Genomic DNA, 57,671 nt, shown 5'->3' on the forward strand with positions numbered 1-57,671 from the left:
GGCAAAGCACATCTCATCCCGACAGACCTGGAAATCGTCAGATCGCCGGACGCCCAAGCCGCATCAAACCACGGCCAGCCCTCAGGTACAGGAAATGGTCTGAGGCCCGCTCTCCCGGAACGGACGGGGGAGGCCGAGGAGCCGGCGCGACGCCCCCATCCCCACGCAAGCTTGCCCGGCCAGAACGCCTCCCTTGAGACATGGGACACCCATGTCGGGACATGAGGGAGCATCATGGCTGCGATCGAGGCGATCGTCCCGGAGCGCAAGTCGCAGCGCGACATCGGGTTCGCGCTCGGCATCGTCGCGATCCTGGCGATCCTGTTCCTGCCGGTCCCGGCCATCCTCCTCGACATCGGGCTCGCCTTCTCCATCGCCCTGTCGGTGCTGATCCTGATGGTGGCCCTGTGGATCCAGAAGCCGCTCGAATTCTCGGCCTTCCCCACCGTGCTGCTGATCGCGACCCTGCTGCGGCTGGCGCTGGGCATCGCCACCACCCGCCTCATCCTGGCCAACGGTCACCACGGCGTCGGGGCCGCGGGTCACGTCATCGAGGGCTTCTCGCAGTTCGTCATGAGCGGCGACTTCGTGATCGGCATCGTCGTCTTCCTGATCCTGATCACGGTGAACTTCCTCGTCATCACCAAGGGCGCCACCCGCATCGCCGAGGTCGGCGCGCGCTTCACCCTCGACGCCATCCCCGGCAAGCAGATGGCCATCGACGCCGACCTCAACGCCGGCCTCATCGACGACAAGGAGGCCCAGCACCGCCGCCGGGAGCTGGAGGAGGAGAGCTCGTTCTTCGGCTCGATGGACGGTGCCTCGAAGTTCGTGCGCGGCGAGGCCATCGCCTCGCTCATCACCATCGCCGTCAACGTGTTCGGCGGCATCATCATCGGCACCACCCGCCACGGCATGCCGCTGGGCCATGCGGCGGACGTGTTCACCAAGCTCTCGGTGGGCGACGGCCTCGTCTCGCAGATCCCGGCGCTAATCGTGTCGCTGGCCGCGGGCCTCCTCGTCTCCAAGGGCGGCACCAAGGGCACCGCCGAACAGGCGGTGATCGGCCAGCTCGGCGCCTATCCGCGCGCGCTGTGGGTGTCCGCGTTCCTGATGCTGATGTTCGCCCTGGTGCCGGGCCTGCCGTTCCTGCCGTTCATGGTGCTCGCGGGCCTGATGGCCTTCATCGCCTACGCGATCCCCAAGAAGCTCGCCGAGGAGAAGGCCATCGTGGTGGCCAGAGCCGCGGCCGAGCAGGAGAAGAAGGACGTCGCGGCCCGCGAATCGGTCAAGGAGTCGCTCAAGACGCCCGAGATCGAGGTCTGTCTCGGCCGCCAGGTCTCGTCCCAGATCCAGACCGCCCATTCCGAGCTGTCGCACCGGGTCGCCAAGATGCGCCGCAAGTTCGCGCGCCAGTACGGCTTCGTGGTGCCCGAGATCAAGCTCACCGACAGCCTCGCCCTGGCGCCCAAGAGCTACCAGATCCTCATCCACGGCACCGTCGCCGCCACCCAGGAGATCCGCCCCGGCGAGCTCCTGGTGGTGGTGGGCGACGGCCCGTCGCCGGACGTGCCCAGCGATCCGGTGCGCGAGCCCGCCTTCGGCATGAAGGCGCATTGGGTGCTCGAATCCTACGGCGCCGAGGTCCGCCGCGGCGGCTTCGAACCCATCGACGGCGCCTCGGTGCTGCTGACCCACCTCTCCGAGGTGATCCGCAACAACCTGCCCCAGCTCCTGTCCTACAAGGACATGCGCGGCCTGATCGACCGGCTCGATCCCGAGTACAAGCGCCTCCTCGAGGAGATCTGCCCGTCGCAGATCTCGTATTCCGGTCTGCAGGCGGTGCTCAAGCTCCTGCTCGCCGAGCGCGTCTCGATCCGCAACCTCCACCTCATCCTGGAGGCCATCGCCGAGATCACGCCGCACGCCCGGCGCGCCGAGCAGATCGTCGAGCACGTGCGCATGCGCATCGCCCAGCAGATCTGCGGCGACCTCGCCGAGAACGGCGTCCTCAACGTCCTGCGCCTCGGCGGCGCCTGGGACCTCTCGTTCCACCAGAGCCTCAAGCGCGACGCCAAGGGCGAGGTCATCGAGTTCGACATCGACCCGCGCCTCGTGGAGCAGTTCGGCACCGAGGCCGGTGAGGCGATCCGCACCCGGATGCGCGAGACCCACAACTTCGCCCTCGTCACCGCGCCCGACGCCCGCCCCTACGTCCGCATGATCGTCGAGCGGCTCTATCCGACGCTGGCGGTGCTCTCGCACCTCGAGATCGCGCGCGGCGTCGAGATCAAGTCCCTCGGGACGATCTCGTGACGGCACTGGCGCCCGACAGCTTCCTGTCGGTGTTCATGATCTTCTGCCGGGTCGGGGGCTGCCTCCTGATGATCCCCGGCTTTTCCAGCCCGCGCGTGCCGGCCCAGGTGCGGCTGCTCATCGCCCTCTCGGTGTCGCTGGCGCTGACGCCGCTCCTGCTGCCGCAGTTCCAGGGCAAGCTCGACGACAACCCCGCCACCACCCTGTTCTTCATCGTCAGCGAGAGCATCACCGGCCTCGTCATCGGCTTCCTCGGGCGGATCTTCTTCTTCGTGCTCGAGACGGTGGTGAACGCCGCATCCACCATGGTGGGCTTCGGCGGCATGCCCGGCGCGGTGGCCGAGGGCGTCGACCCGGTGCCGGCGGTGGAGGCGCTGATCATGATGTCGGCCGCCGCCCTGGTCTTTGCCGCCGACATGCACTGGGAGCTGTTTCGCGGCATCGTCGATTCCTACGCCCGCATTCCGCCGGGCCAGGGCGTCGGCTCGCAGACGGCCCTGGTGCGCATCGTCGACCAGATCGGCACCGCCTTCGTGCTCGGCCTCAGGATCACCTCGCCGTTCATTGTCTACGCGGTGGCGGTGAACCTGGCCGCGGGCTTCGCCAACAAGCTCACGCCGACGATCCCGGTGTATTTCATCGCGACCCCGTTCATCATGTTCGGCGGGTTGCTGATGCTCTACTACATCTCGAACGAGTTCATGATGCAGTTCCTGATCGGCTACGTCGACTACCTGCGCAGGGGCTGAGGCGATGACGCCGAGCCAGCGCCTCGCCCGCGCCAAGCGCCTCGTGACGGTGCAGGAGCAGATGCGCCGCGTCGCCGAACGCGATCTGGCCGCCACCCGCCGCGACATCGCCAGCACCGAGGCCGACCGGGCCGCCCTGCTGCAGACGCTGGCGGGGGAACGGATGGCGGGCCTGTTCCTCGATGCCGCCGCCGGCCGCCTGCGCCGGATCGCCGAGACCGCCACGGCGCTCGGTGCCAGGGCTACGGCCCAGGAAAGGACCGTCCTGGCGCGCGGCCTGTCCGAAAAGCAGGCCGAACGCTGGGCCGAGGGGCTCGCCCGCGCCCACCGCGCCGAGGAGGACCGCCGCGAGGCCCTGGAACAGCTCGACCTGCTGATCGCCCGCGGCGGCGGCGGCCTCGACGATGCCCCGACACCAGCCTCCCGAAAGCCAGGCGCGCTATCCGGGTCGTGAAGGCCCGGCGCCGCGCCGCGGCCTTCGGGATTCCCTGTCAGCCCCGGCGACGACCATGAGCATCAGACCCCCATCGGACATCGTTCTCGACGTCGCCCGGGCGGCGGACCCGGCCCGCTACCAGGAAGCCTCGGCCAAGCTCGCCGCCCCCGCGGGCACCGATCCGGCCGCCTTCGGCGACGCCGTGCGCATGGCGGGTGCCGGGGTCCACATGCCCCTCGACGCCCGCGCCACGCTCACCACCCTGCAGAGCGACAGCGCGATGGCCAAGGGCGGCAAGGCGGCCGACCCCTACAAGCAGTTCGAGGCGTTCGTGCTGCGCCAGTTCGTCGAGAAGATGATGCCCGACAAGGCGACCGCGGTGTTCGGCAAGGGCAACGCCGGCGGCATCTGGAAGTCGATGCTGGCCGAGCAGGTCGGCTCGGAGATCTCGAAGGCCGGCGGGCTGGGCATCGCCCGCATCCTGTCGGCGCCGCGCAACGCCGAGGCGGTCACCGTCGAGCGGCAGGCCGCCGACCGGGCCGCCGCCGCCCTCCTGCGGACCAAGGCGACCTCCTGACCGGGCTCGCCGTCCAAGACGCCCCGATGATCGAAGGACCCTCCATGCTGATCGCCTCCCTCAAGCGGCTCGACGCCACCGTCTCGGCCGAGACCGAGGCGCTGCTCGCCCATCGCCCGATCGACCAGGACGCGGTCAACCGGCGCAAGGGCCAGAGCCTGCTCGAACTCACCCGCCTCACCCGCGGCCTCGACCCGGAGCGGGTCGACCCGGAGCTCGCCGAGCAGCTCGCGCGCCTGCGCCGCAGCCTGCAGCGCAACCAGGAGGTGGTGGGCCTGCACCTGCGGGCGGTGGAGGAGATCGCCGAGATCGTCAACGACGCGATCCAGGACGCCGACTCCGACGGGACCTATTCCGCCCGCCGCCGCCGCTGACCGCCCACCGAAAGCCCGGCCGCCGCCATGCGCATCCTCGTCACCGGCCTCTGGATCTGTGCCCTCACCGTCGCCTCCTGCTACGGCGCGGTGACCTGGGGCAGCGGCCTCATGGGCAAGAAGACCGAGCCCTACCTCGAAGGCCTGCAGTACCAGAAGCTGGCGCCCATCAACGTGCCGATGCTCGCGGACGGCAAGGTCACCGGCTACATCGTCGCCGTGCTGGTCTTCACCGCCGACGCGCGGCTGATGCACACCCTCTCGGTGCCGCCCAACGCCTTCGTGGTCGACGAGACCTTCCGCCAGATCTACAGCGACCCCGAGATCGATTTCAGGCGCCTGGCCCGCTACAACGTCACCAAGCGCCTCGCCGAGGTCCGCGCCAAGGTCAACGAGCGCCTGGGCTCCGAGGTCGTCAAGGACATTTTGGTCGAGGAGTTCAACTTCGTGGCCAAGCGGGAGGTGCGGTCTTGAGGGGTGGGCTTGGGGGTTGAAAGCCGGCAGCTTGGGAATGTGAGTGGTCGCTTGTGACCTGCAGCGAACTTTGGCTCGTCGGGCGCTACGAATCCTCATGGGCACTGCTTGCGACCACGTCGCTTCCTGCCTTGCCCCCACTTTGCCCCGGCCCGCCAATTCATGTCAGGCCGGGTCACATCGTCGTTCTAGGATCTTAGCAGGTCCGTTCGTCGTGACTTGGACTGCAAGACTTCAGATTGCAGCGCCCTTTTCGACGACGATGGTGTCAACGACGTCCGCTGGCTCGTAGAGCCACCGTGCCATAGCCCCGGCCGCCATAGCTCCTACGATTGGTGCGAGCCAAAACAGCCAAAGCTGTGCGACGTACTCGCCGCCCGCAAACAAGGCAGGTCCGGTGCTGCGAGCCGGGTTGACCGAGGTGTTGGTCACGGGGATCGAGATCAGGTGGATCAGGACCAGAGCGAATCCGATGGGGATGCCCGCAAAGCCCGTCGCAGCGCCCTTCGACGTCGTGCCGACGATGATGAAGATGAAAAAGAAGGTCGTCAGAAGCTCGATGATCAGGCAAGCGGCAACGCCGTACTTGCCAGGGCTGAGATCACCGTAGCCGTTCGAGGCGAACCCGTTCGGAAGCCAGCCAGCCTTGCCCGATGCGATGACATAGAGGACGAAGGCACCGACCACGGCGCCAACGACCTGGGCGACGATGTAGGGCAGTACGTGCCGGTTCGCACAACGTCCGGCAGACCACAGCCCAAGCGTCACAGCCGGATTGAAGTGGCCACCCGAGATGTGACCGACCGCGTAGGCCATCGTGAGCACGGTCAAGCCAAAGGCAAAGGCGACACCGAGGAAGCCGATGCCGAGTTCCGGGAACGCGGCGGAGAAAACGGCGGCACCACAACCGCCAAAGGTCAGCCAGAAGGTGCCGAAAAACTCGGCCGTCGCCCGGCGCATCGTATCGTGATCCATGTCTGAACCTCCCGCTATAGGATTTCGCGCGGCACTCGAAGAGCAGGTTCGAAATCTCAGATTTGTGCGACGCGAGCAGTCTGCGCTGGCATCTACCGGAACGCATTTCGCGAACGTTGCACGGGCAGAGAGAGACAGCAATTACCGGAACAGCAATGTGCTTACTTTCCGATCGTATTCATGCTCAGAGGGGCTTGAGAAGGACGGCGCGGAAGATCTGATTTCCACCCAAAGCGGCACTTCACACGGTCAAACCCATCGCGTTCAGCCCCAAAGCCTACGCCCGACCCGCCGCCACCCCGCCACGAGCCCGCTGATGACCACCACCGCCCCCAGAAGATTGAGCGCCCACTGCGCCAGTTCGCGCGCAGGCCCGGCGAGGACGAAAAAATCGAGGCGGTGCAGGCCGTCGAACAGCCAGCGGTAGGCGCGGCCGGAGCGGTCGAGGCGCTCGGCGATGGTGCCGTCGCGTGGGTCGACGTGCAGCCAGGTGGCGGCCGGGTCGGCAAAGCGCAGGCGCAGCATCGGCAGCGGCCGCTCGCCGAGGCCGGACCAATGGGCGTCGTGGGCCGTCAGCCGCTCCACCGTCGGCGGCGCGGCCTGGCCCATCGCCCGCATCGCGGCGGCCACGATCTGCGCCTCGTCGGGGCCGGGGCCACCATCGGCCCCCATCACGCGGCGGCCCTCCCGCGTCAGCGACACCACGAGCGGGCGCCCGCCCAGGGTGGTGAAGCGTAGCGCCACCGCGTCCGGGGCCGCGACCCGCCGCAGCCCGGCCGGATCGAGGCCGACCGGGTGCCAGGGGCCGGCCTGGGCGGCCACGAGGGCCGCCGGCGGGGCCGGTCCGGTGAACCAGCGGTTCGGGTTCATCGAGAGCCAGCCGCTGACGAGGAAGCCGGTGAGGGCGAGCCCGCCCGCGAGACCCGAGAGGTGGTGCCAGCGCGCCAGCCCGCGGTAGGGCGTCAGCGCCCCGTTGCGATAGCGCCGGGGCCAGCCGAGCCGCCAGATTCCGAGGACGAGGCCGCTCGCCAGGAGCGGAATCGCGAGTCCCGACAGCCACAGCACCACGTCCCGCCACAGGTCGGGCCGGGCCCGCAGCGGCGTCGGGTAGACCCAATGCACCACGGCGCCGACCCAGTTCCAGCCGCGCTCGAACCGCGTGGTGACGAGGGCGACCTCCCCGGTGGGGGCCGAGACGTAGACCTCGGTGCCGGCCGCATCGGCCAGGGCGACCTTGTGGAAGGGCCGCAGCGGGTCGTAGCGGGCGGTGACGGTCCATTGGTCGCGCGCCACGGGCTCGACGGTGCCGGCACCGGCGAGGGCCCGGGCCTCCTCCGGCGTGAGCGCGGGCCGGCGCTCCCCGGTCCGGGCCGAGACCGTGGCGCGGCCACCGTCCCGGCCGGTGACGCGGTAGACGGGCTCCCCGCCCTGCATCTCCAGTCCGAGGGCGGCGGGTTCGGGCTGGCCGGCCGCCGCGAGGGCGGCGTCGGGGGCGATGGCCACCCGGTCCCAGGCGATCGGCGGCAGGCGGGCGAGCCGCTCGGCCTGCGACAGGCGCGGGAACGGCACGTGCAGCATCACGAGGCCCGAGCCGATCCACAGGGCGACGAGGAGCCCGGCGCCGATCCCGAGCCAGCGATGCCCGAGGATCAGCCAGCGTTTGGCGACCTTCACCACGTCACGCTGTAGGCGACCTCGACCGAGCGCGGCCGCCCGAGCAGCCAGAAGGTCGACCCGCCGGTGACCGGATAGACCGCGTCGAGGAGGTTGTAGGCGCGCAGGCTCAGGCGGGAGGTGTCGTCGATCCGGTAGTCGACGCTGCCGTTCACGACCTCGTAGGCCGGTCGCCGGACCGTGTTGGCGAAGTCGCCCACCGTCTCGCCCACGAACTGCACGCCGGCCCGCGCCTCCCAGCGCGGCGCGAAGGCCCAGGACAGCCACAGGTTGGCCACCCGCTCGGGCACGTTGATCGGCTGGTTGCCCGCGAACGAGACGGCGACCCCGCCCACGGCCTGCTGGAAGCTGTCGTATTGCGCCTGCAAGAGGGCGAGGTTGCCCTCAATGCGCCAGTTCTCCCACAGGCCCAGGGAGGCGAACGCCTCGACCCCGTGGGACGACTGGCTCCCCACCTGGATCGACACGGCGGGGCGCTGCGGGTCGGCGGTCAGGAGGTTGTCCTTCTTGATCCGGTAGCCGGCCAGGGTGAACTCGCCGCGCCCGTCCCAGAACACCTGCTTGTAGCCGACCTCGACCTGTTCGCCGTTCGAGAGCTGGAAGTCCTTCTGGGCCAGGGTGAGGGTGATGAGCGTCCCCACCGGGTCGACGGCCGTGGCGTAGCTCGCATAGAGCGAACTGCCCGGCGTCGGGCTGTAGACGGCGCCGAAGCGATAGCTCACCGCGCTGAAGTCCTTGGTGTAGCCGGCGGCGGGGTTGCGCAGGTCGTTCCGGCGGACGGTCGGCGCGTCGTAGCGGACGCCGGCGATCAGCGAGAGCTGGTCGGACAGGACGAGACGGTTCTCGGCGAAGAGGGAATACTGGTCGGTGCTGGTGGCGTACCCCGGCGTGGTGCCGTCGACGCGCAGGAAGCGGCCCGGATCGACGGCGAAGGGATCGACGGTGCTCACCCCGCCGTAGGGCGCGTTGTTGGTGTGGAGGAAGGAGATGCGGTTGACGTCGAAGCCCGCCACGACGTCGTTGGCGAAGCCGAACAGCTCGCCGCGGACGGTGGCGTCGAAGCGGTTTCCGATCTGCTCCTGGTCGTGGAAGATCTCGATGTAGTCCGAGCGCCTGACGCGGCCGGTGGCCGGGACGAAGGCGTAGGTCTCGGCGTTGCGCCAGCGCCGGTGCGAGGACAGGCGATAGGCGGTGTTGCGGATGGTGACGTCGGCGCTGGGCGACCACTCGGTCTTGAACTGCGTCCAGTCGTCCTTGAAGACGATCCGGCTGTCGTCGACGGTGTAGTTGTTGAAGCGCGTGCGCCGATCGATGCCGCCATTGATGAGGGGCGTCCCGAAATACCGCAGCGGCTCCTGGTAGCCGGAGTCGTGCGAGAGGGTGAAGGCGAGGTCGGGAGTGGCCTGGTAGAACAGCGATCCCGAGACCGCGAGGTTGCTGAACTCGCCGTTCTGGCGCAGCCACCCGTCGGCCTGGTTGGCGCTGACGTTGAGGCGGTAGGCGACCCGGTCGCCGAGGGCGCCGCCGGTGTCGAAGGCCAGGCGCTTCACCCCGTCCGAGCCGAGCGCCACCCGCGCCGCGTTGATGGTGGTGAAGGTCGGCTTCTTGGGCACCACGTTGATGACGCCGCCGATGGCGCCGTCGCCCGACAGCACCGAGGCGGGGCCGCGCAGCACCTCGATCCGGTCGACGTTCCAGGTGTCGAACGGGAAGGTGATGGTTCCGGTGCCGACGTAGAGGCGGGTGCCGTCGTAGAGCTGCATCACCGAGTTGACCCCGGCGAACCCGCGCGAGGTGTACGCCCCGAAGCCGTTGCCGGGCGCGGCGATGGTGGTGATGCCGGCCGCGTTCTGGGTCACCGCCTCCTGCACCGTCTCCTGGCCGCGCTCGCGGATCTTCTGGCCGGAGACGACCTCGACGCTGGCCGGCGTCTGGAGCGGCGACAGGTCGAGGCGGCTGCCGGTCCGGTTGGGTGTCGCGAGGTTCAGGCCGGTGGGTGCCGCCGTGTAGGGGGTCGGCGCCAGCAGGCGGGTTCCCGTCCCGGAGCCGGCCACCGCCAGTTCCGAGAGGGTGGCGGCGGCGTGGTCCTCGCCCGGGCGGGGGGCGTCATGCGCCGCGAGGGAGACCTTCGCGAGGGAGACCTGCGCCACGAGGAAAGCCGGAGCGAGGGCGAAGACGGACATCGGCCGTCGGCGACCGGACGGTCGTCGGGCGAGAGAATGGGACGACATGGGCAGCGAGGCCTCGGGCGACGGCAGTGGCACGTCACCGCGAACGAAGCCTCGGCTCAGGCGGTCTCCGAAAAAGACACGCGCCCGCCTCGACACCCACCAGGACACCCCGCCCGATGCGTTTCGCGTGTGACCACGACTGACGGCAGGTCTCCTGGCTCGCGGGTCGCTGTCCCGTCATCGTCTTCCCAGGCCCGAGGAACCCAGTGACGTGTTGATGAAGGACTCGCCGCTTACAGTTGCGGGGGCAGCCGCGGCATCGGGCGATCCTTGCGGACCCTCGCCCTCACCGCGTTCCCTTTTGATCCTCTCGCGAGGAACCGTCGACCCGAGGCTAGCGCGCCGGCGAAGACCGCGTCAATCGCGCACAGGTCCGGTCACGGCACGCTCACCGGAACGTGTGGCATCCGCGACGCACCCAACGCGGGGTGCGGCCTCAGCCGCGCCGGCTCATCCGGCCGCCCATGCCCTCGCAGCAGCAGGCCGCCTTCGTGCCCTTGGCCGAGCCGTGCTTCATCCCACCGTGCTTCATGCCCCCGTCTTTCATGGCCATATCGCCCCGGCCGCACATGGCCCCCGCCTTGCCGCCCTTCGCGCCGCAGCAGCTCATGGCGGAGGCGGGCGCGGCGGCCAGCAGGAGGAGGACGGCGGTCGAGGCGGCGAGCTTGGCGATCATGGGGGGACGGGTCTCCGTTGCCCCGCCATCCTACCACCGATCGGCGGCCCGATGCAGGGGCGTGCGGCGTCATCCCCCATCGGCGAGGATCGCCCCGCGATAGGTCTCCACCACCTCGCAGAACGGGACGCCGTCGGCGGTGCTGAGCACGGCATGGATCGCGAAGAGCGCCGTGGCGGGACCGGGCCGCCCCGCCGTTTGCGTCCACAGCCGCTCCAGCGACAGGTTGCGACGCTGCGGCGCCAGGGCATGGACGGCACGGCCGAAGGGCGTGGCCGTGGTGTCGAGGACCCGGTTCATGCCCGGCGTGAGGCGTTCGGGCACGTACCAGTTCTGCGCCTCCGACAGGACGTGGGCGCCGCAGGTGAGCCGCACCCGGCGGTAGCGCACGAGGTCCGGCGAGCCGACGCCGAGGCGCTCGCACTGCTGGGCGGAGGGCGCCCGCGCCGCCGCCGTCACCGGTACGGCGCACAGGCGGGAACCGCCGGCCGACAGTCCGCGCTCGTGGCACCATTCCTCGAGGACGGCGGTCGCGCTCGGCCCGGCCAGGAGCCGGTCCGTCAGCAGCGTCACGAGCCCGGCGGTCCCGAGCGGCGCGGCGGACGGATCGGTCATCGACGGACGACGAGGGCGAATGGCCATGGCGTCGCCGGACAGGATCGACCTGTCGACCGCCTCATGACCGAGATGACGCGACGTGTGATCAAGAGGCCCCGGGATGTCAGGATGTGGCCGATGCAGCGCGATTCTTGCGGCATCGCGTTTGCCGATCGACGCGAGAGCGACCGCTGGCGGGCACCACCGCCGCACCCCGCGGGAGCGAGATCGGTGCCGAGCCGTGGCACTCCATACAACGTGTTGGAGCTCACGAAAACGCTCCTCGTCACGAGGGCGATTGAGGCCGGCAAAGATGCTGGAGGGTGACGAGGATCACCGTCGACACCCGCGTCTCGTCCTCGCGGGGAACCTCGACAGGTCGGCGCGCCTGTGCTGGAGCGCTCCTTGCTGCGGTCTCCACATCGTCACACGAGCGTCCGGGCTGCGGATTATGAGCGCAGCGGCGCCTCTTACACCGCCGGGGAAGAGCTCCTTTGGACCGAACCGTCCGATATGCCCTGTACTTCACCCCCGCACCGGGGACGGCTCTCGCCGCCTTCGGCGACGCGGTCCTCGGCGCCGTGCCGACGTTGGGGCCGGCCACGCTCCGGGCCCTCCTTGCCGCCAGGACCGAGGAGCCGCGCGTCTACGGCTTCCACGCCACGATGAAGGCGCCGTGGCGCCTCGGCCCGGGCGTGACGGAAGCCGATCTCCTGGCGGCGGCCGAGGCCCTCGCTGCCCATCGACCGCCTCTGCCTGTCGGCTCGCTGCGCGTCGCCGCGCTCGGACATGTCGCCGCCCTGGTGCCGGAGTCGCCGCCGCCGGCCCTCGGCCTGCTGGCCGCCGAATGCGTGGCCGCCCTCGACCCGCTGCGGGCCCCCCTCTCGGCAGCCGAGCGCGTCCGGCGCCACCCCGAGCGCCTCGACCCGCGGGGGCGGGCGCTGCTGGAGCGTTGGGGCTACCCGCACGTCTTCGAGGCGTTTGGGTTTCACATGACGCTGACCGGCCGCCTCGGCCCCGAGGACAGGGCCGTGATCCTGCCGCTGCTGACGGAGGCCGCTGCGGACCTGCCGGACCTGGTGATCGACGCCCTGAGCGTGGTCGTCCAGGACGGCGCCGATCCATTCCGGCTCTTGCGCCGTATTCCGTTCGCGCCTTGAGGCGCATGCGAGGGCCTCGAACCGCCCCGGCCGCGACACGCAGGTCGGCGCCCGCTCGCGGCTGAGCGAGACGGTCCTCGACGACGGTTCCCGATATCGCCGAGGACGGGCCAGGCGAACCACGCGACGATCGGCAAGGTCTGCCCGATCGCCTCGAACCGCGAGCACAAGAGTACCGGCTCATCATTAGCCGGACAACTGTCATTCCTCTGTCGTGCGGGGCGGCTTTACCGTGGTTCATCGCTCCTGCCGGACAGTCTCATGCTGGTTCTCGAAGATCTGATCCGTCGTTACGGCGATCGCCGTGCGGTGGACCGCGTCTCCCTCGCCATCCCGCGCGGCCGCTTCGTCGGTGTCATCGGGCGCTCGGGCGCGGGCAAGTCGACCCTGCTGCGGATGATCAACCGCCTCGTCGAACCGACCGGCGGGCGCATCCTGTTCGACGGCCTCGACGTCACGGCCCTGCGCGGCCGCGACCTGCGGCGCTGGCGGGCCCGCAGCGCCATGATCTTCCAGCAGTTCCACCTGGTCGGCCGCCTCGACGTCCTGAGCAACGTGCTGATGGGGCGCCTCTGGGAGGTGCCCAGGCACCGCTCGCTCCTCAAGCTCTGGTCGGAGCGCGAGCGCGCCCTGGCGCTCGCCGCCCTCGACGACTTCGGCATGGGCGATTTTGCCGGCCACCGGGCCGACCAGCTCTCCGGCGGCCAGCAGCAGCGCGTCGCCATCGCGCGGGCGATGATGCAGGCCCCCGATCTCATCCTGGCCGACGAGCCCGTGGCCTCCCTCGATCCGCGCAACACCCGGATCGTCATGGACGCGCTGGCCGAGGCCAACCGCCGCCACGGCATCACCGTGCTGTGCAACCTGCATTCCCTGGATCTGGCCCGCAGCTACTGCGACCGCCTGGTCGGCCTCGCCGACGGCCGCCTCGTGTTCGACGGCGCGCCGGCCGACCTCACCGAGGACGTCGCCCGCCAGCTCTACGGGCTCGAGGCCGGCGAGGTGCTCGACGCGCCCGCGCCCGTCCTCAAGGCCTACCCCACCGCCCTCGTCGCCTGATCCGTCCCGGACGCCTTCGGAAGAATCCCATGCTGAACCGTCGCACCCTCGCCGGCGCCCTCGCGCTCGCCCTCCTCGCCCTGCCCGCCGCCGCGCAGGATTGGAAGGCGGCCTATCCGGAGCTGACCCTGGCGGTGATCCCGGCCGAGAACGCCTCCGGCACGAGCGACCGATACGCGCCGCTGACCGGCTACCTGACCAAGAGCCTCGGCGTGCCGGTCAAGCTGCGCATCGCCAACGACTACGCCGCCGTGATCGAGAGCCAGCGCGCGGGCAACGCCCAGCTCGCCTTCTACGGCCCCGCCTCCTTCGCCCGCGCGGTGATGACCGGCGTGAAGGTCGAGCCCATCGTCAACCAGACGCACGACACCGGCGCCTCGGGCTACTACTCGGTGATCTACGTGCGCGCCGACAGCCCGTACAAGACGATCGCCGACCTGAAGGGCAAGAACCTCGCCCTGGTCGATCCCAACTCCACCTCCGGCAACCAGGCGCCGCGGTTCTTCCTGCACAAGGCCGGCTACCCGGTGGACGCGTTCTTCGGCAAGACCGTCTATGCCGGCAGCCACGAGAACGCCGTCCTCGCCCTCGTCCAGGGGACGGTGGACGCCGCCGCCAACCTCTACAACACCGACACCGACACCATGGTCACCCGCATGGCCGCCAAGGGCATGCTCAAGAAGCCCGACGGCTCAGCCATGACGCAGGCCGATTTCCGCGTGGTCTTCAAGTCCGACTTCCTGCCCGAGGGCCCCTTCGCCATGCTGGCGAGCCTACCCGACGACCTCAAGGCGAAGGTCCGCCAGGCCCTGGTGGACCTGCCGAAGGCCGACAAGGCGGCCTTCGACCGGCTCTCGGACGGCAAGGACCTCGGCCTCGCCCCCGTGACCCTGAAGGACTACCAGCCGGTCATCGAGATGCTGAAGTTCAACGACGAGCAGCGTCGCAAGTCCTGATGCGGGTTGCAGGCCCCGATCCGGGCCGCACGGGTCCGTGCCGGCCGATCCCCGTGCTTGAGACCGTCAGCCCCCTGCCCCCCGACCGCGCCGCCGCCCTGGCGCAGGCCTATGACGGCGCCGTCGCGGCGAGCCGGCGTCGGGTCTGGATCGGCCTCGCGGTGCTCGTCGTCCTCACGGGGCTCGCCGCGCAGGCCGCCGAGGTGCGCCCCGGGGTGCTGGCTGCGAACATCGGGAAGTTCACCGACTACATCGCCCAGATCCTGCCGGCCCTGACCCTCGGGAACCTCGGGGGCGACCTCGCCGAATGGTACTGGGGCTGGCCGAAATGGCTCGCGCTCCTCGGCGAGACCCTCCTGATGGCCTATCTCGGCACCCTGCTCGGGGCCATCGGCGGTTTTCTCCTGTGCTTTGCCGCCGCCGGCAACGTGGCGCGCAGCCGGACCGGATGCTTCCTCGTCCGGCGCATCCTCGAATTCTGCCGGACGGTGCCGGAGATCGTGTTCGCGCTGATCTTCGTCATCGCCTTCGGCCTCGGGCCGATGGTGGGCGTGCTGGCCCTGGCGATCCACACCACGGGGGCGCTGGGCAAGCTGTTCGCCGAGGTGGTCGAGAACATCGACCTGAAGCCGGTGGAGAGCCTCACCGCCGCGGGTGCCGGCCGCATCGAGACCCTGCGCTTCGCCGTGCTGCCGCAGGTGCTCTCGAACTTCGTCTCCTACGGGCTGCTGCGCTTCGAGATCAACGTGCGGGGCGCGGGCGTGATGGGGTTCGTGGGCGCCGGCGGCATCGGGCAGGAACTCCTCGTGGCGATCCGCAACTTCTACTACGCGGACGTCAGCGCGATCCTGGTCCTGATCATCCTCACCGTGATGGCGATCGACCTCGGGACCGAGCGCCTGCGCCATCACCTCCTCGGAGGCCTGCGATGACGCCCCGCGACCCGAACCCGGCCGAGATCGCGGCGTTGCGCCAGCGCTATCCCGAGACCTTCCGGCCGGCCCGGGGGCCCCGGCTCCTGGCCTGCCTCGCGGTCGCCGGGCTTATCGCCGTCGCGGGCTACGCGATGGTGCGGCTCGACTTCTCCGCCGTGCGCCTCCTCGCCGGCCTCGGGCGGCTCGGCGAATTCAGCCTGATGATGCTGCCGCCCGATCCGGCCGGACAGGCCTGGACCTTCCTGCGGGCGCTGGCCGAGACCCTCGGCATCGCCTTCATCGGCACGCTGACGGCGGCGCTGCTCGCCTTTCCGGTGGCGTTCCTCGCCGCCCGCAACGTCGTGCCGAACCCCTTCGTGCACTTCACGATCCGGCGCGGCCTCGACGTGATGCGCTCCGTCGACGTGCTGATCTGGGCTTTGATCTGGATCAACGTCGTCGGGCTCGGGCCCTTCGCGGGCGCGCTTGCCATCGCCTGCGCGGATTTCGGGGCGCTGGGCAAGCTGTTCTCGGAGGCCGTCGAGACCGTCGACGCCAAGGCCGGCGAGGGCGTCTGCGCATCGGGCGGCGCCGAACTGCACCGCATCCGCTTCGGCCTCATCCCGGCGGTGCTGCCGGTGCTCGGCAGCCAGGTGCTGTACTTCTTCGAGTCGAACACCCGCTCGGCCACCATCATCGGCATCGTCGGCGCGGGGGGAATCGGCCAGTACCTCACCGAGTTGATCCGCGTCCTCGAACTGCGCCAGGTCGCCTTCCTGATCCTGATGATCCTCGTCACCGTCGCGGCCATCGACGCCGTCTCCGGGCGCCTGCGCCGGGCGCTGATCGGAACGGCACGCTAGGCGGGCTTCGCGAAAGCGGTCGCCGGTTCTGCGCCGAAGACCTGCGACGGAGGACCTGCGACGGGGAAGACCTGCGACGGGGAAGACCTGCGACGGACCAGGGACCCGGGCAGGTTCGCGCCTACTCCACCACCAGCTCGACCCGGTCGGCGGCGAACAGGCTGCGGGTGGCCTGGATGCGCCGGCCCTCCCCGTCCACGTTCACGCTGGTCAGCGCGATCACGGTGCGGCCGGGGGCGATGTCGAGGCGCCCGGCCTCCGCCGCCGTGGCGGGGCGCGCGCCGATCCGCGTCGAGAGCCGGGTGTAGTCGGCCACGCCGAACCGCGCATAGGCGCGGGTGATCGAGCCGCAGTCGGCGTAGGCGGCGTCGAAGCCGGAAAAGCGCGGCAGCGGCAGGCAGGTCCGCGCCGTCGAGATCGGGGCGCCGTCGGCCAGGTGGCGCGTCAGGAGTTCGAGGATGGGGGCGCCGGGGGCGATCCCGAGGGCCTCCGCCCACTCCGCATCCGCCGGCACGGCGGCGGCCGAGACGAGGTCGCCCCAGGCCTCGCGGCCAGCCCGCGAGACGATCTCGGAGAACCGGGTCCGGGGGCCGATCGGGTAGGTGAGCGGCCCCTGCTCCACGAAGGTACCCTTGCCCTGGGACGTCCGCACCAGCCCGCCCTCGGCGAGCACGCCGAGCGCCCGGCGCACCGTGTGGCGGTTCACGCCGAAACGCGCGGCCAGCGCCGACTCGGCGGGAAGCTGCGCCCCGGCGGCGAATTCGCCGCTGTGGATGGCATGGCCCAGCGCATCCGCGATCTGGCGCCAGGCGGCGAGGCCGCCCCCGCGCTGGAGGGCCGTCACGCCCGTGTCGCTCGCATCCTGCATGACGTGATCGAAAATCCGTTGTGCTTATCGATCCACATGTCTATACATATAGACATGTTGGAAGAGAGGCCCCGATGCCGAGCGCCAGCCAAACACCACCTGATCCCGGGATGCCAGACCTCGCGATGCGCCGGCGCGCGATGGCGCGGGCGGGCACCGCGACGGAAGGCGAGTTGCGCGAGGCCCTGGCGCAGGCCGGCCTCACGCCGGAGGCGGAGGATCTGCGGGCGCCGGAGACCGGCCTCGTCATGGTGCGCGGGCGCATCGGCGGCGACGGCCGGCCCTTCAATGCCGGCGAGGCCACGGTGACCCGGGCGGCGGTGCGCCTGCCCGGCGGCGAGACGGGGTTCGCCTACCAGCTCGGACGCGACCGGACGCGGGCCCGCCTCGCCGCCATCCTCGACGCGCACTGGCAGCGCCCGGAGGCGAGGCCCGCCCTCGAGGCGGCCCTGGCGGCCATCGCCGAGCGCCGGGCCGAGGCGGCGGCTTTGGCCGCCCGCAAGGTCGCGGCGACGCGGGTGAACTTCTTCACCCTGGCGCGGGGAGAGGATTGATGGCCCAGCCTCACGTCCAAACTCTCGCGCAACCCCTCGCCCACGGCCAACCTCTCGCCCACGGCCAACCCCTCGCCCACGGCTTCGCCGACCCCGTCCACGAGGGGCAGGCGGTGTTTCGCGCCGCGATGGAGGCCCTGAGCCGGCCCGGCCGCCTGCTCCCCCTCGTCACGACCCTGATGCCCCCTGCCCCGCTCACGCCCGAGCTCGCCGCCCTGGCGCTGGCGCTGGCCGATGCCGACACGCCGGTCTGGCTCGACGCTCCCTTGCGGACCGATCCGGCGGTCGCGGGCTTCCTGCGCTTCCACACCGGGGCGCCGATCGTCGCGGAGCCGGCCCAGGCGGCCTTCGCGCTGATCGCCGACCCCGGCCGCTGCCCGGCCTTCACCGCGTTCGCCCAAGGCTCCCCCGCCTATCCGGACGCCTCCGCCACCCTGGTCCTCGCCGTCGCGGCCCTGTCGGACGAGACGGGCCTCGCCTTCGAAGGGCCGGGCATCCGGGGCACGGCCCGGCTCGACGCGGCCCCCCTGCCCGCGGACTGGCCCTCGCGGCTGGCTCACAACCATGCCGGCTTCCCGCAAGGGCTCGACCTCCTGTTCGTCGCGGCCGGACGGCTGGCCGCGCTGCCCCGCTCCGCCCGTCCGCTCGCCCCGGAGGCCTGACCGTGTATGTCGCCGTGAAGGGTGGCGAGGCCGCCATCGACAACGCCCACCGGCTGCTGGCCGAGACCCGGCGCGGCGACCCCGCCGTGCCCGACATGAGCGTGGCGCAGATCCGCGAGCAGATGCGCCTCCTCGTCGACCGGGTGATGACGGAGGGCTCCCTCTACGACCCCGATCTGGCGGCCCTCGCCCTGAAGCAAGCGCGCGGCGACGTGATCGAGGCGGTGTTCCTGGTGCGCGCCTACCGCACCACGCTGCCGCGCCTGGGTGCGACGGAGCCGGTCGATACCGGCGCGATGACCCTGAGCCGCCGGATCTCCGCCACCTTCAAGGACCTGCCCGGCGGCCAGGTACTCGGCCCGACCTTCGACTACACCCACCGCCTCGTGGACTTTTCCCTGGGCGACGGGACCGCTCCCGAGCCCGCCGCCGAGGCCGAGCCGGCCGCTGACGCCGCCGCCTGCCCGCGCGTCACCGATCTCCTCGGCCGGGCCGGCCTGCTCGAACCCTCGCCGGAGGATCTGGGCGCGCCGATCGGCGACCTCACCCGCGAGCCGGTGGACTACCCGGCCGACCGCGCGGTGCGGCTCCAGGCGCTGGCACGCGGCGACGAGGGCTTCATCCTGGCGCTCGGCTACTCGACGCAGCGCGGCTACGGCCGCACCCACCCCTTCGTCGGCGAGATCCGGGTCGGCGCGGTGGAGCTCGAGGTCACGCCGGAGGAACTCGGCTTTTCCGTCGGCCTCGGTTCGGTGGACATGACCGAGTGCCAGATGATCAACCAGTTCCACGGGAACGGCCCGGTGCCGCCGCAATTCACCCGGGGCTACGGCCTCGTCTTCGGCCAGGGCGAGCGCAAGGCCATGGCCATGGCGCTCGTCGACCGTTCCCTGCGCGCCGCCGAACTCGGCGAAGCCGTGGTGGTGCCCGCCCAGGACCAGGAATTCGTGCTGGCCCATTGCGACAGCCTGCAGGCGACGGGCTTCGTCGAGCACATGAAGCTGCCGCACTACGTCGACTTCCAGGCCGAACTCGACCTCGTCCGGCGCCTGCGTGCCGAGCACGGCGCGCGCGCGCTCGAGGACCCCGTCCAGCGGGAGGCCGCCGAATGAACGCGCGCGTCACGGTCTCCGCCGGCAGCGGCTACAACTTCGCCTATCTCGACGAGGGCACGAAGCGGATGATCCGCCGTGCCATCCTGAAGGCCATCGCGATCCCCGGCTATCAGGTGCCGTTCGCCGCCCGCGAGATGCCGATGCCCTACGGCTGGGGCACCGGCGGCGTACAGGTCACGGCCGCGATCCTGGGTGCGTCGGACGTGCTCAAGGTGATCGACCAGGGCGCCGACGACACCACCAACGCCGTCTCGATCCGCCGCTTCTTCACCGCAACGGCGGGGATCGCCACCACGACGCGCACGGCGGAGGCGAGCGTGATCCAGACCCGCCACCGCATCCCCGAGGCGCCGCTGTCCGAGGGGCAGGTGCTGGTCTACCAGGTGCCGATCCCCGAACCCCTGCGCTTCCTCGAGCCGCGCGAGACCGAGACGCGCCAGCTCCATGCGCTCGCCGAATACGGCCTGATGCACGTCAAGCTCTACGAGGACATCGCCCGCCACGGGCACATCGCCACCACCTACGCCTACCCGGTGGAGGTGGCCGGCCGCTACGTGATGGATCCCTCGCCGACTCCGAAGTTCGACAACCCGAAGATGGACGATTGTCCCGCGCTCCAGCTCTTCGGCGCGGGCCGCGAGAAGCGCATCTACGCGATCCCGCCCTACACGCGGGTGCGCAGCCTCGACTTCGAGGACCATCCCTTCCGGGTCCAGAGCTTCGAGCGCCCCTGCGCCCTCTGCGGGGCGCGCGCCGTCTACCTCGACGAGGTCGTGCTCGACGATGCCGGCGGCCGGATGTTCGCCTGCTCGGACACCGACCATTGCGAGACCCGCCGCGCCGACGGCCACGCGGGAGAGGCGTCATGACCGAACCCCTGCTCACGGTCGAGGGGCTGACCAAGCGCTACGGCCGGCGCCTCGCCTGCGACGGCATCGGCTTTTCCCTCGATCCCGGCGAGGTGCTGGCGGTGGTGGGCGAATCGGGCTCCGGCAAGTCGACCCTGCTCTCGCTGATCGCGGGCGAGGTCGCGGCCGATGCCGGCGCCGTCTCCTACCGCATGCGCGACGGTGCCACCCGCGACCTCGCCGACCTGAGCGAGGCCGAGCGCCGGGCCCTAATGCGCACCGACTGGGGCTTCGTGCGCCAGGACGCGACGCAGGGCCTGCGCATGGCGGTCTCGGCCGGGGGCAATGTCGGCGAGCGCCTGATGGGTGTGGGAGACCGCCATTACGGCCGCATCCGCGCCACCGCCCTCGACTGGCTCGCCCGCGTCGAGATCGCGCCCGACCGGGTCGACGACCCGCCGACGCGCTTCTCCGGCGGCATGCGCCAGCGCCTGCAGATCGCCCGCAACCTCGTGACCGCACCCCGCCTCGTGCTCATGGACGAGCCGACCTCGGGCCTCGACGTCTCGGTCCAGGCCCGCCTCCTCGACATGATCCGGGGGCTGGTGGCCGAACTCGGCCTGGCGGTGATCATCGTCACCCACGATCTCGCCGTGGCGCGCCTGCTCTCGCACCGCGTCCTCGTCATGCGGGCGGGCCGGGTGATCGAGACCGGCCTCACCGACCAGGTCCTCGACGACCCGCAGGCCGCCTATACCCAGCTCCTCGTCTCCTCGGTGCTGGCCGCATGACGCCGCTCCACATGACGCCGCTTCTCACCCCGCCGCTCCTCGCCTTCCAGGACGTCGCCAAGAGCTTCACCCTGCACCTGCGCGGCGGGACGGTGCTCCCCGTCGTCGCGGGGGCGACCTTGGCGGTCCATCCGGGCGAATGCGTCGTGCTCGGCGGCGCCTCGGGGGCCGGCAAATCCTCGCTCCTCAAGATGGCCTACGGCAACTACCGCTGCGCCACGGGTGCCATCCGGGTCCGCGACGGCGACCGCACCGTCGACCTGGCCGCCGCGGCACCCCGCGAGATCCTGAGGCTGCGTCGTACCACGCTGGCCTACGTCTCGCAGTTCCTGCGCGTGATCCCCCGCGTCGGCGCCCGCGCCGTGGTGGAGGCCGCCGGCATCGAGGGGGGCCTGGCGCCGGAGGTCGCCCGTGCCCGCGCCGCCGACCTGCTCGCGCGCCTCAACCTGCCCGAGCGCCTGTGGGCGCTGCCGCCCGCCACCTTCTCGGGGGGCGAGCAGCAGCGGGTCAACATCGCCCGCGGGCTGATCGCCGACCGGCCCATCCTGCTCCTCGACGAGCCCACCGCCTCGCTGGATGCCCGGAACCGGGCCGTGGTGGTCGACCTCGTCGCCGAGAAGCGCGCGGCGGGTGCCGGCATCCTCGGGATCTTCCACGACGCCGATGTCCGCGAGGCGGTGGCGACCCGCATCGTCGACGTCGCGGCCTTTCGCGGGGCGATGGCCGCATGAAACGGGAACACGCACGCATGACGGACCGGGTCGAGATCCTCGAGAACGCGCGCCTGGTGCGCCCCGACCGGGTCGAGACCGGCTGGCTCGCCGTGGTCGACGGGCGCATCGCCGAGATCGGCACCGGCACGGCCCCGGAGCGCGGCCTCGACTGCGGCGGCGACACCATCGTCCCGGGGCTCGTCGAACTCCACACCGACCATCTGGAGAGCCACTACGCGCCGCGTCCGGGCGTGCGCTGGCACCCCCTCGGGGCGGTGCTGGCCTACGACGCGCAGATCGCGGCCTCGGGCATCACCACGGTGTTCGATTCCCTGCGCGCCGGCACCGACCCGGACGGCAGCGGGCTGGGCACCGAACTGGAGCTCCTCGCCGCCGCCCTGGCGGAGGCGCAAGGGGCGGACCTGTTCCGGGCCGAGCACCGCACGCACCTGCGCTGCGAGATCCCTAGCCCCGACGTGGTGGACACCGTGCGGGCGTTCGCGGAGCGCTACAGCATCGGGCTCCTGTCGCTGATGGACCACACGCCGGGCCAGCGCCAGTTCCGGGACGTGGCCAAGTACTACGTCTATGCCGGGCGCGGCGGTCGATCGCTGGAGGAGATCAAGCTCAACACCGAGCGCAAGATGCGCGACGGCCGCGCCCTCAACGCGGTGAACCGGCCCGCCCTCGTCGCGCTGGCGCGCGAACGCGGGATTCCGCTGGCCAGCCACGACGACACCACCCTGGCCGACGTGGCGCTCTCGCGCGAGGAATCGGTGGCGCTCGCCGAGTTCCCCACCACCCTGGAGGCGGCCGAGGCCTCGCACGCAGCCGGCATCACCGTGATGATGGGCGCCCCCAACCTGATCCGGGGCGGCTCGCATTCCGGCAACGTCGCGGCCCAAACCCTGGCGGAGGCCGGCACCCTGCGCATCCTGTCCTCGGATTACGTACCGGCGAGCCTGCTGATGGCGGCCTTCGCGTTGCCCGAGCGGGTCCCTGGCATCACCCTGCCGGAGGCCATCGCCACCGTGACGGCCAATCCCGCGACAGCCACCGGGCTCACCGATCGCGGCCGGTTGGAACCGGGATTGCGTGCCGACCTCGTCCGCGTGCGCCTCGCCCGAGGGGTGCCGGTGGTGCGCCAGGTCTGGCGTGCGGGCGAGCGGGTGGTGTGATGGCGGGCGGCTTCGTCCTCGTCGTCGGCCCGAGCGGGGCCGGCAAGGATACCCTGCTGCGGCTGGCGCGCGACCGCCTCGCGGGGGATCCCCGCTTCGTCTTCCCGCGCCGGCTCGTCACCCGGCCCCCCTCCGCCCACGAGGCCAACCTCGAACTCGACGACGTCGCCTTCGACATGGGCGTGCAAGCGCATGCCTTCGCGCTTCATTGGCGCGCCCACGGCCTCGGCTACGCCATCCCCGCCGAGACCGTGAGGCAGGCGGACGACGGGCATTGGATCGTCTGCAACGTGTCCCGTCGCATCGTTTCGCTGGCGCGCCGCACCCTGCCCCGTGTCAGCGTCGTGCAGGTCACGGCCTCGCCGGAGGTTCTCGCCAGACGCCTTGCGACCCGCGGCCGCCCCGAGGACGGCGACCTGCGCGCCCGCCTCGACCGCGCGATCCCGATCGAGGCCGAATGCACGATCCACAACGATGCCGACGCAGAGGGTGCGGCCGACCGCCTCGTGGTACATCTGCGCGCGTGCGTTGCCGGCGCGCGGCCGGGTGCCCACACGAATTGCGTCTGATGGCTTCGCACCGCGGATGTCGGTCATCCTCGGGCGCCGCGCGGGCTCGGTGAGACGGTTCCCGCTTGATCCAAGCGGGAACCGTCTCATCCCGAGGTGCCGTGGCGATGCCGCTGTGGGGGCATTTCGGGATGGGGTCGCGCCCGGGGCCATCGAAGCCGCGGCGGCGGCATGACCCGGCCAACCGGACCGTCGTCGGACACGCTCGTCCCGATCGATCACGCGCAGCGCCGCCAGGACCGTTTCATGGCGCTGTCGTATTCATGGCGCCGTCGTATTCATGGCGCTGTCGTAAATCGCGGCTACGGAATGGCCACGTCCCACTGCCGCCTGCGTTCAGACACGGCATTCGCGCTCAAACGACTATCGTTGGTTGGCTATAGGCCCGGTGAAGACCGATGGTTCTTCAAAGGAAGCCGGCTGACCGACTTGGATGCCCGCGCGCCCGCCGTGTCCTGATCCCCGGCCATCTTCGGATCTGAGCCGCAATGACAACCGATTATCACGTTCTGGCAAACGGTTCCCTAATCCAGGATTGGTCGAATGCAGGGTTGATCACGACGAACGACGAGTGGGCCGGCGTGCCGAGCATCGTCGGATATCGCGGCGACGACATCACGACGGTGACCGGCGCCGACCCGCAGACCCTCGCCGGGGACGGCACGGTCACGGTGGACGTGAACGCCAACCAGACCAATCCGAACGGCTTCTCCACCGGCGGCGTCGCGGAATTCGCGCTGTCCGACCCCACGGTCGCCCTGGCCGGATCGGGGACGGCCGACGCGCCCAACCTCGTCATCCACCTCGACACCACCGGCCGGCGGGACGTCACCGTCTCCTACACCCTGCGCGACCTCGAGGACGGCGCCGACAACGCCGCGCAGGCGGTGGCGCTGCAATACCGGGTCGGGACCACCGGCGCCTGGGTCAACCTGCCGGCCGCCTACCGCGCCGACGCCAGCGCGGGCCCGAACACCTTCGGGCCGGACGGCGTCGTCACCGCCGTGCTGCCCGCCGCGGTCGAGAACCAGCCGCAGGTGCAGGTGCGCGTCATCACCACCAACGCCCTCGGCAACGACGAGTGGATCGGCATCGACGACATCAGCGTCACGAGCGCGGGTGCGGCGGTGGTCCCGGCCCTGTCGGTGGCCGACGTCGCCATCGCGGAAGGGGATGCCGGCACGACGCAGGTGGTCTTCACCGTGTCCCTCGACGCCCCGGCACCGGCGGGCGGCGTCGCCTTCGACATCGCCACCGGCGAAGCGACCGCCACCGCGGGCAGCGACTACGTCGCCGCCGCCACCGGCCTCACCATCGCGGCCGGGCAGACCTCGGCGACCTTCGCCGTGACGGTCAACGGCGACACCGTGTTCGAGCCGGCCGAGAGCTTCGGGGTGAGCGTGACGAACGTGGTCGGCGCGACGGTGGCCGACGGCGAGGCCGTGGGCACCCTCCTCAACGACGAGACCCCGCCGACCATCGGCGGCATCGCCGTGTACGACGCGGCGCCCTCGCTCACCGGCACCCAGGGCGCGGCGCCCGTTGCCACGAACGCGCTCCAGCTCGTGCGGCTGGGCGCCTACGCCACCACCGACGACGCCGCCACCGGGGACGCCCCGAACGCCGAGGTCGTGGCCTACGACGCCACCACCGCGAGCCTCTACGTGCAGAACACCAACGAGAACCGCATCGAGATCGTGACGATCTCGGCCACCGGCAGCCTCGCAAAGAGCGGCGAGATCCTGCTCGCCGGCCTCGACCAGTACGGCGCGGTGAACTCCGTGGCGGTCTTCGACGGCCTCGTGGCGATCGCCTATGCCAATGCCGCCGGCGACCAGCCCGGCCGCGTCGCCCTGTTCGACGCCGACGGGAGCTTCCTCAGCTCCCTCGTCGTCGGCGTCGGCCCCGACCAGGTCGTCTTCACGCGCGACGGCCAAAAACTCCTCGTCTCCAACGAGGGCGAGCAGTTCACGGTTGCCAGCAACCCGGTCGGCAGCGTGTCGATCATCGACGTGTCGGGTGGCGTGGCCGGCGCCGCGACGGCGGCGGTCACCGCCACCGTGGGCTTTGGCGCCCTCGACGGCAGCGAGGCCGCCCTGCGCGCCAAGGGGCTCGCGATCAGCCCCGGCAACACCGCCTCGTCCGACATCGAGCCGGAGTACATCACGATCTCGCCCGACAACCGGTTCGCCTACGTCACCCTGCAGGAGGTCAACGGCGTCGCCGTGATCGACCTCGCCAACCCCGGCACGGCGCCCATCGCGATCCAGCCCCTCGGCAGCGTCGACCGCTCGCTGCCCGGCAACGCGTTCGACGCCTCCGACCGTGACGGCCCCGGGGGCGATCCGGCCGTCACCGTCGCCACCACCCCCACGGCCACGCCGATCTACGGCCTGCTCCAGCCCGATGCGATCGCCTCCTACGCGGTGGGCGGCACCACCTACTTCGTCACGGCCAACGAGGGCGACCAGCGCGTCATCGGCGGCGAGGACAACACCGCCGACGTGTCGCGCCTCAGCGCCATCCCCGACAGCCAGCTCACGCCCGAGCTGCGGGCGCTCAAGGCCGACCCGGCCTACGCCCGCCTCAACGTACTGCGCCAGACCGGCGACACCGACGGCGACGGCGTCATCGACCAGCTCAACACCCTGGGCGGCCGCGGCATCTCGATCTTCCGCCAGAACGCGGACGGGACGATCACCAAGGTGCGCGAGACCGGCGGCGAGTTCGAGACGATCTTCGCCCGCGACGCGGCGGCGCAGTTCAACATCGACCAGGAGCCGAACGGCGACGGGGTGTTCGAGTTCGACAACCGCTCGGACAACAAGGGTCCGGAGCCTGAGGGCGTCACCATCGGGACGGTGGACGGGCGCACCTACGCCTTCGTCGGGCTCGAGCGTCAGAGCGGCATCCTCGTCTACGACGTCACCGAACCGGAGACCGCCAGCTACGTCTCCTACGTCCCGCCCGTCGACGGGCCGGCCGATCGCGGTCCCGAGGTGCTCACCTTCATCGCGGCGGCCGACAACCCCACCGGCACCCCCATCGTCGTCTCGGCCAACGAGGTCGGCGGCGGCGGCGCCACGGTCTATGCCGCCCTCACCCGGGGCTACACCCAGGAGATCGGCTTCGCCGCCGAGTCCCTCGCGGTCGCCGCCGCGGAGGGCGACGCGGGCACCACCACCCTCACCTTCACCGTCCAGCGCAGCAACGGCACCCTGGGCGACCTCGCCTTCACCGCCGAACTCACCGGCACCGGGACCGCGCCCGTCTCCGGCGACGACCTCTCCGGCAATCCGGGCCTGCCGCTGGCGATCGCCGGCACCATCCCGGCCGGCGCGGCCTCGGCGGTCGTGACCGTGACGGTGCAGGGCGACGTGACGCCCGAGGCCGCCGAGACCCTGGCGCTGACCCTGACGACGGCCACCACCACCCAACCCGGCGTCACCGCGGCGGTGAGCGCCACCGCCGGCACCGCCACGGGCACCGTCCTCAACGACGACGTCACCCTGATCTCCACGGTCCAGGGCACCGGCGCGGCGAGTGCGCTTGTGGGTCGGACCGTGACCATCGAGGCGGTCGTGGTCGGCGACTTCCAGAACGGCGACGCCGACGCCAAGCGCAGCCTCGGCGGGTTCTTCCTGCAGGAGGAGGCGTCGGACCGGGACGGCGATGCCCTGAGTTCCGAGGGCGTGTTCGTCTACGAGGGCACCGGCGGCGCCCTCGCCGACGTCGCCGAGGGCGACCGGGTCCGCATCACCGGCACCGTCACCGAGTTCAACGGCGAGACCCAGATCACCGTCGCCTCGGCCGCCGGCATCGCGGTCGTCCAGGCCGGCGCGCTCTCGGCCGCCGAGGTGAAGGCCTCGGCCGCCACCGTGACCCTGCCGGCCGCGGGCACCATCGGCACCGGCACGACGCAGCAGCCCGACCTCGAAGCCTACGAGGGCATGCTCGTCACCCTGCCCCAGACCCTCACCATCACCGAGCAGTTCAACCTCGACCGCTTCAACGAGGTACGCCTCGCCGCCGGCGGCCGGATCGAGACCTACACCAACGCGTTCGAGCCGGATGCGGCCGGCTACGCGGCCTATCTGGCGGCCAGCGCAGCCCGCTCGATCGTCTACGACGACGGCCTCAACACCCAGAACCAGCCGATCGACAACCTCGACGGCTTTGCCGGCTACGCCACCGCCACCGCGCCGCGGATGGGCGACACCGTCACCGGCCTCACCGGCGTGCTCGGCGACGGCCCGGCCAACGCCTATCGGGTACGGGCCATCGACGACGGCGACACCACCTTCGTGGAGGCCAACCCCCGCACCGCCGCACCCGACGACGTGGGCGGCAGCCTCAAGGTCGGCAGCCTCAACGTCCTCAACTACTTCCGCACCCTGAACGCCAACGGCGCCGACACCGCCATCGGCCTCGAGCCCCGCGGCGCCAACAGCGCCGCCGAGTTCGACCGCCAGACCGAGAAGCTCGTCAATACGCTCATCGCCACCGGCGCCGACGTGCTCGGGCTGACCGAGCTCGAGAACCAGTTCCAGCCGGCCAACCCCGGCAACGCGCTGGAATACCTCGTCGGCCAGCTCAACCTGAAGGCCGGCGCGGGCACCTACGCCTCCATCGACCCCGGCGACCGGCTCGCAGAGGGCCAGTTCCTCGGCGGCGACGCGATCGCGGTCGGCTTCATCTACAAGCCGAGCAAGGTCTCGGTGGCGATGAACACCACCATCGAGACGCTCGACGACGCGGACGTGGCGGCCTTCGACCCGTCCCTGTTGCAGCAGAGCTCCATCGGCGCGATCTTCAACGGCGCCAACACCAGCCGCGCGGCGCTCGCGGTGACCTTCGAGGAGACCGCGAGCGGCGAGGACTTCACGGCGGTCATCAACCACTTCAAGTCGAAGGGCGGCACCGGCACCGGCGCCGATGCCGACCAGGGCGACGGCCAGGGCAGCTGGCAGCAGCAGCGCGAACTCGCCGCCACCGCCCTCTCCCGGTGGATCGCCCTCAACCCCACCGGCACCACCGACGACGACACGCTGCTGCTCGGCGACTTCAACGCCTACATCAAGGAGGACGCCCTCGACGTCCTCAAGGCGGGCGGCTTCACCAACCTCGCCGAGGACCGCCTCGCCAACCCGTATTCCTACGTCTTCGACGCGGCCTACGGAGCCCTCGACCACGCCTTCGCCAACGGCAGCCTCGACGGCCAGGTCACCGGCGTCACCGAGTGGCACATCAACGCCGACGAGGCCGACGCCCTCGACTACAACCTCGATTTCGGCCGCGACCCCGACATCTTCGATGCCGACGTGGTCGCCCGTGAATCGGACCACGATCCGATCATCGTCGGGCTCGCCCTCGACCGGACCGGCCCGACCCTGGTGTCGGCCAGCCCCGCCGACGGGGCCGGCGCGGTGGCGGTGGGCGCCGCCATCGTCCTCACCTTCAACGAGGCGGTGCGGGCCGGCAGCGGCAGCATCACGCTGACCGACGGGGCCGGCGACGTCCGCACCATCGCCATCGACGACGCCTCCCAGGTCACCATCGCCGGCACCACCGTGACGATCGACCCGGCCGCGGACCTCGCCGCGGGCGCTTCCTACGACGTCATCGTCCCGCCCGGGACGCTCCTCGATGCCGCCGGCAACGCCTTCTCCGGCCTCGCCCAGGATCAGCTCGACTTCAGCACACAGGACGCCGCCCCGATGACCTACACGCTCCAGATCCTGCATGCCTCCGACTGGGAAGCCGGGATCGGCGCCATCGGCCGCGCCGCCAATTTCGCCGCCATCGTCGACCGCCTCGAGGACCAGTCCGCGAACTCGATCACCCTCTCCACCGGCGACGGCTGGATCCCCAGCCCGTTCTTCATCGCCGGCGGCGACCCGCAGCTCGCGGCCACCTACAACGGCGTCTACAACCAGCTCTTCGGGCTCTCGGGAGCGGAGGCCTACGGCCGCCTGTCCGCCTCGGTGGGCCGCGCCGACATCACCATCCAGAACATCATCGGCGTCCAGGCGGCGGTGTTCGGCAACCACGAGTTCGACTCAGGCCCCACCGAGGTCGCCAACATCATCGGCTCCAACCTCGGCACGGCGCCCGGCGCCGCCGACGACACCTGGGTCGGCGCCCTGTTCCCCTACCTCTCCACCAACCTGAACTTTTCGCGCGAGGCCGCGCTCTCGGGCCTCTTCACCCCCCAGATCCTCGACGCGGGCTTCGCCGCCAACGGCCCGACCTCGACCAACACCGGCACGGGCGCCGACCGCATCGCCAAGTCGACGATCCTCACCGAGAACGGCGAGCGCATCGCCTTCGTCGGCGCCACGACCCAGATCAACCCGCTGATCTCCTCGCTGGGCAACGTCACGGTGGACGGGTTCAACGGGGCCGACAACATCCCGCTCCTGGCCGAGCATATCAACGCCGAGGTCGACCGGGTGCTGGCCGCCAACCCCGACATCGACAAGGTCATCGTCGGCACCCACCTGCAGCAGTTCTCGAACGAGCAGGCGCTGGCCCCGCTCCTGCGCAACGTCGACGTGCTGATCGGCGGCGGCTCGAACACCCGGCTCTCCGATGCCGACGACCGCCTGGCCCCCGGCGACGTCTCCGGCGGGGCCTACCCGCAGTTCTTCACCAACGCCTCGGGCCAGCCCCTCGCCCTCGTCAACACCGACGGCGAATACTCCTACGTCGGGCGCCTCACGGTGACCTTCGACGAGGCCGGCAACGTCATCCGCGACTCGATCAGCACGCAGACCAGCGGCGCGGTGGTGGTCGACGACACCACGGTGACCGAACTCTACGGCTCGACCGAGGCCGCCTTCACCCCCGGCAGCAAGGGTTACCTGGTGCGCGAGGTGATCGAGGGCCTCGACGCGAACAACGACGGCGTCCAGGAGACCCTCGGGGTGGCCGACGTCATCCGCCAGCAGGACGGCAACATCCTCGGCCGCTCCTCGGTCTACCTCGAAGGCCGCCGCGGCGAGGTCCGGACCGAGGAGACCAACCTCGGCAACCTCTCGTCCGACGCCAACATCTGGTACGCCAAGCAGTACGACGAGACCGTCACCGTCTCGATCAAGAACGGCGGCGGCATCCGCGACTCGATCGGCTCCTTCGCCGCCACCGCCGGCGGCACCGCCGAGCTTCCCCCCGCCGCCAACCCGGCGGCCGGCAAGCAGGCCGGCGACATCTCGCAGCTCGACGTCACCAACTCCCTGCGCTTCAACAACAACCTCTCGCTGGTGACGGTGACCGCCGGTGAGCTCGAGAAGATCCTCGAGCACGGCGTGGCGGGGGTGGCGCCGGGCGCGACGCCCGGAGCCTTCACGCAGATCGGCGGCGTCAGCTTCGCCTTCGACGCCACCCGGCAGTCGCAGACCCTGGACGTGAACGGCACCGTCACCCGCGAGGGCCAGCGGATCCTCTCGGCCGCGATCATCGACGAGGACGGCTACATCCTCGACACCCTCGTCGAGAACGGCCAGGTGGTGGGCGACGCCGACCGCGAGATCCGGGTCGTCACCCTCGACTTCCTGGCCACCGGCTCCGCCACGGCACCGGGGCTGGGCGGCGACAACTACCCCTTCCCCGCCTTCGGTGCGAACCGGGTGAACCTGCGCGAGGCCACGCCCGCGTCCCTGCCCGACACCGAGACCTTCGCGGCTCAAGGATCGGAGCAGGACGCCCTGGCCGAGTACCTGAAGGCGTTCCACCAGGAGACCCCGTTCGCGATTGCCGATACCGGCCCCTCGGCCGACACCCGCATCCAGAACCTCTCGGCCCGGGCCGACACCGTCCTGCAGCGCGGGATCTCCGACCAGGGCGGCACCGGCAACGACATCCTCGAGGGCACCGCCTTCGCCGACAGGCTCAGCGGTGGGGAGGGCGACGATATCGTCGTCAACGGCGCCGGCGACGACATCCTGTCGGGCGGGTCATCCCCCAGCGGCTTCACCGGCAACGACACCCTCGTGCTGAACAGCCGCTTCTCCGAGGTCACTGTCAGCCAGGTCGGCGGCGTCCAGGTCATCACGGGGCCCGAAGGCATCGACACCATCAGCGGCTTCGAGCGGTTCCAGTTCTCGGATGGCACCATCGTCACCGGCGACGGGGCGCCCCTGGTGGACGACCTCTTCTACCTCGCCGCCAACCCCGACGTCTTCGCCGCCGGGCTCGATGCCGATGCCCACTACGCGCAATACGGCTTCGAGGAAGGCCGCGATCCCAACGCCTTCTTCTCCACCGACGGCTACCTCGCGGCCAACCGCGACGTGGCGGCGGCGGGCCTCGACCCGCTCGCCCATTACCAGACCTACGGCTTCAAGGAGGGGCGCGATCCGGGCGCGAGCTTCGACACCCAGCGCTACCTGGCCGCCAATTCGGACGTGGCCGCGGCCGGCCTCAACCCGCTGGCGCATTACCTCCAGTACGGCCAGGGTGAGGGCCGGACGGTCTACGAGGCGGTGGGACGCACGGCCGATCTCGCCCGGGCGGGCTTCGACGCCGAGTACTACCTCCTCGCCAACGGCGACGTCGCCGACGCCGCCCTCGGCGCGCCCGACGTGTTCGCCTTCGCCCGGAACCACTACCAGACCTACGGCATCGCCGAGGGCCGCGACCCCAACGCGGTGTTCGACACCGACGGCTACCTGGCGGCCTACACCGACGTGGCCGCGGCCGGCCTCGACCCCCTCGCCCATTACGGGCAGTTCGGATGGCGCGAGGGCCGCGACCCCTCGGTCGACTTCGACAGCAGCGCCTATCTCGCCGCCTACGGCGACGTGGCCGCCGCGCAGATCAACCCGATGCAGCACTACCTCCAGTACGGGATCGCCGAGGGCCGCCTCGCCTTCGCCGACGGCTCCTTCGGGGGCGGCACCATCGGCTGATCCCACCGGACATCCGGACGATGCCGACGCCTCCCATGGCCCGGCATCGTCGCAGCGAAGACGGCCGGTCCGGCGTGCGACCGGCCGTTGCCGTTTCCGTTTCCGTTTCCGTTTCCGGGCGAGCCCTGGCGGGCCGAGTGCCGGGACAAGTGATGCTACCGGACCAAGCGATGCGATCCCGAAGACGAAGGTGACGGCGACCGCGTGGCTACTGGAGCGTCGCCCGCGATCGAGCATCCGCTTTCGCCGATCGGAGGAGTCGCGGCTTTTCGATGGGGGTCCTGACGGCCGGCGCGGAGCCATTCCGGCGAAACGAGATCGCCGCCGTCCTACACTCTGCCCACAGGACGATCCCGGCTACACGACCGATGCACCCGAGCAAGCAGGCGGCGGGTGCAGATCACCCCGATCGATACCGAGTTCTCGATAGAGTGGTGCTGCTGGACAGGATTGAACTGTCGACCTCCTCATTACCAATAGTGTCGCACCCCGTTTATGGGGGTTCATAGAGGTATACTGCGGGACGCCTAACCGTCTGTTGTCGCTCGCTTTTCTGGGTTATCGTGGGATACTCGCGAATGCACAGGGTTGCACTGTTCGTGCTGCCCATGTGCTGCCCACGGAGACCTCTATGTGCCGCATCAAGCTCACCGACAGCCTGGTCTCGCAGGCTGCTCTCCCGGACGGATCAGACGATCACACCCTCTGGGATAGCGAGGTGCCTGGCTTAGGGCTCCGCATTCGGCCATCCAGCAAGGCTTGGTTTCTCGCCTACCGGCCCAACGGTGCTGGGCGCCAAGCCAACACCAAAAAGATGAAGCTCGCCACTCTCGGAGCGGTCGACAAAGTGGCCGCAGCGCGCAAGCTTGCACAGATCCAGCTCGGCCGCATCGCGCAGGGCGTCGATCCGCTGGAGGAGCGCGCGCAGCTCAGGATGAGGGATCGGTGCCGGCTCAGCGAACTCCTCGACCGGTACGAGGCCGACCTAGAGCGACGGCGCTACGTTAATCGCAAGATGGTGATGAGCACGCTGCGCGGTAGATTGGCTGCGCTGCTCTCCCGAGACATCACCACGGTCACCGGCGCCGAATACGCGAAAGTCATAGAAGGCATCAGAGCAGTAGGCCTCAACGGCGCCGCGGACAGCTTCCGCACGCTCTGCCGCGCCTTCCTTACGTGGTGCGTGACAGGGGCAAAGGTTCTCACCACCAATCCATTGGCGGGGCACCGGAAGGAACGCGCCACTCGGGCCGACAGGGTCGAAAAGGTGGTGAAGGGCCGGGCCCTGTCCGATGCCGAACTCGTGCGCATCTGGCATGCAGCCGATCCAGCGACGACAATTGGCCGACTGATCCGTTTCTTGATCCTGACCGGATGCCGGCGCGGCGAAGGTGCGGGCGTGACCTGGGCGATGGTCGACGAGAGAATCGACGTCCTCGACCTTCCCGCGATATTCACGAAGCAAGGCCGAGGGCACAAGGCGCCGATCGCACCCCAGCTCCGTGCCATCATGGACACGTGCGTGCGTGATGCGCGGTCAGAACTCCTGTTCCCGTCACCGAAGACGGGCAACGAGATGAACGGCTGGTCGAAGCTCGTGAAGGCCTTGCGGGCGTCTTCGGGCGTAAATTTCAATCTGCACGACCTTCGCCGCACCTTCAGGACCGGCTTGTCGAAACTCGGGATCGACGCGGACACCGCGGAGCTCGCCATCGGCCACGCCCGAGAGGATCTCGAGGCGCTTTACAATCGGGATGACGCCATTCCGAAAATCCGTGCGGCTTTCACGGCCTGGGCGAACCATGTCGAAGCGTTGGCTGACAGCGGTCCGACCCTGAGGGTCGCGGCGTGAAGCCGCTCAACGAAGCCGAGGCTCGCGCGGCGCTCGATGATCCACGATGGCCGCGGCGACTGTGCGGCACCGAAAGAAAGGAAGCGGCTTACAGGATGGGCTTGTCGTTCCTTGAGCGCACCGCTGCTCGGCACGGTGAGGACCCGACCGTAGTGCTCGATGCCGTGCGCGCCGATACACCCCTGGCCCGGACGGTGCGGGGGCTTTTGCGCATCCCCCCGGACCTGCCACCGCGAAGCGGCCGACCGTCGAAGGTTTCAGAGCGCCTGCATGAATATTTCACGATTGAGCGAATCCGGGCCGAGGGCCTGAAGGGCGACCGCGTGTTCATCGAGGCGCTTGCGCGGCTCCCTGGCCGCACCATGACGGTGGAAAGCCTGAAGCGAACCTATCAACACACGAAGAAGCGGATGACGGTTCCTGCCGAGATGAAAGCTCTCATCAAGATCGTCGAAGTGACAAAACCCGATTGAGGTTTCGTCACTGGATAGCGAGGGTTCTGGCGAGTCACGGTCCGTTACCGAAGGCCGATCTGGCCAGGAAGGATCGTACCGATGAACGTTCGCGCAAACCCTACCCACGAACGATTGAGCCGCCCGGATGTCGAGAAGCGCGCGGTCCCTGATCTTTCCGTTCTGCCTGACATAGTCTTGCTGACCCGCGCCGACGTAGCGGCCGTGTCGCGTTACTCCGTTCAGACTCTCAAGAAATGGGCTCGGGAAGGCCGCGGGCCTAGCTTGCGATATGTTGAAGGCCGGCCGCGGTATCGCGTCAGGGACGTCCGTAAGTGGATCGAGCACTTATAACACAGTGCGAAATGGCTTCTAAACTGCGGTAGACACTTGGCTTTCCAGTGGTTTGTATGTCACTTGTATGTCATGTCTTGTTGGCTCAAATATTACAGCAAGATATCTGGCAGCATAGTCTTGACGATGGTGTTAAGCGGATATACCTTCGGGTCGGTCGCGCTACCTTGAGAACCTGTGAACCGGCGAACCTGAAGCGGCCAAATATTCATCGCATCGGCGACGGACGACGCTTGGGCGGTCCGTCTCACAGGAGAGCTGCATGTCAGCAAGCGCACCCGCATGCGCCGGCGCAAGCCCGCGTGTCGTCCCCGACATTGAGAAACTGCCCGGCGAGGCCCTGATCACGCGCCAGCAGCTTGCGGCCGTGAGCAGCTTCGCGCTGATCACTTTGAAAGTATGGGCCAAACAGGGCCGCGGTCCTCGCATCACCGTCGTGGAGGGCCGGCCCCGCTACCGCGTGCGCGATGTCCGGGAATGGATGGGCGCGGTCTAATGTCAGTTTCCATCAGACGCGTCCTTCCCCACGAGTTCTTCGCGACCTCCGGGCGGTTCGTTGCCAACTCGCTCGCGATGCAGCTCGACGCGCGTGAGATGCTGCGCTTTAGCAAGGCTCTGCACAGCGTCGCTCACTGCTGCGACGCCATCCTGACGAATCCTAGGACGATGCCTCTCAGCGACGTCCTAGTGAACGGCGCAATTGCAGACATGGTGGTCGAGGGCGATGCGATCGTCATCTTCGCCGACGCCAACCCGAAGCGCGGCTACGCCACGGCGCATGTCCCGATCGGCGAGATTATGGCGGCGCGCGCCGACATCGGATGCACGGTGTTCCGACCGGCACAAGCGAACGCCCTTGCTCGACAAATCAGCCGAGACATCACGAACCGAGACACCACGAGCCGAAGACCATGTGCCGAGTTACGGCACGACGATCTCGTCCGGCTGGCGGCCCACTTCCTTGGTGAGGAGACAGTTGCTCGCTTGCGCGAGGTGACCGACGGCGTTCCGGTGCTCGCCATCATCGGCGACACGCGCCCAGTCGGCATCACGAGTGGGCAGTTCTTCAAGTCAGTGACGCGTCTGCCCGGCGACTGGCTTGGGACGTCTGTGCCCGCCGGTCGCTGCTGAACCGTCGGCACCCGTGACCACAAACACGCGAGCCCGGGCCGCCGACGGGGTGTTGGCACCCTTCAGGAGCCGGGCTCATGCGCATCCCCCTTCAGACGCACATACGGCCAGGAACCCGGGGCGGGGCGCCTGGCCGTTTAGCTTCGATGTTCAAGGACTTACGATGTTCAACGCTGGTGTAGCCGAAGACCCGACACCGGGCAATATCCAAGACGTGCGGCCCGTCAGCGGCAAGTTGCAAGCCAATTTCGCGGATATCCGCACTTTCATCCGCGTGGCCTTCTTCGGCATCGAGCCAGGTCACGGTTACGTGGCGTTCCGCGCCTTCCCCAACGGGGACAACGGGAAGCCGGACATCCGGTGGCGCAAGTACGAAGCTGGACTGGCGTCGGCAGCGACCGCCTTCGCCACAGAGGTTGCCAACTGGACGGACGACAAGGCGTCGGTCTTCGCCCCGCCGGTCTGCGTGTTCGGAGACAAGAAGTGGAAGGGCAATCTTCGGGCAGCCGAGGACAACGTCATCGCCTGCCTTGTCATCTCTCTGGAGCTCGACGAGCGGCCACTGGAGATGCTGAGCAAGGCCACCGGGATCTTAGGGGAGCCGACGCTTCTCATCCGGTCCGGCGGGGTGTGGATCGGCCCCAACGGTCCCGAAGACAAGCTGCACGCCTACTGGCGGCTCACCGAGGCCGCAACGACTCCGGAGGATCTGTCTCGGCTCAAGGAGGTGCGGCGAGGCCTGACGCGCCTGTGTGGCGGCGACGGGAGTGCGCCGCCCATGTCTCATCCGATGCGCTGGCCGGGGTCGTGGCACACGAAAGCCGCGCCAAGGCTGTGTGCGGTTATCAGGGAAACCCCGACCGAGATCAGTCTCACGGACGCCAAGGCGTACATCGAGATGGCCGCCGATATCGAGGGGATCGACCTCACTCAGATGGGCGGCGAGAGGCGGGCACGCGGCGAAGGCTTCAAGACACCGCAGCCCCTGGGGCCGGCTTCGCTCAACGCACTGGCCGCGGCGATCGATAACCCCGACGGCCTCCAATGGAGCGACTGGAGCCACAGGGGCATGGCCTTCTTCGACGCCTCGCACGGGTCGGCCGAAGGGCAGGAAGCCTTCGACGCGTACAGCGCTAAGAACGAGGCGAAATACGACCCGGACGCCGTCGAGGAGCGATGGGGCCACTGGCACCGCTCCCCGCCGGACAATCTGTCCGCTGGCACGCTCTTCCGTCTGGCGCAGCTCCACAGCCCTCACATCGCCATTCCGATGCGCGAGCCGGTCGACGTGGCGGCGGTCTGGGAAGCCCCGGTTGACGGCCCCGGACAGGACGCGCCAGCGGAAGCGGCGAGCGCCCCGGAAGGTGCGCAGCGCACCGCCGCGAACGACACGGACGCGCCCGACTACGTCCAGCGCCTGAACCGAATCCACGCCTTTGTCATGAACAAGGGTGACGCGGTGGTGCTGAACGAAGACGGAGGCGGCAAATTCTCGTTCTCAGCGCGCGCCTCGTTCGAGAGCCGATACGCGAACGACACCGTGCTCATCGGCAACAAGGAAATTACCGTCGGGCAACTCTGGTGGAGGAGCCCCTTCCGACGCCAGTTCGTGAAGGGAATCGACTTCGCGCCCGAAGGCGGCCTGCCTGAGGGGGTGTTCAACCTGTGGCCGGGGTTCCAGCCGTCGGGCGGAGCGGCGGCCGCGGGCGGCTCCTGCAGCCTCATCCTGGCGCACATCCGCGACATTCTCTGTGCGGGCGATGACCAGGCGTTCCGTTACCTCGTCGGGTGGCTCGCCCACATGGTCCAGCGGCCGGGGGACAAGCCCGGGGTCTGTGTCGTGCTGAAGGGCGAGAAGGGCACCGGCAAGGACACGCTGGCGTATTACCTCGATGCGATGATGCCGGGCCTGCGTTTCGGCGTGTCTCAGCAGGAGCAGGTCACGGGCCGCTTCACCGGGCACCTGATGAATGTCCTGTTGCTGCACGTGGAAGAGGCGTTGTGGGCGGGATCGAGGGCCGGCGAAGGGGCGCTGAAGTCGCTCATCACATCGCCCACGCTGGCGGCCGAGTTCAAAGGCGTGACGCTCTTCACCGTGCGGTCGAAGCTGCGCGTGCTGATGACGTCGAACGAACATTGGGTCGTTCCCGCCTCCGCCGACGAACGGCGCTTCTTCGTTTGCACCGTCAGTTCGGCGAGGCGTCAGGACATCCCGTACTTCGACGCAATCTGGCGGGAACGGAACAACGGCGGAGCCGCTGCCCTCCTGGCCTACCTGCAGCAGGTCGACATCTCGGATTTCGAGGTGCGGAACGTCCCCAACACGGAGGGGCTCCGGGATCAGAAGCGGGCGAGCCTGCGCAACTTCGATGGCTGGTGGCACGACCAATTGGAGGAAGGTGCGTTCTGGGATGAGGACGGCGCGGGCCGGGAAATCGACCGGAAGAACTTCTACGCGGCGTACCGGAATTGGCTGTCGCGACACCGCTACGAGAACGAATGGTCGGAGGAGCACATCGGGCGCCGACTGCGGGAACTCCTGCCCGACGACGCCAAGATCGATGTGCGGCGGCGCGCTGAAGGCGGCCGATACAGGGTGTACCGCTTCCCAGACTTAGAGACTTGTCGGCGGTCCTGGTGCGCTCACTACGGGATGCCTGACGCCTTTAGCGCTGTAGTCCACGGTTAGCCTGGACCAGGCCCGACGCATGGCCCAGAAAAATACAACGAAATCAAAGGTGTACCAGGTGGTCCAGGTGGTCCGTGCACGAATGCCTAGTCAGCACAGAGGCGTACGGGCCGCCCAAGCTGCCACCAGCCCCAGGGTAGGTATGTGATGAGGTTGCAATATCCTTTTTTCCTTGGACCACTTGGACCACTTGGACCACTTGGACCAGAAGAAAGAATATATAGAGAAACCAGTATCTTAGCCCGGTCCAGGCGAGGCGCTATCCGGAGATCCAGCACGGACCACGTGGGCCAAAAAGCCCGACCCGGTAAAAAGCCTCTGAAGCGGCCGATACCCCTATGGGGCGTTTCATGAGACGCCGCGGTCCGCCCAAAAGGAGGCCGACGCCACGGCAGCGCGCGTGGTGGTCCTCGGCCCGGTTCAGAGACATTGGCCGCCAGACCTGTCTGCGCATCAACGCGCGGCGGCGCGCGGCTGCGAAGTGCGGCGCGAGGAAGAAGTCGGACGGCGAGCCCTGCAGGAACCTGCCGCTCGCGAACGGCCGTTGTGCCTGGCACGGAGGAAAAACCCCCTCGGGCAAGGCTTGGCACGTCGTTCAGTACCCGAAGGCCGACACGCCGGACGGGGCGGCCAAGCTCGATCGCAAACTTTCGGATCTGCGGGAGCGCACGAAGCGGCTCATGGATCGCAGGGCGGCGATGACGCCCGAGGAAGCCGCTCGCTACGCCGCATGGCAGCGGACCCACCAGCCGGGATCGGCGGGCGGGCGCGCCGCGGCCCGGAGCGAGGCGGCACAGATCAGGGCCATTCGCGAGATCCTGGCAAGACCCGAGCCGGTCACGCGTAGCGACGAGGCCGCCGCCATCGATGCGATGCTGGCCACGCTTGAGCGTCGCTTGGCCGAGATCCAACAGCCGGCGACCCCGGCCGACAACGGAGACGTATTCGCATGAGCTACGGCAAAACCGTCGAGGAAGCCCGGCACGAGCTGCGCGAGCGGATGGAGTTCGAGGGGGCCGTGGTCGCCTACGAGACCGCCCTCGCCATCTGCCGAGACCCTAAAGCCTCGGCCACGGCCAAGGCATCAGCGATCAACTCGCTGCTCCGGGTCGCCGGCCATGACGGCAAACCTGGTCCTGATCTGGACAAGCCGATGGAGGAGATGACCTACGAGGAAACGAACGCTTTGCTTGACCGGCTGCGGCGACGCGAGGCTGCGCTTAATGAAAGCGAGCCCGATGTCTTTGGATAGGCAGTCACTTTTGTATATTATGTCCGGCAACACTGACATACAAAACGTACAATACTGAATCTTCATAAATTAAATCGATCTTTGCTGTTGGCATACAGTAATTTGCAAAGCAGCCTTCTAACGTTCGGGCCTTCCGGGCGACAGCCGGCCGCTGAACGAGGCCAAGGCAGCTCTGCGATCATGTCGATGCTCACCCTCGTGCCCCCGGCGGCGCAGCCGATGACAGCTGACCTGTTCCACCACCCCCTTTCATCTGAAGGGTTCCTTCCCCGCTATTGGCTTATGGGACACACCGAGCGAAGAATCATTCCCGCAAATTGACCTCGAGCCTGCGCCCGGCTTCGGACAAGCCGCGAATATCCGCGCCGCCGGGCGGATGGCCGCGCAACGGCGCGCGACCGCTATCCCGATCGGCGGCTATCCCGCTTGTTTTCGCAAGCGCCATCGGCGGTGGGCCGGAGGGGGCATCACAACCTGCTTAGATCGCCCGGCTCCCTGGAGCCGGGCTTTCAGGAGAGCTCCCAAACATAGTTGATCTTTGAGAAGTCTACGTGATCGGAGACATAAGCCGACCATGCATCGCCGGATGGCGCGTAATAGCCCGCTGGCGGAGCGTCCTGCTTGAAGTCGTCGTCGAAAACAGTCCACGGCTTGCCCCAGCCGTCATACCAGCCGGTCCCGGTGATGGTTGATGGATTTACCGACACCGCATAATTGGAAGCGACGCCGCCGAATACGGCGGCCGCTGCTTCCTTGGCTGACAACACTGGAGGATTTGAGCCCCAGTTTGGACCGCTCGATACTGCATATGAGCCGACATACCGAAATGAATCGGCCACGTCCGTGATCGCGATGGTCACTGCCGTGGTATCCGTGAGCCCGCCGGTCACACGGTCGCGCGCCTCCACCGCGAGATTGTAAGTGGCGGGGTCCGTCTCGAAGTCGAAGGCGTGCGAGGTCGTAATCGCGCCGGTCAGTTCGTTGATCGCGAACCAGTTGTTCGTGTTCCCCCCGGTGATGGCATAGCGCACGGTGTCGCCGGCATCGACATCGGTCGCCAGCACCGACCCGATCGCGGCCCCCATCGCGTTGTTCTCGGCGAAGCTGAAGGCATAGGGCTCGATCCGGAACACCGGCGCGTCGTTGACCCCGTTGATCGTGATCGTGACACTGCCGGTACCCGTCACCTGACCGTCGCTCACCTGGTAGCTGTAGACCGCCTGCTCCGTTTGGCCGGCCGCGAGGTATTCGTAGTTGTCCCACACGACAAAGTCGAATGTGCGCGGGTCCGCGTCGTCCGGGTTGATGCCCGGTGCGGTCCTGACATCCGGTCCCGAGATTTGCTGGACGTTGCTGAAGGTGAGGTTGCTGGAGTCCGGGTCGGTCGCGGAAAGAGCAAGGTAAACGGTGCTGCGCGCATCCTCCAAGATCGCATATGTAATGTTGGCGCCGACCGGCGCGTCGTTGACCCGAGACACATTGACCCTGGCAGTACCGGCATTGCTCGTCAGATCACCGTCGCTGACTGAATAGCTGATGGTGCGAGCGAGTGTGGACGGGTTTTCGGACGTGTTGTGGTAGGTCACGCTTTCGAGAGCCGCCTCATACTGCGCTTTGGTGGCTTGGCCGGTCAGCGTGAGAACGCCGCCTGTGTAGCTGACTTTGGTGATCCCGTTTTGATCGACGAAGCCGAGTACGTCCTGGTTCGACGCGAAATTGCCGGAAATCTGGACCGTCGCGCCGTCGAGAGACGCATCGTCCGCGTCGGTCAGGGTGATGGTGCCGTCGATGACCGTCGGCGACTGGTTCTCGGTATAGGCGAGCACCGCATCGACGCCGGCGACAACTGGCGCGTCGTTGACCGGGTTCACCACCACGTCGAAGCTCTTGCTGAAGCTCGCGACGTCGCTGGCTGCGCCGGTGGAGAGCGTGGCTGAGTCCGTGACCTGCGTCTCCAGCGTCAGAGTGTAGGTTCCGTTGGCGTCGGCCGGCGCCTGGAAGGTCAGGCCTGCGAGGTTCCAGCCGAGCAGGGAGATCGCCGCGCCGGTGGAGACGATGGTGTTGGTCCCATCGGAGAGCGTCGCGCCGACGGGTGCGCCCGAGAGCGAGAGGCCGGTGATCGTCTCGGAGCCGTCGGTGTCGGCGAGTGTGGCGGAAACCGGGATGGCGATGGCGGTGTCTTCGCCTCCGCCAACACCGGGGGCGGCAACAGCTGAACTGTAGGCCTTAAATACCGCCGATCCCCACCCCCCGACACTGGCCCGGAAATGCGAACCGAGCTGGTTGTTATAGTCAAGATCGAAGTTGTTCGAGAATTGCATCGTAAAGCTCAACCACGCCATCGGCAGAGAAGCTGTGCTGTTATAAAGAAAGTGAAGATCTTGAGCGCCTGTAAAGAAGCCCGTCGCGGTGTCTGCTGAAATTCCTTGAAAAATACTGTTCCATTTTCCGGAGACGCCGCTATAGGTGACCGTTCCTGCCAGGCCGTTGGCGAAAGTCACGCTGAGTCCGACCCTGTCGGCGTTGACGACGTCGCTGTTGCCCCAGACCTTGACAGGAAGTTCGCCGCTCTGCGTTTCGAAGTCCGTCCATTGCGACACAAGGCCCATGCCGGCCAGCCCAGCGCCGACAGGCACGGTCGAGACCGGCGCATCCGCCACAGGCGCAACATCGATCGCGACCCTCCCCACATCCGTGCCCGCGCCATTGGCGAGCGTATAGTCGAACGCGGCCTGCCCGCTGAAACTGGCGGCCGGCGTGAAGGTCACGACGCTTCCTACGAGCGAGACCGTCCCGTTCACCGCGCCCGACACGGCTGTGATCGTCAAGGCCTGAGCGCCCGGCGGGTTGACGTCGTTGTCGGTAAGCTGCGCAACCGAGACGGTGACGGTCGTGTCCTCCGCCGTCGCGAACAGATCGTCTGTCGCGGTCGGCGCTTCGGGCACGTCGGTGACCGTGACGGTGAAGCCCGCCGTGGCGAGATTGTTCGCGCCTTGGCCGTCATCGACCTCAATGGTGCGGATGATCGTCGGCGCGCCGTCGGCGTGCTCGGCCTCGAAATTGAGGCTCTGCCCGGCGGCGAGGCGGATCTCGTAGGAGCCGGGCTGGCCGGCGACCGTACTGGCGGCGGGCGTCACCACAAAGCGCGGATCGACACTCGCTCCGTCGAGCACGCGGAAGGCGAGTCCAGCGGCGGTATCGACATCTCCAACCGTGAAGGTCGCGACGAGCGCGCCGAGTGCGTTTTCGGCCACGCTGAGGCCGGCCGCGACAGCCCCGGGCGCGTCGTTCGTTCCAGTCACCCGGATCGTCGCCGTCGTGGTGGCCGTCGCGCCATGCTCGTCGGAGACAGTGTAGGTGATGACCTCGTCGGCGGTCTGGCCGGCCGCGAGATGGTCGAAGGCCGTGCCCGGCGTGAAGAGGATGTCGCCGTTGACGACGCTGGCGACCGCGCCCGCCGTCGTGGCCGACGCCGAGACGATCGAGAGCACCGCGCCCGCATCGACGTCGCTGTCGTTGGCCAGCAGCGCGTCAGCCGAAAGTGTCAGCGGCGCGTTCTCAGTGGTCGCAAGTGCCGGATAGGCGCGAACGGCGACATTGTCGAAGAACACCGTCGAATCGACGTCGCGCGTGTAAAGTCCGAACTCGCGCAGTGGCGAGTTTGCCGCGCTGGTCAGAAGGACGGCGCCGTCGACAAGAACCTGCGTGCCCGTGACGGGATCGACGTCGATCGTGACCCGGAAGCTCGGCGGGAACAGCTGGTTGTCTGCGAGCGCCAGCGTCGTCACGACGCCGCCCGACACTTGCTCGAGCACGAAGTCGCGATAACTCGTCCGCGTCGAATAGTTCGTCGCCAGATCGATCCAGCGGACGCGGAAGAAGTTCGATCCGTCCTCGTAGCCGAAGACGAGGCCGATATCGTTGATGCCGGACTGGCCGGAATCGGCACTCAGATCCGCCGCGAACGAATAGGCCCGCGCCGTCGAGAGGTTGGCGATGTCGGCAGCCGACAGATCGGCCTTCAGGAAGCCGGTGAAGGCGTCCGCCCCCTCGGCGGCGCGCTGGGCGTTTACACTCCACTGGGCTGCGCCAGAGCCGGCGAAGGGCACGGTCGTCCAGCCCGCGAGATTGCTGTCGTTGAAGTCGTCGCCGAAGCTGTAGAACGCTTCGGGACGGGCGACGGGGCCATCATTCGTGCCGGCGATCGCGATGGTCAGGGTCGAAGACTGCGTCAGTCCCGCCACGTCGCGCATCTGGTAGCTGAAGACCTCATTGGCCGTCGCGCCCGCCGCCAATGCGTTGGTGTCGGCATCGGCGTTGTCGAGCTGGTAGCTCCAGCCGCCATTCGCGCCCAGCGTGAGCGCGCCGTAGACTCCGGCGATGATCGCACCGGGGGTGGCCGGCTGGCCGTTGACCAGCGTCACCGTCTTCGTGTCCAACACATCGACATCGCTGTCGTTGGCCAGGAAGTTGCCCGACGCCGTGGCGTCGCCGGCAACCGGCGCGTTGCCGGGGCCGACGCCGGCCTCGACGACCGGATCACCGGCATTCGTGTCGGCCACGGCGACGGGCGCGTCGTTGGTGCCCTGTACGGTGATCGTGAGCGTGGTCGTGGCGATCGCTCCGGCGGAGTCGATCACCGTATAGCTGAAGCTCTCGTTCAGGCTCTGGCCGAGCTGGAGTCCGTTCACGGCCGCATTGGCGTTGTTGACGGCATAGACGTAGGTGCCATTGGCGAGCAGCGTCAGCGCTCCGTAAGCCCCGGCGACAGACACGCCGACCGAGCCGGCCGCGCCGTTGACAGCGAGGACGGTCTTGCTGTCGCCGAGGTCGGCGTCGCTGTCGTTGGCGAGCACGTTGCCGGTGGCGTCGGCGCCGACCGGCAGGAAACCGGCCTCGACCGCCGTGCCCGTATCGGCGACCGCGACAGGCGCATCGTTCACCGGGAGAAGCGTGACGGTGTATTGCCTTGTCGTCGTGGCGGAGCCATCGGAGACGGCGACCTCGAAGACGACATCGGTCGCGGCGCCAACCTCGCCGGGCGCGGTGAAGACAAGGTCCTGCGCGCTGGCGTTCGCCAGCGTGACGGCCGGGCCGGACTGCTGCGTCCAGCTATAAGTCAGCGTATCGTCCTCGGCGTCGCTTGCCGAGATGTCGAGCCGGCCGGTATGGCCCTCGGGCAGGGTGCCGTCGGTGATGAGTGTGAGGCCGGCGACGATGTCGGCGGTGCTCAAGGCCCGGAACGTGCCGTCGCGGCCGTTGCCGGATGTATCGCTGACGCCGCCGGGGCCGTTGCCCGCCTCCTCGAACGAATAGGCTGCGACGAGGCCGAGCTGCGCGCCCTCGATGCGCGTATTCATGTTCTCGGCGATCTCGGCCGCCGAGCGCTCTCCGCGCCAGATGCGGACCTCGTCGAGCTGGCCATTGAAGGAGTATGCCGGGTTGACGAGCCATCCGCCGATCCGCGCATCGTTGGACAAGACGTCGTTGACCGAGGCCGGCGCCCCGGAAAGCTGCGACAAAACCTGCTGCACGCTGTCGACGTACAGCTTATTTTGGGTGATCGAGCCATTGTCGAAAACCGCGGCGATATGGTGCCAGCCTGTTCCCGGCGAAGCCGTGCCGAAGGTGTCGCCGGTTCCGGTGTTGAAGCCGATCGCCTGGACGCCGCCGGCCAGAACCGGCAGGTAGATGTCATAGACGTTGAAGCCAAACGGCATGGCCGACCCGGAATTCGGGCCGATATTCATCCAGAACTCGACCGTGACCGAATCTTCCGCGCTTACGGCAAGCCCCGTCAGCGCAACGCTCGGAGCAACTGCACGCCCGCCGACAAAGGCGGGCTGGCTGAAGTTCAGAGCCAGATTGCTCAGATCGCTCGTCACCGCGTCGGAGACGACCGGCGCGTCGTTGGTGCCGGTGATAGCGATGGTCAGGCTCGCTTGCGATGTCGCGCCTGCGCTGTCGGTCACCGTGTAGGTGAACACGTCGCTCGCCGCCTCCCCCTGCGCCAGCGCATTGGTGTCGGCGTCGGCGTTGTCGAGCGCGTAGCTGTAGCTGCCGTCGGCGTTGAGCGTCAGAGAACCGTAGGTTCCCCCGATCGGACCGCCGACATTGCCGGCCAACCCATTGACGGCAGTGACCGTCAGCGCGTCGGCCGCGTCGGCATCGGTGTCGTTGGCGAGCACGTTGCCGATGGCCGAGGCGTCGCCCGGGAACCGCGTATCGCCCGGGTTCACGCCGGCCTCGCTGACCGCGCCGCTGTCGGCGACGGCGACCGGGCCGTCATTGGTGCCGGTGATGGTGACGGTCACGACCTGCGAGACACTGCCGCCCTGGCCATCGCCGATCGTGACGGTGAAACTCTCCGTCCGGACCTCGTTTTCGGCCAGAAGCTGCGCGGCGGCGTTGTCGAGGTCGTAGGTCCAGGTGACCGATCCGTCTCCAGCTCCGGTGGCTGCTTCGGAAATCACCGCCGTCAACAGGCCGCCGAGCAGGTTCGTGCCCGAGGCCGCGACCGTCACAGTGTGGCCATCCGCGAGATCGACGTCGTCGAAGTGGATCGTGCCTGCGGTCGACAGAGTGGGAGTCGTGGCGTCTTCGGTGACCGCACCGGTCGAATCCAAAGAACCAAATACCGGACCATCATTGGTCCCGACAAGGGTTATGACAATGTCGCGCGTGGCGATGCCACCATTGCCATCGTCGACCGCAAGACGGAACGTCTCCTCTCGCACCTGCCCGGCCGACAGGTAGTCAAGAGCCCCGTCATCGACCTTGTAGACCCAGCTGAAGCCAAGATTCTGCCAAGCCGGCCCGAAATACCCCGAACCCGGGGACGTGCCGACAGCGGAAACCGTGACTGAGCCGAGGTTGGTGGGGTCAAGCGAAGTCGCTGTCGCGGTATGGGTATCCGACAGGTCGAAATCGTAGAGATTATAGGCACCGCCTTGCCGGCCGTCGTCGAAATAAGTGCGGTCGGGAAGCCCTTCGTCAGGGCTTCCGTCGACGAACTCTGTCAACGTCCCGCCGTCTGGGAAGCCAAGATAAATAACCGGAGCGTCGTTGGTTCCCGTCACCGAAACGGTCACGACTTGCGCGACGCTGCCTCCTCGACCATCGCTGATCGTGACCGTGAAGCTCTCGGTCCGGACCTCGTCCTGCGCCAGAAGCTGTGCGGCGACATTATTTAGGCTGTAGGTCCAGTTGACCGCGCCGCCGCCGGCCCCTGTGGCGCTGTCGCCGATGACGGCGCTCAACATCCCGCCGAGCGTGTTGGTGCTAGACGCCGCGACCGTCACGCCGTGAGCATCGGCCAGATCGACGTCGTCGAAGCGGATCGTGCCGGCGGTCGATAGTGTGGGAGTTTTGGCGTCTTCGGTGACCGAACCGGTCGAATCGACCGTGCCCAGCACGGGCGCGTCGTTGGTGCCGGTGATCAGGATGGTGACGAGCTGGTCGTCGGTCGCGCCCTGGCTGTCGGTGACGCGGATGGTGTAGGTCAGGCGGACTTGGAAGCCCGCCGTCAGGAAGTCGAAGCTCTCGGAGCCGGTGTCGAAGCTCCAGCCGAGCGTGTCGGAGGTCTCGCCCGCGTCCAGGATCTGCGGCGTCGAGAGGGTCAGGAAGCCCAGCGCATTGGCGAGGTTGTAGCCGCCGCCGCCGCCGCTCACGCCCACGACCGTGGCGCTGACGATGTCGGAGACGTCGGAGTCTGACACGCTCAGCGTGCCGCTGGTCGCCAGCGCCGCGTTCGTCTCGGTCAGCGAACGGCGCACCGCCGTCTCTCCGCCCACAACCTCGGTGGTCTCGCCGGGAACCAGCGCGATCACCGGCGCGTCGTTCGTGCCTGTGACGGTGACCGTCACCGTTGCCGTGTCGGTCAGCCCGCCCGTCGCGCGGTCGCGCAGGGTGATGGTGAAGCTCTCGGTGCGGGTCTCGCCGGCGGCGAGATAGGCCACGGAAGCCGCATCGACGCTGTAGCTCCAGGCGATCTGACCGGTCGCGCCGTTGGCGGAGGAGGCGGTCTTCGTGGCGCTCAGCGCGCCGAGCACGCCGGCGGCAGGCGTCACGGCCACGACATGGGCGTTGTCGGCGGCATCGACATCGGTGAAGGCGATCGTGCCCGCGGTCGCGATCGTGCCGGCATCGGCGTTGGAGCCCAGTTCGGTGACGTCGGCCGACACCCTCTCGACGCCCAGCACGGGCGCGTCGTTGGTGCCGGTGATGGTGACGGTCACGGACTGCGAAACCGTGCCACCCTGGCCATCATTGATGGTGACCGTGAAGGTCTCGGTCGCGCTCTGGCCTTGCGCCAGCAACTGGGCTGCCGCTGTCGGCAGCGAATAGCTCCACGTCACCGTGCCGTCGCCGGCGCTTGTCGCCGCATCCGTGACGCTGACGACGAGCGCGCCGCCTAGTGCATTGCCGGCGGCGGCCGTGCTGCTGACGCTGTGCGTGTCGGCGAGGTCGATGTCGTCGAAGCTGATCGTGCCGGTCGCCGACAGCGTCGGAGCGACAGAATCCTCGCTGATGGTGCGCACCGCGATCGCGCCGGTGATGATCGGCGCGTCATTCGCACCGGTGATCGTCAGCGTGACGACCGCGGTGTCGCTGTCGCCATCGGCATCCTTGACGCGATAGCTGAAGGAGACCTGGGCCGTCTGTCCGGCCGCGAGCCACTCGAAGGCCGTTCCGGCGCTATAGGAGAAGCTGCCGTCGGGATTGAAGACGAGGCTGCTGGCGGAGGGACCAGACAGCAGCGTGACCGAGGAGACGAGATCGGGCACGATGTCGTTGGTCAGCACCGAGCCGGAGACCGAGCCCCCCTCATTGAGCCCGAAGCTGTCATTGCGCGCATCGACGGCCTCGTCCGCCGGATTGAGCTCCACTCCATCGACGACGATGCGCAGGTTCTCGAAATCCTCGACCTCGAGGTTGAAGGCGCGGAACTCGAAATCGTCGCGATCCCAGCACCACCAGGGCGCATTGCGCTGGCTCAGGAATGAAAGGAACCGCGCGATGTCGGCCTGGACGTCGGTCCTCAGCCATTCGGCGCGGGTGAATTCGAGCTGCAGCGTGTCCGTGCCCGAGCCGCCGTCATACTCGTCGCAGGCGCCGGCGTTCTCGCTCATGCGGTAGATCGCGGTGTCGTTGCCGCTGCCGCCGTCGACCTTGTCGCTGCCCGAGCCAGCATCAAGGACGTCGTTGCCGGCGTCGCCGTCGAGCTCGTCGTTGCCGCTACCGCCGAGTAGGACATCGTTGCCCTTGTCGCCGCGGATGTCGTCATTGCCGGAGCCGCCATCGAGCAGGTCGTTGCCCTCACCGCCGCGCAGACAGTCATTGCCGGCCCCGCCGATCAGCGTGTCGTCGCCCTTGCCGCCGTCAAGGCTGTCATTGCCGTCGCCGCCCTCGAGCCGGTCGTTGCCGTCCCCACCGTCGAGGTCGTCATTGCCGAGGCCGCCGATCAGCGTGTCGCCGCCCGTGCCGCCGGAGAGCTTGTCGTTGCCGCTGCCGCCGTCGAGATAGTCGTTGCCCTCGTCGCCGCGCAGATTGTCGTTGCCCGACAGGCCGGTGATCCTGTCGTCGCCGCGCCCGCCGCTGATCGAGTCGTTGCGGCCCTCGCGTCCGACCAGGACGTCGTTGCCAGAGGTGCCGTTGCTGCCGGGAACCGGGAAAAAGATCGTCATCACAGGCCTCGCCAATCGAGTGCGAGAACGACAGCCCTAAGGTGCTTGGACGATCAGGGCACAGTTGGTCAGTTCTGGTCGCGATGACCAGACCAAAATGGCGCGTGCCCGTTACGATATGCGAGGCAACTCAACCTTCTAGCGAAGCGCTATTACATCGCGCCGCAACTGAATCGCTCGGATTGCGTGAAAAGATCAGTCCAGGCCCTAAGCCAGCGCCCCCGCCAACAACATACCGCCAGCAACAACTATCCAAGCGCCGATGGGCACGCAACAGTAAGTTTAAAGTTTTGTTAACGAGCTTGGGGGCGCCGTGCCATGGGCCTCGCGATCGCGTCAGCGCCCCGATTATTGAAGTATCGCAAAAAAGGCGACGGCGCATATCAGAGCCTCTCTGATTGGGGTTCGTGAGGCAAGCTTCTCCTGATCGACGTTTTCGGGTTCCGGCTGTATCGCTTCCGCGGGTCACGCGCTTCTCTTCGCGGTCGGCGCGAGGCCGCCGCATGATGGGGTCAGGAGAGCGAGGCGTCTCAATCTGTTTCACGACCTCGTCTGCTGACGCGGACCGGTTCGGGACTCTCAACGAGATCGCCTCACCCATCGTCCCCACGGGAACGATCCGGGTCACCCTCGCGGGTGAAGTCTGGCCTGCCGTCGTCCAGTTCGCTTCAGCAGGCGTGTCTCGATCAGGCGGCTGCGACGGCCGCTGCCGGCTCCTTGCCGAAGCGGAACTCGGTCCCGTCGCTCCACATCCGATGGAAGATGACGGCGAGCTTACGCGCAACCGCCACGCGGGCCCGCGCCATGCCACGGTGTTTGGCGACCTGCATCCCCCTGGCGCGCAGGCTCGAGCATTTGCGCGAGCGCGTCAGCAGGGAATGGGCCGCCTGGTATAGCGCGGTACGGGCCAGTTCGTCGCCGCAGCGGCTGACCTTGCCCTGGATGTCGGTCTCGCCCGACTGGTAGCGAGACGGTGTCAGGCCGAGATGCGCCCCGACGTTCCGGGACCGCCGGAACCGCTCCGGCTCATCGATGGTGGCGCGGAAGGCCAGCGCGGTGATCGGGCCGACGCCCGGCACACTCATCAGCCGCCGGCAGACCGCCTCGCCGCGCACGATGGCGAGGACCTGCCGGGTCAGCCGATCGAGCTGCTCCAGCATTGTGGCCAGGATCGCCAGCAGGGGCGTGAGAAGCGGCAGGATCAGGGGATCGTCGCCCGCTATTTCGCGCACCCGCCCGGCAAAGGCGGCACGGGCCGGGGTGCCGAGCTTGATCCCGCCCTCTCGCAGGATCGCCCGCACCACATTCTCGATGGCTCGCATTTCGTTGAGCACGGTGCGCCGGGCCACCAGCAACGAACGCCAAAGCCGGGACTGACGCGACTTCACGTGAACCTGCCGGTACCAGCCCGTGCGCATGATCTGGGCAAGCGCGCGGGCATCGTTGCGGTCAGTCTTGTTGGGCATCGTCTTCATGGCCGCGATCGCCGCCGAACGGCCAGAAACCGTTTGCGTAACAATTCAAAACGGACATATACAGTTGTCTCCGCGGGATCGAGCTGCCGCAGGGACTAGGAAAATGGTCGCATACGTCGAGTATCGCCGGGTCAGCACGGGAGAGCAGGGTAAGTCAGGCCTTGGTCTCGACGCACAGGCCACCACGATCCGCGCATTCGTCCAGGCGCAGGCCGGCGAGATCATCGCCACGTTCACCGACGTGCTGTCTGGTGGTGATGACGCCAGACCCGAGCTTGCCAAGGCGCAGGCGTTCGCACGCAAGCACGGCGCGTGGGTCGTGGTGTCGAAGCTCGATCGGTTGTCGCGCAAGGTGGAGTTCATCAGCACCCTGATGAACAGGAAGGAAGCACGCTTCGTCGTGGCAGAGCTAGGCCACGACGTTGATCCCTTCATGCTCCACATCTACGCGGCCGTGGCCGAGAAAGAGCGCGCCTTGATCGCCTCACGCACCCGTGCAGCTCTTGCCGAGCGCAAGGCGCAGGGAGTGAAGCTCGGCAACCGAACGAACCTCCGTGAGGCGCAGAGCGCAGGCAACGCGGCGTGGAGCGCGGCCGCACAAGCGCGACGTGCCAACGTGCTACCAATCATTGAACAGATCAGGGGCGCCGGGATCACCACGCTGGCAGGGATCGCCCGCGCCTTGAACGCACGCGGGGTGACGACGGCGCGCGGTGGAGCATGGAGCGCCGTTCAGGTGTCTCGCATCCTCGACCGGGCGGCCTAGCTGGCACGAAGGTGCACCACGCTCGAGCTGGCTTCGACGTGGCCTACGAAGCGCCGTGACGGCCGCGGCGGGGCGCGGGGCGCCGGAGTAGCCAGGACCGAACGAAGTGCCTTCTCTAGCTCTGTTGGCCACCGCCATGCCTCGCCGCGGCCGCACCGGCCGGGTCGGCACCCAACCCTGCCCCCGGCCCTAACCGACCCCCGGGGGGTAGACCAAATGCCATCGCCGCAGCGGCGTCAGTCGTTAAAAGAAAAATGCGGTCCGCCGAGAACTTTAGACATACAGATCCGGCGTGATGGCTGTAGCCGAGTCGACACCCTTACCTCGGCGCGGCCCTACAAAGCGGCCTGGCCGCGCGAGGAGGCCCTCGCCTTCCTGTCGGAGCAGAGGCCGGCCGGCACTTGGACCCGCGCTGCGTAGCGGCCCTGCTGGCGACGATCGATACGACCGACGGTTCCCTCAATTCGGCCGAACGGGCCGAGGAGAGCCGGGCGCGCATGGCGCTCGCCCGTCCCCCCGGATACGGCCTGACGCTAACGCTCCGTCGTTTCGGTCGCGGATTCCCGCCTGTCGCGGTGCTGGAAACGATGTTGCCGCGCTGACGACATCGCTCCGGTGACATCGGCAGGCCATGGCAAATATCCGATTACGCTAACGCTTTGTTCGTCTTTCGGGAAATCCTCGAAAAATCGACCTTTGTCTTCACGGAATCGCAGAGCCTTCCATCGCTACCTCGTCTCCACAAGGAGTGCGTGGAATGATCCGTTGGTTGAGGGACGCGGCCGGTAATCGCGACGGCGGCGTGATGCTGATCTTCGCGCTTTCGCTGCCGATCCTGCTGGCCNCTTCACGGAATCGCAGAGCCTTCCATCGCTACCTCGTCTCCAYAAGGAGTGCGTGGAATGATCCGTTGGTTGAGGGACGCGGCCGGTAATCGCGACGGCGGCGTGATGCTGATCTTCGCGCTTTCGCTGCCGATCCTGCTGGCCATGAGCGCGGCGGCCCTCGAATACGGCTCCATCGTCAAGCGGCGCGGCGAACTCCAGCGGGCCGCCGACAGCGGCAGCATCGCCGGGGTCAACCAGTTCAAGCTCGCCAATGCCGACGACGCCTCTNTCCATCGTCAAGCGGCGCGGCGAACTCCAGCGGGCCGCCGACAGCGGCAGCATCGCCGGGGTCAACCAGTTCAAGCTCGCCAATGCCGACGACGCCTCTTCCGTGCAGGTGGCGATCGCCACCGCCCAGACCCAGGCGGCGGTGCAGGCCACCGCCGGCGCCACGCTTCAGGCCGCGGCGCAGGTGCTCGGGAACCATTCGAGCGTGCAGGTCACGCTCACCGAGACCGTGCCCCTGGCCATGGGCAAGCTGCTCTCGATGTCCGAGATGACGATCAAGGTGCAATCGACGGCCAAGCTGTCGGGGACGACGCGCCTATGCCTGCTGGCGTTGGATCCTTATGCTGCAGGTGCCTTCCGCCTCGAGTCGTCTGCACGGATTACCGCAACCGACTGCTCACTGTATTCGAACTCACGCAGCGTGGCCGGTATCCAAGGTGAGAGCGCAGCAATCGCCCGAGCGGTCTCGACCTGTTCGGCCGGAGGCTACACCGGCAACATGGCGAGCTTCATGCCGCCGCCGGCCACCGACTGCCCGGTCCTCAAGGACCCGCTCGCTGACCGCGCTGGGCCGCCGCTCGGCTTCTGCAAGATCCTGCCGCTCTGGTACAACCCCAAAATGTTGATCGACGGGATCGACAGCCCGCTCTACGGCACCCAGGTGGTCAGCACCACGGCGACCCTGGAGCCGGGCACCTATTGCGGCGGCCTGCACATCACCAAGGNTCGACGGGATCGACAGCCCGCTCTACGGCACCCAGGTGGTCAGCACCACGGCGACCCTGGAGCCGGGCACCTATTGCGGCGGCCTGCACATCACCAAGGGTGCCAAGGTCACGCTCAAGCCCGGCATCTACATCATGTCCAGCGGCCCCCTGGTGGTGGACAAGGGGTCGTCGTTCACTGGCACCAACACCGGCTTCTACTTCACCGGCCTGCGCGCGGGCCTGCTGTTCGACGAGGCCAGTATCATCAGCCTCACCGCGCCCAAGGACGGCATCATGGCGGGCCTGCTGTTCTTCGAGGACCGCGCCCTGATTAACCTCCTGCCGCTACCGCCACCCCTCAGCGGTAAGGGACCCGTGCCGGCCCTGCTTGGAGCCGTCGTTGGCCTGCGCGAGTACCGGATCATCAGCAACGAAGCCCGCACCCTCCTCGGGACCATCTACCTACCTGCCGGACGCCTGATCATCGACTCGAAGAAGCCCGGATGATCAACCTCTACGACGGGCCCGACCTCGTCCTCAACGCCCGCTACGGCACCACCGATATCCCCGTCCCCGAGGGCGTCGGCCCGAGCTCGGCTGATACCGTGCTGTCAAACTGATCCCAGTTTAGTCTCTATCCGCCCTGCAAGCTGTCGGCGAAATCCTCCGGGATCTCGCCGAACCTTCCCAGGATGGTGACGCCTTCCAGCTCACCGGTCTCGTCGTCGGCCATCAAGGCTCGCCAAGCCGGCAGCGTGACGCTCCCCCTAGCAATGATTCGTTTGCCTTTTTCCCCGTTGTCCACAGGGCCTCTGCGGCTGGTTTGACGACGCCGCAGTTGGCGTGCGTTCTGCTTTCGTTCTCAACGGAGGCAGGTCGATGACACCAGCGCAGATCGCCACGATGATGGACATGTGCGAGGTCGAGGTCACGGCGACTGCCTACATCGAGGCGGTGCAGGGTGACCTCGATCAGGCGTTGCGCTGGGCAGTGAGCGACCGCTTGGCGATCGAAGCCAAGCTGTCCGAGGCCCTGCGCGCCGTCTCTCGCGGTTATGTCAGAGGCGAATTGCCCGCGGCCGCGGCCTGACCATGCAAGTCCGTCAGATCGTCGAGATTGCCCCGGATGCCACTGGTCTCGTCCTGATCCCAATCATGGGCGCGGCGCTTTGCGCTGGCTTCCCGTCACCAGCCGACGATTTCCTCGAAGGAGCATTGGAGCTGCCGCGGTGGCTCGCGCCCAATCCGCCGGCCACCTTCGCCTGGAACATCTCTGGCGATTCGATGCGGGCCGCCGGCATCTTCGACCGCGACCTCGCGGTTGTGGACCGCAGCCTGAAGGCCGGCAACGGCAGCGTGGTCGTGGCTGCGATCGACGGCGAGATGTCGATCAAGCGGCTGCGCATCGAGAGCAGCGTGGCGTGGCTGGCTTTCGACAATCCGGACCTGCCGGCTTTCGCCGTCCAGGAGGCGGCCGAGGGCGAGATCTGGGGCGTGGTCCGCTTCACGATCCGCTGGCACGNGGCTGGCTTTCGACAATCCGGACCTGCCGGCTTTCGCCGTCCAGGAGGCGGCCGAGGGCGAGATCTGGGGCGTGGTCCGCTTCACGATCCGCTGGCACGTCGCGCGCGCCGGACTGGTGCGATGAGCAGCGCAATCGCGCTGATTGACGGCAACAGCTTCTACTGCTCCTGCGAGCGGGTGTTCGACCCCAAGCTCGCCCGGGTGCCGGTGATCGTGCTGTCCAACAACGATGGCTGCGCCATCGCCCGGACTGCCGAGGCCAAGGCGCTCGGGATCAAGATGGGCGACCCCTTCTTCAAGATCCGCGAGCAGTGCCGGCGGGACGGGGTGCGGGTCTTCTCGTCGAACTACACCCTCTATGGCGACATGTCGGCCCGCACGAACGCGGTCTACCGCGACTTCGCGCCAGCGGTGGAGATCTACTCGATCGACGAGAGCTTCCTGGACCTTTCCGACGTGCATCCCGACCGGCGCGGCGAGCTCGCCCGCGATCTGCGGGCGACGGTCCGGGCCTGGACCGGCATTCCGACGTGCGTCGGGATCGGGCCGACGAAGACCCTGGCCAAGCTCGCCAACCACATCGCCAAGTCCATCCCCGACCTCAATGGCGTCTGCGACCTCACCGACGAGGACGAGCGGGCGGCCTGGCTCTGCCGCATCCACGTCGGCGAGGTCTGGGGCATCGGACGGGCGTCGCTCGCCAAGCTCGAAGCCATGGGCGTCGATTCGGTGGCGGACCTGCGCGACCTCGACCCCCGTCCGGTGCGCACAGCGATGACGGTGGTGGGCGAGCGCATAATCTACGAGCTACGCGGGCTGTCCTGCCTGCCGCTTGAACTGATGCCGGCCCAGCGCAAGGGCTGCGCCGTGACCCGCTCGTTCTCCCGACGCGTTGCCGAACGCGCGGTGCTGGAGCAGGCGGTGGCGGCGCACGCGACCCGCCTCGGCGAGAAGCTCCGGCGGGGCGGTCTCGGCACGTCCCACGTCACCGTCTTCTACCACACCAGCACTCACGACCGCGGCGACCCCATGCGGTCGGTCTCCACTACCGTGACGCTGCCGGAGGCGACGAACGACACGCTCGCGCTGATCGCAGCGGCGCGGCGCGGCGTCGAGCGCACCTGGCGCGAGCCACCGGACGATCGCCCTTGGCGCTACTCGAAGGCCGGCGTCGTCACCACCGACCTGATGCTGCTGGACGCCAGCCCGCGGGCGCTGATCGGCCAGCTCGACCGGGAGCGCAGCGGCCCCCTCATGGCGGCCATGGACGCCTGCAATGCCCGATTCGGCCGTGGCAGCGTCGTGCCGGCGCGGGCCGGGCTCGCGGCGAAGCGGACGTGGTCGACGAAGTTCGAGATGCGTAGTCCGCGCTACACGACACAGGTGGCCGAATTGCCGACGGCGCGCGCCTAGCGATGGAGCGACTTTGCGACATCCTAGCCCAACAGATCGAGATCGCTTGCGATCCCTGCCGGCGACGTGGCGTCTACCGGCTCGATAGGCTGCGCCGTCGCTTCGGCGAGCATGCCTCGATTTGGGACGTCTACCTGAAGCTGACCCAGACATGCCGCTATCAGCGCGAGCCCGGTAGCCGTACTTCAGACCAGTACGGCATGGCATGCCGCGCCAAGATCGATACTTTGGGCTTGGTGGGCCCACGGGGCCTGCCGTCGAGAACCTGAGCCGATGTGCAACCTCTACAGCTTGATCACCTCGCAAGCGGAAATCCGCGAAGCATTTGGCGTGGTGCAGGATCGGACCGGCAACCCGCCGGCGCTGCCAGCCATCTTCCCGGACCAGCGCGCACCGATCGTCCGGCTCGACGGTGGCGAGCGGGTGATGGAGATGTTCCGATGGGGCATCCCGGGCCCCAAACAGTTCGGCGAACACCCGGTCACCAACGTGCGCAACGTGAAGAGCCCGCATTGGCGTCCCTGGCTCAAGCCGGAGTATCGCTGCCTCGTGCCGGTTTCCTCGTTCTCGGAATACGCCGATACCAAGCCCAGGAAGACGCCGACGTGGTTCGCCCTCGACGAGGACCGGCCGCCGTTCGCCTTTGCCGGCATCTGGCGGCCCTGGACGGGCGTTCGCGGCACCAAGGCGGAGAACCCCGACCGCGAAGAGGCCGAACACCGGCTGTTCTCCTTTCTCACCTGCGAGACGAACGGGATCGTCGGCCCTGTCCATCCCAAAGCTATGCCGGTGCTGCTGACGACGCCTGAGGAATGGCGCACCTGGCTGGAGGGACCGACCGAGGTCGCGCTAGAGCTTCAGCGGCCGCTGCCGGACGAAGCCATGAAGATCGTGGCCACTGGACCGCGAAGGGATCCGGCGTGAGTTGCGCTGACCGTGCCAATGGCTTCATCTTCATCAACCGGCGCAGGGCTTGGCTGAGGACGATGGAAGGCGGAGTGTGATGTCCACCAAGCAC

40 protein-coding genes, 1 pseudogene and 1 riboswitch are annotated in these 57,671 nt (G+C 68.4%); of the genes and pseudogenes, 33 read left to right on the forward strand and 8 right to left on the reverse strand.

Annotated elements, in window-relative coordinates; genetic code table 11:
- The first annotated feature begins 234 nt into the window (after positions 1–234).
- The 6 genes from flhA to ASG59_RS05945 are packed head-to-tail and all read left to right on the forward strand — an operon-like array spanning position 235 to position 4,926.
- Entirely contained in the window at positions 235–2,316 is a 2,082-nt protein-coding gene (gene flhA / locus ASG59_RS05920; RefSeq protein WP_055880259.1) for a flagellar biosynthesis protein FlhA, read from the forward strand.
- A complete protein-coding gene (fliR, locus tag ASG59_RS05925; RefSeq protein ID WP_274533814.1) occupies positions 2,313–3,065 on the forward strand; it encodes a flagellar biosynthesis protein FliR in 753 nt (250 codons plus the stop codon). Before flhA ends, fliR begins: the two co-directional genes overlap by 4 nt.
- A gap of 4 nt (positions 3,066–3,069) precedes the next feature.
- Entirely contained in the window at positions 3,070–3,519 is a 450-nt protein-coding gene (locus ASG59_RS05930) for a hypothetical protein (protein ID WP_200945938.1), read from the forward strand.
- A 55-nt stretch (positions 3,520–3,574) separates the two neighbouring features.
- On the forward strand, positions 3,575–4,078 hold the full coding sequence (locus ASG59_RS05935; protein ID WP_082528642.1) for a rod-binding protein: 504 nt from the start codon (positions 3,575–3,577) through the stop codon (positions 4,076–4,078).
- 44 nt (positions 4,079–4,122) lie between these two features.
- A complete protein-coding gene (locus tag ASG59_RS05940; RefSeq protein ID WP_056407539.1) occupies positions 4,123–4,452 on the forward strand; it encodes a hypothetical protein in 330 nt (109 codons plus the stop codon).
- Positions 4,453–4,479: 27 nt separating this feature from the next.
- Complete coding sequence (locus ASG59_RS05945) at positions 4,480–4,926, forward strand: hypothetical protein (protein WP_055880265.1); 447 nt, start codon at positions 4,480–4,482, stop codon at positions 4,924–4,926.
- A gap of 234 nt (positions 4,927–5,160) precedes the next feature.
- Here the strand turns inward: ASG59_RS05945 and aqpZ are convergent, their stop codons facing one another.
- From aqpZ to ASG59_RS05970, 5 genes are all read right to left on the reverse strand, one after another.
- On the reverse strand, positions 5,161–5,901 hold the full coding sequence (aqpZ, locus tag ASG59_RS05950) for an aquaporin Z (protein WP_056407484.1): 741 nt from the start codon (positions 5,899–5,901) through the stop codon (positions 5,161–5,163).
- Between the two features lie 264 nt (positions 5,902–6,165).
- Positions 6,166–7,575, reverse strand: coding sequence for a PepSY domain-containing protein (locus ASG59_RS05955; RefSeq protein ID WP_244475642.1), 1,410 nt, complete (start codon positions 7,573–7,575; stop codon positions 6,166–6,168).
- Positions 7,572–9,758 carry a TonB-dependent siderophore receptor gene (locus tag ASG59_RS05960; RefSeq protein WP_056407488.1) on the reverse strand — a complete coding sequence of 729 codons (2,187 nt, stop codon included), beginning with the start codon at positions 9,756–9,758 and terminating at the stop codon, positions 7,572–7,574. Before ASG59_RS05960 ends, ASG59_RS05955 begins: the two co-directional genes overlap by 4 nt.
- Before the next feature lie 174 nt (positions 9,759–9,932).
- Positions 9,933–10,146, reverse strand: a riboswitch (cobalamin riboswitch).
- Between the two features lie 96 nt (positions 10,147–10,242).
- The gene (locus ASG59_RS05965; RefSeq protein WP_082523861.1) at positions 10,243–10,482 is read right to left on the reverse strand and encodes a hypothetical protein; all 240 of its coding nucleotides are present in this window, start codon (positions 10,480–10,482) and stop codon (positions 10,243–10,245) included.
- Positions 10,483–10,551: 69 nt separating this feature from the next.
- On the reverse strand, positions 10,552–11,097 hold the full coding sequence (locus ASG59_RS05970) for a hypothetical protein (RefSeq protein WP_056407490.1): 546 nt from the start codon (positions 11,095–11,097) through the stop codon (positions 10,552–10,554).
- Positions 11,098–11,573: 476 nt separating this feature from the next.
- Between ASG59_RS05970 and ASG59_RS05975 the strand changes: the two genes are divergently transcribed.
- The 5 genes from ASG59_RS05975 to phnE (ASG59_RS05995) all read left to right on the forward strand — a co-directional run bounded on the left by ASG59_RS05975 (position 11,574) and on the right by phnE (ASG59_RS05995) (position 16,031).
- Positions 11,574–12,239 (forward strand): DUF1045 domain-containing protein, encoded by a 666-nt coding sequence (locus ASG59_RS05975; protein WP_056407492.1) that lies wholly within the window; start codon positions 11,574–11,576, stop codon positions 12,237–12,239.
- A 261-nt stretch (positions 12,240–12,500) separates the two neighbouring features.
- Complete coding sequence (gene phnC, locus ASG59_RS05980; RefSeq protein WP_055880283.1) at positions 12,501–13,298, forward strand: phosphonate ABC transporter ATP-binding protein; 798 nt, start codon at positions 12,501–12,503, stop codon at positions 13,296–13,298.
- 29 nt (positions 13,299–13,327) lie between these two features.
- Positions 13,328–14,254 carry a phosphonate ABC transporter substrate-binding protein gene (gene phnD / locus ASG59_RS05985; protein WP_056281610.1) on the forward strand — a complete coding sequence of 309 codons (927 nt, stop codon included), beginning with the start codon at positions 13,328–13,330 and terminating at the stop codon, positions 14,252–14,254.
- Between the two features lie 53 nt (positions 14,255–14,307).
- A complete protein-coding gene (gene phnE, locus ASG59_RS05990) occupies positions 14,308–15,186 on the forward strand; it encodes a phosphonate ABC transporter, permease protein PhnE (protein ID WP_056281614.1) in 879 nt (292 codons plus the stop codon).
- Entirely contained in the window at positions 15,183–16,031 is an 849-nt protein-coding gene (phnE, locus tag ASG59_RS05995) for a phosphonate ABC transporter, permease protein PhnE (protein WP_055880292.1), read from the forward strand. Before phnE (ASG59_RS05990) ends, phnE (ASG59_RS05995) begins: the two co-directional genes overlap by 4 nt.
- 121 nt (positions 16,032–16,152) lie before the next feature.
- On the opposite strand, the gene phnF is transcribed toward phnE (ASG59_RS05995), so the two are convergent.
- The gene (gene phnF, locus ASG59_RS06000; RefSeq protein ID WP_056407494.1) at positions 16,153–16,899 is read right to left on the reverse strand and encodes a phosphonate metabolism transcriptional regulator PhnF; all 747 of its coding nucleotides are present in this window, start codon (positions 16,897–16,899) and stop codon (positions 16,153–16,155) included.
- A 110-nt stretch (positions 16,900–17,009) separates the two neighbouring features.
- Here phnF and phnG point away from each other — a divergent pair, with 110 nt between their 5' ends.
- The 16 genes from phnG to ASG59_RS06080 all read left to right on the forward strand — a co-directional run bounded on the left by phnG (position 17,010) and on the right by ASG59_RS06080 (position 39,968).
- Positions 17,010–17,453: a phosphonate C-P lyase system protein PhnG gene (gene phnG, locus ASG59_RS06005; RefSeq protein WP_274533815.1), complete on the forward strand. Its 444-nt coding sequence runs from the start codon at positions 17,010–17,012 to the stop codon at positions 17,451–17,453.
- Positions 17,453–18,115 carry a phosphonate C-P lyase system protein PhnH gene (gene phnH / locus ASG59_RS06010; protein ID WP_082528644.1) on the forward strand — a complete coding sequence of 221 codons (663 nt, stop codon included), beginning with the start codon at positions 17,453–17,455 and terminating at the stop codon, positions 18,113–18,115. The genes phnG and phnH overlap by 1 nt, the downstream gene beginning before the upstream one ends.
- Positions 18,116–18,117: 2 nt before the next feature.
- Positions 18,118–19,227, forward strand: coding sequence for a carbon-phosphorus lyase complex subunit PhnI (locus ASG59_RS06015; protein WP_056281622.1), 1,110 nt, complete (start codon positions 18,118–18,120; stop codon positions 19,225–19,227).
- A complete protein-coding gene (locus tag ASG59_RS06020; protein ID WP_056407497.1) occupies positions 19,224–20,099 on the forward strand; it encodes an alpha-D-ribose 1-methylphosphonate 5-phosphate C-P-lyase PhnJ in 876 nt (291 codons plus the stop codon). The genes ASG59_RS06015 and ASG59_RS06020 overlap by 4 nt, the downstream gene beginning before the upstream one ends.
- On the forward strand, positions 20,096–20,869 hold the full coding sequence (phnK, locus tag ASG59_RS06025; protein WP_055880306.1) for a phosphonate C-P lyase system protein PhnK: 774 nt from the start codon (positions 20,096–20,098) through the stop codon (positions 20,867–20,869). The genes ASG59_RS06020 and phnK overlap by 4 nt, the downstream gene beginning before the upstream one ends.
- Positions 20,870–20,880: 11 nt before the next feature.
- Positions 20,881–21,600 (forward strand): phosphonate C-P lyase system protein PhnL, encoded by a 720-nt coding sequence (gene phnL / locus ASG59_RS06030; RefSeq protein ID WP_056407499.1) that lies wholly within the window; start codon positions 20,881–20,883, stop codon positions 21,598–21,600.
- Positions 21,601–21,617: 17 nt separating this feature from the next.
- A complete protein-coding gene (locus ASG59_RS06035; protein ID WP_055880313.1) occupies positions 21,618–22,760 on the forward strand; it encodes an alpha-D-ribose 1-methylphosphonate 5-triphosphate diphosphatase in 1,143 nt (380 codons plus the stop codon).
- The gene (phnN, locus tag ASG59_RS06040) at positions 22,760–23,329 is read left to right on the forward strand and encodes a phosphonate metabolism protein/1,5-bisphosphokinase (PRPP-forming) PhnN (protein ID WP_056407501.1); all 570 of its coding nucleotides are present in this window, start codon (positions 22,760–22,762) and stop codon (positions 23,327–23,329) included. The genes ASG59_RS06035 and phnN overlap by 1 nt, the downstream gene beginning before the upstream one ends.
- Positions 23,330–23,910: 581 nt before the next feature.
- Entirely contained in the window at positions 23,911–32,238 is an 8,328-nt protein-coding gene (locus ASG59_RS06045) for an ExeM/NucH family extracellular endonuclease (protein WP_244475643.1), read from the forward strand.
- A 631-nt stretch (positions 32,239–32,869) separates the two neighbouring features.
- Positions 32,870–34,090 carry an integrase arm-type DNA-binding domain-containing protein gene (locus ASG59_RS06050; protein ID WP_156399127.1) on the forward strand — a complete coding sequence of 407 codons (1,221 nt, stop codon included), beginning with the start codon at positions 32,870–32,872 and terminating at the stop codon, positions 34,088–34,090.
- Positions 34,087–34,563, forward strand: coding sequence for a hypothetical protein (locus ASG59_RS06055; protein WP_156399128.1), 477 nt, complete (start codon positions 34,087–34,089; stop codon positions 34,561–34,563). Before ASG59_RS06050 ends, ASG59_RS06055 begins: the two co-directional genes overlap by 4 nt.
- Before the next feature lie 595 nt (positions 34,564–35,158).
- Positions 35,159–35,392, forward strand: coding sequence for a hypothetical protein (locus ASG59_RS06060; protein WP_056407507.1), 234 nt, complete (start codon positions 35,159–35,161; stop codon positions 35,390–35,392).
- On the forward strand, positions 35,392–36,027 hold the full coding sequence (locus ASG59_RS06065) for a hypothetical protein (protein ID WP_056407509.1): 636 nt from the start codon (positions 35,392–35,394) through the stop codon (positions 36,025–36,027). Before ASG59_RS06060 ends, ASG59_RS06065 begins: the two co-directional genes overlap by 1 nt.
- A 163-nt stretch (positions 36,028–36,190) precedes the next feature.
- Positions 36,191–38,716, forward strand: coding sequence for a DUF5906 domain-containing protein (locus ASG59_RS06070; RefSeq protein ID WP_056407512.1), 2,526 nt, complete (start codon positions 36,191–36,193; stop codon positions 38,714–38,716).
- Positions 38,717–39,054: 338 nt separating this feature from the next.
- Positions 39,055–39,669: an HGGxSTG domain-containing protein gene (locus ASG59_RS20305; protein ID WP_156399129.1), complete on the forward strand. Its 615-nt coding sequence runs from the start codon at positions 39,055–39,057 to the stop codon at positions 39,667–39,669.
- Positions 39,666–39,968, forward strand: a complete 303-nt coding sequence (locus ASG59_RS06080) for a hypothetical protein (RefSeq protein WP_056407516.1) — start codon at positions 39,666–39,668, stop codon at positions 39,966–39,968. Before ASG59_RS20305 ends, ASG59_RS06080 begins: the two co-directional genes overlap by 4 nt.
- 509 nt (positions 39,969–40,477) lie before the next feature.
- On the opposite strand, the gene ASG59_RS06085 is transcribed toward ASG59_RS06080, so the two are convergent.
- Together ASG59_RS06085 and ASG59_RS06090 are read right to left on the reverse strand one after the other, a co-directional pair.
- Positions 40,478–49,654 (reverse strand): VCBS domain-containing protein, encoded by a 9,177-nt coding sequence (locus ASG59_RS06085; RefSeq protein ID WP_056407518.1) that lies wholly within the window; start codon positions 49,652–49,654, stop codon positions 40,478–40,480.
- A 686-nt stretch (positions 49,655–50,340) separates the two neighbouring features.
- A pseudogene (locus ASG59_RS06090) lies at positions 50,341–51,135 on the reverse strand (IS110 family transposase); the annotation flags it as partial.
- 97 nt (positions 51,136–51,232) lie between these two features.
- Between ASG59_RS06090 and ASG59_RS06095 the strand changes: the two are divergent.
- From ASG59_RS06095 to ASG59_RS06120, 6 genes are all read left to right on the forward strand, one after another.
- On the forward strand, positions 51,233–51,895 hold the full coding sequence (locus tag ASG59_RS06095; protein WP_056407519.1) for a recombinase family protein: 663 nt from the start codon (positions 51,233–51,235) through the stop codon (positions 51,893–51,895).
- Positions 51,896–52,797: 902 nt separating this feature from the next.
- On the forward strand, positions 52,798–53,010 hold a 213-nt coding region (locus ASG59_RS21190; protein WP_244475644.1), incomplete at its 3' end, for a pilus assembly protein TadG-related protein.
- A gap of 1,586 nt (positions 53,011–54,596) precedes the next feature.
- Complete coding sequence (locus ASG59_RS06110) at positions 54,597–54,806, forward strand: hypothetical protein (protein WP_156399131.1); 210 nt, start codon at positions 54,597–54,599, stop codon at positions 54,804–54,806.
- A gap of 2 nt (positions 54,807–54,808) precedes the next feature.
- Positions 54,809–55,238, forward strand: a 430-nt coding sequence (gene umuD / locus ASG59_RS20315; protein ID WP_244475645.1) for a translesion error-prone DNA polymerase V autoproteolytic subunit, incomplete at its 3' end; no start/stop codon positions are given.
- Positions 55,239–55,360: 122 nt separating this feature from the next.
- Positions 55,361–56,653, forward strand: a complete 1,293-nt coding sequence (locus ASG59_RS06115; RefSeq protein WP_056407543.1) for a Y-family DNA polymerase — start codon at positions 55,361–55,363, stop codon at positions 56,651–56,653.
- A 273-nt stretch (positions 56,654–56,926) separates the two neighbouring features.
- Complete coding sequence (locus tag ASG59_RS06120) at positions 56,927–57,577, forward strand: SOS response-associated peptidase (protein WP_056407527.1); 651 nt, start codon at positions 56,927–56,929, stop codon at positions 57,575–57,577.
- Positions 57,578–57,671 lie beyond the last annotated feature (94 nt).

This window comes from Methylobacterium sp. Leaf466, assembly GCF_001425565.1.
Lineage (GTDB): Bacteria > Pseudomonadota > Alphaproteobacteria > Rhizobiales > Beijerinckiaceae > Methylobacterium.

What these genes read in the sequence shown, in the direction of transcription:
- flhA (WP_055880259.1), top strand. Translation starts at nt 235, where the DNA reads ATGGCTGCGATCGAGGCGATCGTCCCGGAGCGCAAGTCGCAGCGCGAC.
- ASG59_RS05930 (WP_200945938.1), top strand. Translation starts at nt 3,070, where the DNA reads ATGACGCCGAGCCAGCGCCTCGCCCGCGCCAAGCGCCTCGTGACGGTG.
- ASG59_RS05935 (WP_082528642.1), top strand. Translation starts at nt 3,575, where the DNA reads ATGAGCATCAGACCCCCATCGGACATCGTTCTCGACGTCGCCCGGGCG.
- ASG59_RS05940 (WP_056407539.1), top strand. Translation starts at nt 4,123, where the DNA reads ATGCTGATCGCCTCCCTCAAGCGGCTCGACGCCACCGTCTCGGCCGAG.
- ASG59_RS05945 (WP_055880265.1), top strand. Translation starts at nt 4,480, where the DNA reads ATGCGCATCCTCGTCACCGGCCTCTGGATCTGTGCCCTCACCGTCGCC.
- aqpZ (WP_056407484.1), bottom strand. Translation starts at nt 5,901, where the DNA reads ATGGATCACGATACGATGCGCCGGGCGACGGCCGAGTTTTTCGGCACC.
- ASG59_RS05960 (WP_056407488.1), bottom strand. Translation starts at nt 9,758, where the DNA reads ATGTCCGTCTTCGCCCTCGCTCCGGCTTTCCTCGTGGCGCAGGTCTCC.
- ASG59_RS05965 (WP_082523861.1), bottom strand. Translation starts at nt 10,482, where the DNA reads ATGATCGCCAAGCTCGCCGCCTCGACCGCCGTCCTCCTCCTGCTGGCC.
- ASG59_RS05970 (WP_056407490.1), bottom strand. Translation starts at nt 11,097, where the DNA reads ATGACCGATCCGTCCGCCGCGCCGCTCGGGACCGCCGGGCTCGTGACG.
- phnC (WP_055880283.1), top strand. Translation starts at nt 12,501, where the DNA reads ATGCTGGTTCTCGAAGATCTGATCCGTCGTTACGGCGATCGCCGTGCG.
- phnD (WP_056281610.1), top strand. Translation starts at nt 13,328, where the DNA reads ATGCTGAACCGTCGCACCCTCGCCGGCGCCCTCGCGCTCGCCCTCCTC.
- phnE (WP_055880292.1), top strand. Translation starts at nt 15,183, where the DNA reads ATGACGCCCCGCGACCCGAACCCGGCCGAGATCGCGGCGTTGCGCCAG.
- phnF (WP_056407494.1), bottom strand. Translation starts at nt 16,899, where the DNA reads ATGCAGGATGCGAGCGACACGGGCGTGACGGCCCTCCAGCGCGGGGGC.
- phnG (WP_274533815.1), top strand. Translation starts at nt 17,010, where the DNA reads ATGCCAGACCTCGCGATGCGCCGGCGCGCGATGGCGCGGGCGGGCACC.
- phnH (WP_082528644.1), top strand. Translation starts at nt 17,453, where the DNA reads ATGGCCCAGCCTCACGTCCAAACTCTCGCGCAACCCCTCGCCCACGGC.
- ASG59_RS06020 (WP_056407497.1), top strand. Translation starts at nt 19,224, where the DNA reads ATGAACGCGCGCGTCACGGTCTCCGCCGGCAGCGGCTACAACTTCGCC.
- phnK (WP_055880306.1), top strand. Translation starts at nt 20,096, where the DNA reads ATGACCGAACCCCTGCTCACGGTCGAGGGGCTGACCAAGCGCTACGGC.
- phnL (WP_056407499.1), top strand. Translation starts at nt 20,881, where the DNA reads ATGACGCCGCTTCTCACCCCGCCGCTCCTCGCCTTCCAGGACGTCGCC.
- ASG59_RS06035 (WP_055880313.1), top strand. Translation starts at nt 21,618, where the DNA reads ATGACGGACCGGGTCGAGATCCTCGAGAACGCGCGCCTGGTGCGCCCC.
- phnN (WP_056407501.1), top strand. Translation starts at nt 22,760, where the DNA reads ATGGCGGGCGGCTTCGTCCTCGTCGTCGGCCCGAGCGGGGCCGGCAAG.
- ASG59_RS06050 (WP_156399127.1), top strand. Translation starts at nt 32,870, where the DNA reads ATGTGCCGCATCAAGCTCACCGACAGCCTGGTCTCGCAGGCTGCTCTC.
- ASG59_RS06060 (WP_056407507.1), top strand. Translation starts at nt 35,159, where the DNA reads ATGTCAGCAAGCGCACCCGCATGCGCCGGCGCAAGCCCGCGTGTCGTC.
- ASG59_RS06065 (WP_056407509.1), top strand. Translation starts at nt 35,392, where the DNA reads ATGTCAGTTTCCATCAGACGCGTCCTTCCCCACGAGTTCTTCGCGACC.
- ASG59_RS06070 (WP_056407512.1), top strand. Translation starts at nt 36,191, where the DNA reads ATGTTCAACGCTGGTGTAGCCGAAGACCCGACACCGGGCAATATCCAA.
- ASG59_RS20305 (WP_156399129.1), top strand. Translation starts at nt 39,055, where the DNA reads ATGGGGCGTTTCATGAGACGCCGCGGTCCGCCCAAAAGGAGGCCGACG.
- ASG59_RS06080 (WP_056407516.1), top strand. Translation starts at nt 39,666, where the DNA reads ATGAGCTACGGCAAAACCGTCGAGGAAGCCCGGCACGAGCTGCGCGAG.
- ASG59_RS06085 (WP_056407518.1), bottom strand. Translation starts at nt 49,654, where the DNA reads ATGACGATCTTTTTCCCGGTTCCCGGCAGCAACGGCACCTCTGGCAAC.
- ASG59_RS06095 (WP_056407519.1), top strand. Translation starts at nt 51,233, where the DNA reads ATGGTCGCATACGTCGAGTATCGCCGGGTCAGCACGGGAGAGCAGGGT.
- ASG59_RS06110 (WP_156399131.1), top strand. Translation starts at nt 54,597, where the DNA reads ATGACACCAGCGCAGATCGCCACGATGATGGACATGTGCGAGGTCGAG.
- ASG59_RS06115 (WP_056407543.1), top strand. Translation starts at nt 55,361, where the DNA reads ATGAGCAGCGCAATCGCGCTGATTGACGGCAACAGCTTCTACTGCTCC.
- ASG59_RS06120 (WP_056407527.1), top strand. Translation starts at nt 56,927, where the DNA reads ATGTGCAACCTCTACAGCTTGATCACCTCGCAAGCGGAAATCCGCGAA.